The following is a 56,993-nucleotide window of genomic DNA, read 5'->3' on the forward strand; positions in this document are numbered from 1 at the left end:
GGAACTTCCCCGGCAGCTTCGGGTCGAACTACACCACGATCATGTCCGACAGCACGAACAACCTGTTCGAGGCCGTGCAGGTCTACAAGCTGCAGGGCCAGACCCGCTACCTGATGATCGTCGAGGCGATCGGCTCGCAGGGCCGCTACTTCCGGTCCTTCACCGCCACCAGCCTGAACGGATCGTGGACCCCGCAGGCCGCCACCGAGTCCAACCCGTTCGCCGGCAAGGCCAACAGCGGCGCCACCTGGACCAACGACATCAGCCACGGTGAGCTGATCCGCACCACCGCGGACCAGACCTTCACCGTCGACCCCTGCAACCTCCAACTGCTCTACCAGGGCCGCTCCCCCAACTCCGGCGGCGACTACGGCCTCCTGCCCTACCGCCCCGGACTGCTCACCCTCCAGCGCTGAGCCGGACCGTCCAGGAAGGAAGGTCGCATGAGAAGGCACAGAACGACCCGTACCGCGGTGTTGTCGGCCGGCGCGGTCCTGCTGGCGTCCACCGCGATGGCCGCGGCGCTGCCGGCCGGAGCGGCAGCCGCCGGATGCGCGGTCACCTACGCCGTGTCGTCGCAGTGGCAGGGCGGCTTCGGCGCGAACGTGACGGTCACCAACCTCGGTGACCCGGTCAACGGCTGGACGCTCACCTGGTCCTACGCCGCCGGCCAGACCGTCACCCAGGCGTGGAACGCCACCGTCACCCAGAGCGGAGCGGCGGTGACCGCCCGCAACGTCGACTACAACGGGTCGATCCCCACGAACGGCAGCACGTCGTTCGGGTTCAACGGGGCCTGGACCAGCAGCAACCCCGCGCCGACGAGCTTCGCGCTCAACGGGGTGACCTGCACCGGCGGCACGACGCCCACGTCGCCGTCCACCTCGCCGTCCACGTCACCGACGAGTTCGCCGACCACCTCGCCCAGCACCCCGCCGCCGACCGGGGCGGCGGACATCACCGTCAACACCGCCAGCCGCTACCAGACGATCGACGGGTTCGGCGCCGCCGTGTCGATCTGGGGCGGCGCCTGGTCGACGGCCGAGACGCAGACGCTCGTCGGGCTCGGCCCCAACCAGCTCGGCCTGTCCATCGTGCGTACCGGCATCTCGCCGGTGTCCGGCGAGTGGGGCACCCAGGTCAGCGCGCTGCGCACGGCGAAGTCGTACGGGTCGAACGTGAAGATCATGGCGTCGCCGTGGACCGCCCCGGCGGCCTGGAAGACGAACAACAGCCGGATCAACGGTGGCAAGCTGCGCACCGACTACTACGACGACTACGCCAACCACCTCAACAGCTACGTCCAGTACATGCGCAACCAGGGTGTGACGATCGACGTCACGTCCGTGCAGAACGAGCCGGACTGGCACCCTGACTACGACTCGATGGACTGGAGCGGCACCGAACTCCAGACCTTCGTGCGGGAGCAGGGCGCCAAGGTGCAGAACACCAAGCTGATGGTCGCCGAGGCGGTGAACCTGAACTACGGCTACACCGACCCGACGCTCAACGACGCGGCCGCCCGCAACAACATCGGCTACATCGGCGGACATCTCTACGGCACCGAGGCGTCCGGCCGGCTGAAGCCGTACACGCTGGCGCAGCAGTACAACAAGCCGGTGTGGATGACCGAGTGGAACCTGCACGAGGCCGACGGCGGCGGCTCCAACATCTGGGGCAACCCGGCCAACGCCGCCGCGTGGAACGAGACGCTCGACGACATCATGCGCACCGTGCACAAGTCGATGGAGTCGAACTGGAGCGCGTACGTCTGGTGGTACGGCAAGCGCTACTACTCGTTCATCGGTGACGGCGAGTCCGCGTACGGCACCGTGGCGGGCGCGCCGCTCAAGCGCGGGTACGCGTTCTCGCAGTACGCGAAGTACGTGCGTCCCGGCTACCAGCGGGTCGCCCTGACCAAGAGTTCCAAGGCGTCGCCGCTGGAGGTGACGGCCTATTCCGGCGACGGGAAGGTCACGCTGGTGATCCTCAACCGGTCCACCAGCGCGGTGAACAACGCGATCATCCAGGCGCCGCAGAACGTCAGCCGGGCGGAGTACGTGGCCACGTCGCAGAACGCGAGCGCGGCGAGCCAGCCGGTCGGCGTGAACGGCAACCAGGTCACCGTGAACGTCGGCGCGCGGAGCATCTCCACCGTCGTGCTCACCCTCTGACCGGGGACACGCAACAAGGGCGGGGGCGGCCGGATCGGCCGCCCCCGCTCGTGTGTGACGTGCTAGCTGGCGTACGTCTCGAACTCGCCGACTCTCGGCGTACCGTTGGAGCTGTTGATCTTGAAGTTGATCTTCTTCAGCGAGGTCGCGCCGAAGGTGATCTGGCCGGCCCCGTTGCCGGAGGCCAGCACCGCGCCGGTGTCGTTGTTGACGAGCTGCCACGACCCGATCGAGCCCGAGGTGCCGGACGGCTCGCGGATGACCACGCGGGAGACGGTGGTGGCCGAGCCCCACTTGATCGAGACGGTGCCGGTCGACCCGGACGGCGACCAGTAGGTGCTCAGGTTGCCGTCGCGCACGTTGCCGTAGCTGGTGCCGTCGGCCTTGCTGGACCCGTCCGCGCCGGCGCCGGAGACGAGGCTCAGGTTGGTCCCGCCGGACGGCGGCGGGGTGGTCGTCCCGGGCGGCGGCGTGGTCGGTGCGGGCGTGGTCGGCCCCGGCGTCGTCGGCGCCGGGGACTGCGGCGTGCAGTTGCCGTCGGACACCCGCAGGCCGGTGTTCGCGCCCGCCGTCTGCCGCACGATGTCCGGCACGCAGCTCGCCGCGTCGAGCCGGTACGAGTACGGGACGCTCACGGTGGTCGTCGAGGTCACGTTCGGACCCGCCGGGTAGTTGTCGGTCCCGGGCGAGGACCAGGTCACGTTGTCGAAGATGTTGCCACTGACCTGCCAGGTGCCGCGCTCGCTGGTGTAGAACGTGCCGAGCACGTCCTTGGAGTTGCGGAAGTAGTTGTTGTCCACCTTGGCCCGTGCGCCGGCCCGGGAGTTGATGCCCGACTCGTGCAGCCCGTTGTAGTGGTTGTTGAACATGTGGGCGATCCCGCCGCGCAGCAGCGGCGTACGGGAGTCGATGTTCTCGTACAGGTTGTGCTCGAACGTGATGTAGCCGTTGCCGCGGTCGCTCTCACTCGATCCGATGAGGCCACCGCGGCCGGAGTTGCGCAGGATGCTGTACGACAGCGTCACGTACTGGGTGTCGTCCTTCATGTCGAACAGGCCGTCGTAGCCCTCCGACTCCCCGCCGGACGCCTCCAGCGTCACGTGGTCGACCCAGACGTTACGGACGCTGCTCTCCATGCCGATCGCGTCACCACCGTTGGAGGTGGGCGAGCCGGACTTCTTGACGTTGCGCACCGTCACGTTGCGGATGATGATGTTGCGGGAGTCGCGGATGTGGATGCCGAGCTGGTCGAAGACGGCGCCGCTGCCCACCCCGATGATGGTGACGTTGCTGATCTGCTTCAGCTCGATCACGCCGTCGGCGGTGTTGCAGCTCGATCCGGAGACCTTGCTGGTGTTGCCGTGGTTGATGGTCCCGGTCACCTCGATGATGATCGGGGTGCTGCTGCTGGCCCGGCCGCAGAGCGCGGCGTGGATGGCGGTGCCGGTGGTGGCGCGTACGATCTGCCCGCCCGCGCCGCCGGTCGTGCCGCCGTTCTGGGTGGCGTAGCCGGTGGCGCTGCCGGCCGCCGCCGACGCCTGCGGGGACGGCAGCGCCACGGCGACGGCGATACCGACGACCGCCGTGGCCAGTGCCGCGTGGAGTCGCAGCGCGACTGGTCTTCTCATGTCGCCTCATTCCTTTTTCGAGCACGCGGGAATTGCCGCCGAGCCGCGGCAGCAACCGAATGGGAATAGTGCGGAGCCGCGACGCGATCAGGCGCGTCGCCGGCGGATGTCGTTCATCTGCGATGCCCGGGCCGCAAACGAAACATCGATGTAACGCGATCGTATGAAAGCGCTTTCGCTCAGGGCAAGAGGTAGCGTTTGCAGGTTTTTTGCACTGCTCAGGGCGGCCGGACGCCGGGGACGCCACCTTGACGGGCGGCGAGATCGATGGTTGCCTGCACCTCACCCTCGCATCGACGTCCGTCTAACTCTGCCCCCACGAGGAGCGCCATGTCCCGATCCCGCAGGACCCGCACCCCGGCGGTCGTCGCCGGCGCGGTCGCCGCCGTCCTGGCCGCCTCCCCGGCCCCCGCCGCGCCCCTGGCGGCACCGGCCACCGGCAACACCTGGAGCGCCGACCTGGCCGGAGTCGACTCCGACGACGTCAACGTCCACTGGACCGGCACGGAACTGCGCCTCGCCGACCCGGCGCACCGGCCCGCGGCCCGGCGCGGCATCGCGGCCGAGGGCACGCTGCTCGTCGCGCCGCATTCACTCGCCGCACCGGCCAACCGGGTCCGGGCCGACGTCGTCGCAGTCCCCGCCCGCGACGGCGCCGTCGAGGTGGCGGCGCGCGGCTGGCGATCGGGCGCGTGGACCGAATGGCGGGCCGTGACCGGCGCCGCCGTCTTCGACCAGCCGGTCACCCGGGTGCAGATCCGGGTGGTCCTCACCGCCGACCGGCCGTCCGCCGCGCCCAGCCTGCGCACGCTCCGGCTCACCGCCGACTCGGTCGCCGCCGTCACGGCCGCCACGCCCGGCCTCACCTACCGGGTGTACGCCACCCGCGAGGGCCTGGTCGGCGGCACCACCGCCAACGGGCACGTGATCGTCTCCCGGGACCACTTCGTCGCGCTGCCCTCGTTCCGCGGACTCGCGCCGAAGAACACCGGCGACTACACCGTGCGGGTCTGCACCACCACCCGCAGCCGCTGCGAGTACGCGCCGGTCTGGGACGTCGGACCGTGGAACACCAAGGACGACTACTGGAACCCCAGCAGCACCCGGGAGATGTGGAAGGACCTGCCGCAGGGCCGGCCCGAGGCGCAGGCGGCGTACCAGAGCGGCTACAACGGCGGGCGGGACCAGTTCGGACGGGTGGTGGGCAGCCCGGCCGGCATCGACCTCGCCGACGGCACGTTCTGGGACGGCCTGCTGCTGACCGACAACGCCTGGGTCGACGTCGCCTACCTCTGGACCGGCACCGGCACGCGCGGCCGCATCGGCAGCGGGCCGCTCAACATCCGCTCCGGTCCCAGCACGAGCAACCCGGTCGTCGGGCTGGCCGCCACGTACGCCGACGTGCCGATCGAGTGCTCGGTCAGCGGCCAGTCGGTGAGCGGCCCGTACCGGACCACCACCCAGTGGAACCGCCTCGCGTCAGGACACTTCGTCAGCCACGCGTACGTCTCCAGCGTGACCGGCACCATCGCGCCCTGCTGAGGGCGACCGGCCCGGGGCGCGCGACGGTGTCGCGCCGCCCCGGGTGCGCTGGATGAGCACGACGCAGGCGAGCACCGCGCCCGCCACCACGAGCGCGCCGGGCGTGACCGCCTCGCCGAGCAGCAGTGCCGACCAGATCAGCGTGAGCACCGGCTGGACGAGCTGGATCTGGCCGACCTTGGCGATGCCGCCCCGGGCCAGCCCGGCGTACCAGGCGAAGAAGCCGAGGAACATCGACACCACTGTGAGGTAGCCGAACCCGGCCCAGGCGGCGATGCCGCCGTGCGGCGGGTGGACGAAAGCGGCAACCGCCGTGACCGGCGCGGTGACCGGGAGCGACAGCAGCAACGCCCAGCAGATCGTGCGGGCGCCGCCGAGTTCGCGGGCCAGCCGGCCGCCCTCGGCGTACCCGAGTCCGCAGAGCACCACGGCGGCGAGCAGGTACAGGTCGGCGGGCGCCAGCGTCCCGCGGATCGAGCCGCCGGCGGCGAGGAACGCGAGCACCAGCGCCAGTCCGGCGATGCTGGCGATCCAGAACAGCGGCGGCGGCCGTTCCCCGGCCCGCAGCACCGCGAACACCGCCGTCATGGCGGGCAGCACGGTGACCACCACCGCGCCGTGCGCCGATGTCTGTGTGGTGAGCGCCAGCGAGGTGAACAGCGGGAAGCCGACCACGACGCCGAGCGCGACGATGGACAGCCGTCGCCACTGGTCCCGGGTGGGGCGTGGGGCGCCGGTGAACCGCAGGTAGGCCCACGCGAGCAGCGCCGCGCCGACGGCCCGTCCGAACGCGACGAACCAGGGGTCGAGTGTGTGCACCGCGACGCGGGTGGCCGGCAGCGACATGCTGAAGGCCAGCACGCCCAGCGCGCCGAGGGCAACCCCGCCGCCCGCTCCCACCGTTACCGTCGTTGGTGCAGTAGCGCTACTCTCTGCTGTCATGAATGATGGTAGCGCTATCGAGCGTGTCGTCCGGCATCTGGGTGCGCTGGCGGCGGACGCCGTCCCCGGCACGCGACTGCCGTCGGTACGGGAGCTGACCGCCCACCATCACGTCTCCCCCGTCACCGTCGCCGAGGCGACCCGGCGGCTCGTCGCGGACGGCCTGATCGAGACACGGCCGGGACGTGGCGCGTACGTGTCGAACCGGCGCGCCGACCCACCACGGCCGGACCTGTCGTGGCAGACCGTCGCGCTGGGCTCACGGCGCGACGGCGAGGAGGAGATGCAGGCGCTGCTGTCGCTACCGCCGTCGGGCGCGATCCCGCTGACCGGCGGCTACCTGGACCCGGACCTCCAGCCGGCCGCCGCGCTCGGCGCGGCGCTCGCCCGCGCCGCCCGGCAACCGGCGGCGTGGCAGCGCGGCCCGGTCGAGGGACGCGCCGACCTGCGCGCCTGGTTCGCCCGAGCGGCCGGCGGGGGCCTGCGCGCCGAGGACATGGTGATCTGCCCGGGCGGGCAGGCCGCGCTCTCCACCACGCTGCGGGCGCTCACCACACCCGGCGACACGCTGCTCGTCGAATCCCCCACCTACCTGGGCGCGCTCGCCGCCGCGCGCGCCGCCGGGCTGCGGGTGGTGCCGGTGCCCGCCGACACCGACGGGGTACGCCCCGACCAGCTCGCCGCCGCGTTCGCCCGCACCGGCGCCCGCCTGTTCTACTGCCAGCCGCTGCACGCCAACCCGCACGGCGCGACGCTCTCCCCCGCACGGCGCGCCCAGGTCGCCGAGGCGGTACGCGACGCCGGGGCGTTCCTCATCGAGGACGACTACGCCCGCGACCTCACCATCGACGGGGAGGCCCCGCCACCGCTGGCCGCCGACGACCCCGACGGACACGTCGTCTACCTGCGCTCACTGACCAAACCGGCAGCGCCCGGCCTGCGCATCGCCGCGCTCGGCGCACGCGGACCGGCCGGAGCCCGGCTGCGCGCCGCCCGCCTGCTCGACGACCTGTTCGTTGCCGGGCCGCTGCAACAGGCAGCGCTGGAGTTCCTCACCGCGCCCGCGTGGGACCGGCACCGCCGCAGCCTGCGCGTACAGCTGCGGGCCCGCCGGGAGGCGCTGCTAGCCGCACTGAACCGCCACCTGCCGCAGCTGGCGCCGCGCGACGTCCCGCGCGGCGGCCTGCACCTGTGGGTACGCCTGCCCGACAACACCGACGACGTAGCGGTGACAGCGGCGGCCGCGGCGGCGGGGGTGACAGTCTTCCCCGGCCGCCCCTGGTACGCCGCCGAACCCCCCGCCCCGCACCTGCGCCTCACGTACGCCGCCGCCCCACCCGAGCAGATGGACGAGGCCATCCGCCGCCTCTCCACCGCCCTCCCCCACTGACCGGCGGACCTACCTCCCCCGTCGATCTTGGACTTGTGGTGCCACAGCTTGTCGGCTTCGCCCCACTATCAGAGGCGCCACAACTCCAAGATCGACGCGCCGCCCCGCAGCCCCCGCGATCTTGCACTTTGGCACCCCCCATACCAGGAGTAATCCGGCATCGCGGGGGCCGAAAGTGCAAGATCGCGGGGGTGGGAGAGGCCGCGAGGTTAGTTGCGGGTGATCGTGAACGTACTTGTGGTGTTCTTGATGTCCTGGGCGTTGTCGGTCAGGCGGAGGTTGGTGAAGGTGGCCGAGCCGACCGCGGGGCCCTGACCTGCCTCGGGCATCTCGTTGACCCAGATACCGAAGCCGGACTTCGCATCGAACGCGTCACCGCTGCGCCGCGCGCCGGAGATCGACACGTTCGTCAGGACCGTGTCGGTGATCGGGTTCTCCGGCTGGCTGCCGTTGTACTTGGTCTGGAACATGATCCCCGAGTACGTCGGATCGACGATGTCCACGTCGCTCACCCGGATGCCACGGAACTCCTTCGACGCGGAGAACAACCACATCGCCGGGAACGTCTGCGCGCCCCAGAAGTGCCCGCCGGAACGGATCAGCGAGATGTTCTCGAACCGGGTGGGTGGGCTGGCACCGAACCCGACGAACGGGTAGCCGAAGTCCAGCGAGCTGATCGTGATGCCCGAGTACGTGAGCTGGTCGGCGATGTACAGGTTGCGGAACACGTTGTCGTAGCCGCCGTACACCGCCAGCCCGGCTGCCCGCCAGGTCAGCGTGGCGGTCAGGTTCTCGAACACGTTGCCGTGGTTGCCGCCGGAGCCGCCGGAGTCGGTGGCGGAGAACAACGCGAACGCGTCGTCGCCGTTGGAGCGGCCCTCCGAGTTGGTGACCAGGTTGTTCGTGCTGCCGTTGGTCATGTTCACCGCGTCGGCGAAGGTGTTGCGGAACCGGCTGTCCCGGATGGTCAGCCCGTCCACGCTCACCCCCCAGTACGCGCACACGGTGTGCTCGACCCAGACGCTGTCCAGCGTCAGGTCGTCCACGTCCTTCAGTTCGCCCCACACCTTGCCGGGACCGTCGATCCGGTTGGTGTAGTTGCCGAAGAACGCCAGGTGGGCGAAGGTCGAGCCGCTGGCCGAGGACTCGACCCGGAAACCGGCGTCGGTGTTCTGCTGGTTGCGCGGCGTCTGGAACCGGGTGTACCACATGCCGGCGCCGACGACGTTCACCGCCTTGCCGTACACCTGGAACTTCTGCGCCGTCTCGTACGTGCCGGCGGGCAGGTAGACGCCGACCAGCGTGCCGGTGGTGTCCATCCGTACCGCGTCGAGCGCGTTCTGCACGTCGGCGTGGCTGAACCCGGTCGGCACCTTGTAGCGGGCCGGGTCGGGGTTGGCGCGCGGCGACACCAGTTCGGTGTCGACGAAGTCGATCGCGTACGTGGTGCTGTTCGCCGGGTCCTTCTGGAGCCGGATCCGGCTGCCTGCCGGGACCGTGGTGTCGAGCAGCACGTTCGCCTCGTCGTACAGGTGCCGGGGCGCGCCCGCGCTCGGCGAGTCGCTGGGACCGGCCTCGGCGCCGTAGAGCCAGATGTGCTTCGAGGTGAGGCTCATCGGCTTGTGCAGCACACCGTTGACGTAGACGTTGATGGTCGAGTCGATCCCGCCGCCGCCCGGCGCGTCCGGGATGGAGTAGCGGGCCACCAGGGCGTTCGCGGCCGAGCGGGTGGTCCACTCGACGTACGCGCCGGTTGTGTTGAGCGTGACCGCGCGGCGCCCGGACGCCTCCCCGGCGAGGTCGCCGATGGTGCGGTTCGGGCCGATCACCTGCGCGCCGCCTCCGGTCGTGCCGTCCTCGGCCTCGTACGCGTCGTACGGCAGGTTCGCCCCGCGGCCGACGAACAGCGCCCGGTCGCTGGTGTTGTTCTGCCGCTTCACCGGCAGCTCGTTGCCGTCGTCGGCGAGCACCACCCGCACCGTGTACCGGCCGTTGGCGGCGGTCCACGTGCCGAGCGACACCGGTCCGGCGGTGGCACCGGCCGCGATCGTGCCGCTGTACGAGCCGGTGAGCGTGCGGACCACCGCGCCGGACTGGTCGCGCACCGTCAGCGTGATGCCGTGCGCGCCGCTCGCCGACGCGATGGTGCCCTGGTTGCGCAGCGTCACCGCGAAGGAGACGGTGGCGCCGGCGCTCGGCGTGCCGGGTGACCAGGTGACGGCGGAGGCGACCAGGTCGGAGCTGGCGACCGGGCTGACGGTCAGCGGGGTCGGGCTGGTGTAGGAGTTGTTCGCCTCGTTCTGCTCGATCACCGCGTTCGACTCGTCGACCTTCGCGGTGAGCGGGTAGCTGCCGGCGTCGCGTACGCCGATGCTCGCCGAGACGGTGCTCGACGCGCCCGCGGCGAGCGCGCCGACGGAGGCGGTGCCGACCTTCGTCGTACCCAGGTAGAGGTTGACGTCGGTGGCGGCGGAGGCCGCGGTGCCGGCGTTGCGCACGGTGGCGGACAGCGTGATCGCGTCGGTCTCCACCGGCGCGGACGGCGACGCGGTGACCGCCGTGACGGTGAGGTCCGGGTTCGGCGCCGGGACGCCGATGACCTGAAGTTCGGCGACCTGGCCGTTGGCGGAACCGGAGTTCGCGGTGAACTGGAGCCGGACGTCGGCTGCGGTCGCGGAGACCGGGACGGTCACCGTGTTGGCGCTGGCCGGGTTGAAGGAGTACGTGGCGGAGCCGACCAGGCTGGTGAACCCGGACGCGGACTGCTCCCGCCCGAGCACCTGGAACGTCTGGGTGCGCGCGCCCCACGCCGGGTCCGGGTTGAGCTTCACCACGACGGCGCTGATCGCGGCGTTGGCGCCGAGCGCGACGGTGAGCGTGCTCGGGTACGCGCCGGGCGCGCCCTCCCAGTACGTGGTGACGTCGTTGTCGACGGCGTTGGCGGCGGCGAACACGTGCACCATCGACGACGCGGTGGCGGGCTTGCCGACCGCCAGGTTCGTGCCGCCGGTGCTGCTGCCGGTACGGGTGACGGTGTTGCTGTTCGCCGACACGTTCCCGGCGGCGTCGCGGGCCCGCACGTGGTAAGAGACGGTCGCGCTGTCCGGCTGGCTGTCCGTGTAGGTGAGCGTGGATCCGCTGACCGTGGTGCGCAGCGAGCCGTTGGCGTACACCTCGTAGCCGGTGACGCCCACGTTGTCCGTGGACGCGGTCCAGGTCAGCCGGATCTGCCCGCTCGCCGGCTGGGTGTAGGCCAGGTTGCCGGGCGCGGTGGGCGCGACCGTGTCCCCGGTGTTGCCGGTGCGGGTGACCGTGTTGCTGTTCGCCGACACGTTTCCGGCCGCGTCCCGCGCCCGCACGTAGTAGGAGACGGTGGTCCCGGCGGGCTGGGTGTCGGTGTACGTCAGCGTGCTGCCGCCGACGGTGGTGCGCAGCACGCCGTTGGCGTACACGTCGTAGCCGGTGACGCCCACGTTGTCGGTGGACGCGGTCCAGGTCAGCCGCACCTGGTCGGTGGCGGGCTCGGTGAACGCGAGGTTGCCGGGCGCGCTCGGCGCCTGGGTGTCGCCGGTGACCGGGCCGTAGACCTCCAGCTCGCCGAGCTGCCCGGCGGGCCAGGCGCTGTTCGCGGTGAACAGCAGCCGCACGTACCGGGTGGACGCGGTGGGCACGGTGACTGTCACGGTGTTGCCGCCGCCCGGGTCGAACGCGTACGCGGCGGAGGCGACGAGCGTGCCGAACGCCGAGCCGTTCGTGCTGCCCTGCACGGTGATCGTCTGGGTGCGTGCGCCCCAGCCGGGCGGCAGCCGCAGCACCAGCCGGTTGACGCTGGTGGCGGCGCCCAGGTCGGCCTGGATCCACTGCGGGAACGCGTTGTTCGGGCTCTCCCAGTACGTGGCCGCGTTGCCGTCGTTGGCGTTGCCCGCGCCGTACACGTCGGCGTGACCGCTCTCGGTCATGGTCCGGCCGAGCGCGAGGTTGGTCGAGGAGGTGGCCGCGCCGTACACCTCCAGCTCGGCGAGCTGCGCGGCGGCCCAGCCGGTGTTCGCGGTGATCACGACCCGCAGGTAGCGGGCGTCGGTGGCGGTGAAGCCGAGCGTCACGGTGTTGGCGGCGGCCGGGCTGAACGAACGGGCGGCGGGCGCGACGACTGTGGTGAAGCCGCTGCCGTCGGCGCTGGCCTGCACGGACAGCGTCTGGTTGCGGGCCTCCCAGGCGGCAGGGAGCTTCAGCACGACCTGGTCGACGGCGCGGCTGGTGCCGAGGTCGACCTGGGCCCACTGGGGCAGCGCGCCGCTGCTCTCCCAGTAGCTGCCCTGGTTGCCGTCGGTCAGGTTGGCCGCGACGTAGGGGCCGTTGACGCTGCTGGCGGTGGCGGTGCGCCCGGCGGCGAGGTTCGGGCCGCCGGCGGCGAGGGCCGGTGGGGCGGGGGCCGCGGTGACGACCAGGCCGACCGCGGCGAGCACCGCGACGATTCCGGTACGGAGTCTGGACATGGTGGACGGACACCTTCTTCCCGGGGGAGGTGGAGAGGCGTTCGGGGGTGGGGGTGCGGTGGCGCGGCGGGGATGGTCCCCGCCGCGCCGGGTCAGGAGGCGTACACCTCGAACTCGGACAGCTGGCCGGCCGGCCAGCCGGTGTTGCCGGTGAACGTCAGCCGCACGAAGCGGCGGTCACCGGCGGGCAGCGCGATCGACACGCTGTTGCCGCCCGCCGGGTCGAACGTGTAGCCCGCCGCCGCCTTCAGCGTCGCGAACGACGAGCCGTCGGTGGAGCCGAGCACCGCCACGGTCTGGGTACGGGTCTGCCAGGCCGCCGACGGGGGCAGTTTCAGCACCACCCGGGCGACCGGCCGGGCGCTGCCCAGGTCGACCGTCACCGACTGGGGGAAGGCGTTGTTGGCGCTCTCCCAGTAGGAGTTCGCGTTGCCGTCGACGGTGTTGGCGGCGCCGTACACGTCGGCGTGGCTGGTCTCCGCGACCGGCCGGCCCGCCGCCAGGTTGCCGGTCGGTGGCGCGGTGGTGGGCGGCGCAGTCGTGGTGGGCGGCGCAGTCGTGGTGGGCGGCGGTGTGGTGGTGCCGCCGCCGTACACCTCCAGTTCGGCGAGCTGGCCCGCCGGCCAGCCGGTGTTGCCGGTGACGGTGACCCGGACGAACCGCCGGTCGCCGGACGGCAGCGCGATCGACACCGTGTTGCCGGCGGCCGGGTCGAAGACGCGGCCCGCCGACGCGGCGAGCGTCGTGTACGAGGAACCGTCGGTGGAGCCGAGCACGGACAGCGTCTGGGTACGCCGTTCCCAGCCGGGCGGGAGCTTCAGCACCACCCGGTCGACGGTGCGGGACGCGCCGAGGTCGACGGTGAGCGACTGCGGGAACGCGTTGTTGGCGCTCTCCCAGTAGCTGGCCGGGTTGCCGTCGACGGCGTTGCCGGCGGCGTACGTCTGGGTGGTGCTGGTGGCGGTCGCCGGGCGGCCCAGGGCCAGGTTCCCGCCGGCCGGCGGCGGTGTGGTCGGCGGCGCGGTGGTCGGCGGGGCCGTCGTCGGCGCTGCCGTGGTCGGCGCCGGGCTGGTGGGCGGCGGGCTGGACGGTCCGTTGCCCCACTGCGGCTGCGGCCACGGCCCGCAGTACGGGGTGGGCGTGTACCAGCCGGAGTTGCCGGCGCCCTGGGTGATCTGGAAGCCGCTGCCGACGCAGTTGTGGATGGGGTTCGACTGCGCGATGCCGGTGGCCCGCACGTTGGTGAACCGGACCTGGCTGGGCGCCTGCACCTGGAGCGCGTACGTGCCAACGCCCTCGATGCGCACGTTGTCGAACGAGATGCCGCTGGTCTGCCCCTCGATCCAGTGCAGCGCCGCGTACGAGCTGTCCAGGATGTCGGTGTCGGTGACGTTGATCGCGGCGCCCTGGATCGGCTCGTTGAGCGCGGAGAACCAGATCGCGCCCACGCCGAACTGCCAGTTGTAGTCGGAGTTGCCGTTGCGGATCAGCGTGTTGCGGGCCACCGTGATCGTGCCGGCCACGGCGGTCGGCCCGGTGACGCCCGGATAGCGGTTCGCCACGTGGATGCCACCGCCGTTGGTGACCGAGTCGGCGGTGACGTTGTCGGCGATGGTGATGTCCCGCCCGCCGTACGTGACCAGGTGGTTGGCCAGGATCGTCACGCCGATGGTGTTGCGGGTGAAGGAGTTGCCCACGTTCGGCACGCTCTGCGCCCACATGGCCAGCGCGTCGTCACCGGTGTTGCGGACGAACGTGTTCGTCACCGTGGAGTTGGTGACGCCCCAGTGGAAGTTCACCCCATCGGCGGTCTGGTCCAGGATGCGGCTGTTGCGGATGGTGAAGTTGTCCATCGGCCCGTCCATCCAGGCGCCGACCTTGGTGTGCTGCAACCACAGGTTGTCCACCACCGAGTTGCTCATCGCGCCGCCGATGGCGTTGACCTGGTCCTCGTCGACGCGTTCCCGGATGTCGCCGATGATGGCGAAGTCCCGCAGCGTGACGTTGCGGCTGGGCCCACCGGCCTCGTGCGGGCGGATCTCGCCGGAGTAGCCGCCGCCCGGCACGTACTTGCCGTAGATGCCGGCGGCACGTTTACGGTCGGTCGGGTGCCGGCCGCCGAGCACCGAGTACCAGGGGCCGGCGCCGCGCAGCGTCACGCCGTCGACCACCACGTGGTCCCAGAGCGTGAACGTGCCGGCCGGGATCCACACCGCCCGGCCCTGCGCCTTGCCGGCGTCCACCGCGGCCTGGAACTTCGCCGTCGAGTCGGTGGTGCCGGTCGGGTCGGCGCCGAAGTCGGTCACCACGTCCAGCACGCCGGACGGCTTGGTGATCTGCGCCCCGACCAGCTCGAAGTCGGCCAGGTCGATGGTGAACGTGGGTGACTGGGCGGTCGAGGACACCTGGAGGCGGATCTTCGTGCCGGCCGGGTACGTGGTGCCGAACATGGTGCGGGTCTCGTCGTAGAAGTGGTGCGGGTTGGTGTCGCCCGGGTTGTTGTTGAACGGGTAGCCGCCGTAGTACCAGCCGTACCGGGAGGTGACCGGCACCGCCTTGACCAGCGTGCCGTTGGCGCGCAGGTCGATGGTGGCGTCGCGGCCGGTGCCGGCGGCGTTGTCCGGCAGGCTGTACCGGAACGTGACCGCGTTCGCGGGGGCGGTGAGCGTGAACTCGACGTACTCGCCGACGGCGTCGAGCGTGACCGCCTCCCGGCCGGACGCCTCGGACGGCAGCGTGCCGTAGCGCCGGTCGGGGCCGATCTTCGTGCCGTTGTGGGTGGCCTGCTCGGCTTCCTGCTCGCGGAACGGCACGGTGGCGCCGCGTCCGGTGATGTCGAACGGGGACAGTCCGGCGGCGTACGCCGGGGTGGCGGTCGTGGTGAGCGCCACGACGACGAGTGTCGAGGCGGCGAGCGCGGCGGCGGCGAGGGCGGCCACGCCGGTGCTGCGGTGGCGGTGCGCGGTGCGGTGCTCGGCCATGCGGGGTGTGCTCCCTTTCGTCGGTGGCCAGATCCCCCCGTGCGGCGTTGCCTCTCCTTCCTCCTCCCCAGGTGTGCGGCGTCTGTGGCGGCCGGGACGGGCCGCCGGGTGTTTCGGCGGCGCCGGCGGCGGGACGGGGCCGCCGGCGCCGCGGTCAGGCCGATCGGGTACGCAGCCAGACCGCGGTGTCCGGTGGCAGCCGGTCGTCGTCGAGCGGGCCGCTGGCGAGCAGCAGCTCGTCGTGCGCGGGCAGCGGCACGGCGGCGTCGCCGAGGTTGACCACGCAGGTGAAGCCGGGTTCGCGGGCGAACGCGAGCACGCCCTCCGGTGCGGGCAGCCACGCCAGGGTGCCGTCGCCGAGCGCCGGTTCGGCGCGGCGCAGCGCCAGCGCGGCCCGGTACAGCTCCAGCATCGAGTGCGGGTCACCGGTCTGGGCGCGGACCGTGCGGTCCTTCCAGTCGGCAGGTTGCGGCAGCCAGGGCGCGGCGGACGCGCCGTCGGGGCTGAACCCGAACGGCGGCGTGTCGCCCTGCCAGGGCAGCGGCACCCGGCAGCCGTCGCGGCCCGGGTCGACCCGCCCGGACCGCTCCCACATCGGGTCCTGCCGCAACTCGTACGGGATGTCCTCGACCTCCCAGAGGCCCAGCTCCTCGCCCTGGTAGACGTAGGCGGCGCCGGGCAGCGCGAGGGACAGCAGCGCGGCGGCGCGGGCCCGGCGGGTGCCCAGTTCCAGGTCGGTGGGGATGCCCTCGCGCTTGGCGGCGAAGCTGAACCGGGTGTCGGCGCGGCCGTACCGGGTGACGTGCCGGGTGACGTCGTGGTTGGACAACACCCAGGTGGCGGGCGCGCCGACCGGGGCGTGCGCGGCCAGCGTGCCGTCGATGCTCTCCCTCAGCGCGGTGGCGTCCCAGGCGCAGCCGAGGAAGTCGAAGTTGAACGCGGTGTGCAGCTCGTCCGGGCGCAGGTAGTTCGCGAACCGCTGCCGGTCGGGCAGCCACACCTCGCCGACCAGTGCCCGCCCGCCCGGGTACGAGTCGGCGATGCGCCGCCAGGCGCGGTACACGTCGTGCACGCCGTCCTGGTCGCGGAACGGGTGCGGCCGGTCCGGGTGGACCTCCGGCAGCGTGCCGTCCTTGACGAGCAGCCCGGCCGAGTCGATGCGGATGCCGTCCACGCCCCGCTCGAACCAGAACCGCAGGATGTCCTCGAACTCTTCGCGGACCCGGGGGTGGTCCCAGTTGAAGTCGGGTTGCTGCGGGGCGAACAGGTGCAGGTACCAGTCGCCGGGGGTGCCGTCCGGGTCGGTGGTGCGGGTCCAGGTCGGGCCGCCGAACTCGCCGGTCCAGTCGGTGGGCGGCAGGTCGCCGCCCGGTCCCCGGCCGGGGCGGAACCAGAACAGGTCCCGTTCGGGCGCGCCCGGCCCGCCGGCGAGCGCGGCCCGGAACCACTGGTGCGCGTCGGAGCAGTGGTTGGGCACCACGTCGACGATGCTGCGGATGCCGAGCGCGTGCGCCTCGGCGATCAGCGCCTCCACCTCGGCGAGCGTGCCGAAGACCGGGTCGATGTCGCGGTAGTCGGACACGTCGTAGCCGGCGTCGGCCATCGGCGACGGATACCAGGGGCTGAACCAGATGGCGTCGACGCCGAGCGCGGCGAGGTGATCCAGGCGGGACCGGATGCCGGCGACGTCGCCGATCCCGTCGCCGTTGCCGTCGGCGAAACTGCGCGGATAGACCTGGTAGATCACCGCGGAGCGCCACCACGGGCTGTTGTCGGCCATGGACACGGGCACCTGCTTTCTGCGGGGTCGGTTCTGCGGCGGCGGGCTGGGCGGCCGGCTTGCGGCGGGCCGCGGTTCGCCCGGTCAGCCCTTGAGGCCGCCGGTGGTCAGGCCGGACATGATGTTGCGCTGGAAGATCAGGAACAGCACGACGGTGGGAATGGCGGCGATCACCGACGCGGCGATGACCACGTTCATCGGGGTGCCGCCGGCGAAGGCGTAGATGCCGACGCTGACGGTCCGCGTCTCCGGCGACGGCATGACCAGCTTCGGCCAGAGGAAGTCCTTCCAGACCGCCGTCACCGCGAAGATCGCCACCACGCCGAGGATCGGTCGCGACATCGGCAGGACGATGGACCAGAGCGTGCGCAGCGGGGAGGCGCCGTCCATCACGGCGGCGGCCATCAGGTCCTCCGGGATCGAGTCGAAGAACCGTTTCAGCAGGAAGATGTTGAACGCGTTCGCCACCAGCGGCAGCCAGATCGCGAACGGCGAGTCGAGCAGGTTGACGTGCACGATCGGCAGGTCGATCACCGTCACGTACTGCGGGACGACCAGCACCATCGCCGGGATCATCAGCGTCGCCAGCATCATGCCAAGGATCAGCCTGCCCAGCACCGGACGCAGCTTCGACAGCGCGTACGCGGCGGCGGTGTCGAACACGAGCTGGAACACCACCGCCCCGGTGGCGTAGTAGAACGTGTTGAACAGCAGCTTCGCCAGATCCAGGTTGGTCCAGGCGTCGACGTAGTTACCCGGCTGCGGGTCGCGCGGGAACAGCGTCGGCGGGGTCTGGGCGATCTCCTGGCCGGACTTCAGCGCGCCGGTGACCATCCAGTACAACGGGCCGAGGAACACCAGCGTGAACCCGGCGACGACCACGGTGAGCACGGCCCAGTAGAGGACGCGGCCGCGACCGCGGCGCAGCTGGGCGTGGGAGATGAGGGTACGGGTGGTGCTGTCGGCGGCCATGTCCTAGTCCTGTCTCGCGGTCAGTCGCAGGTAGACGGCGGAGAACCCGGCCAGCACCACCAGCATAATCACGCCGAGCGCGGCGGCGCCGTTGAGGTCGTTCTGGAAGAACCCGTGCTGGTAGATCAGGTACGCCACGGAGGTCGCCGAGTCCTGCGTACCGGCGCCGTTGGCGAGGATCAGCGGCTCGATGAACAGCTGCATGGTGGCGACGATCTGGAGCATCGCCAGCAGCGCCAGGATCAGCCGGGTCTGCGGGACCGTCACGTGCACGATGCGCCGCCACACCCCGGCGCCGTCGATCTCGGCGGCCTCGTACAGCTCGCCGGGGATGTTCTGCAGCGCGGCCAGGTAGATCAGCACGGCGCCGCCCATGTTCATCCAGGTCGACGCGATCACCATGGCCGGCATCGTCATGGTGGGCGACTGCATCCACTCCGACGTGGGCAGTCCCAGCGCGGTGAGGACCGCGTTGAACAGCCCTGCCTCGCTCGGGTCGTAGGCGTAGAACTTGAACAGGAACAGCGCGGACGCCGGCGGCAGCATCACCGGCAGGTAGACGAGCACCCGCAGGTAGCCCTTGGCGTGGCGCAGCTCGTTGAGCAGGATCGCCACGAAGAACGGCACCAGGTAGCCGAGGACGAGCGCCAGGCCGGTGAAGACGAACGTGTTCTTCCAGGCGGTCCAGAAGCTCGGATCGGCGATGATCCGGCTGTAGTTGTCCCAGCCGACCCAGGTGGTCTCGCCCCGGCGGGTGCGCTGGAAGCTCATCACGACGCCGCGGACCATCGGGTACCAGGAGAAGACGGCGAAGCAGACGACAGCGCCGATGAGGAACGTGTGCCCGGTGAGGTTGTCCCGGACCTTGCGGCCGAGACCGACGCGGCGGCCGGCGGTACGCGACGGCGTCGGCGCGACAGGACCGGTACGGCGGGTGGCGCCGGGGGCGGTGGTGAGCGCCAAGGCGACTCCTGCGGTGCTCGGGGAGGTGGGGCCGGTGCGCCGGCCCCACCTCCGGTCGGGTCAGCTGTCGGCGGCCAGCAGCTGGTTGACCTTGTCCTCGGCGGTCTTGAGCAGCGCGTCGATGTTCGCGTTCGGGTTGGTCAGCACACCGGACATCGCCGCGTCGAGCACCGCGTAGATCGCCTGCGCGTTGCGCGGCTCGCCCTTGATCGGCACCGGGTTGGCCTCGAAGACCGCGAAGTTCGTGGTGTCCACGTTCGCGTTCGCCTTGCGCAGCTCCAGTTCCTGCTTCTGCGCGTCGCTGCCGTTCGTGAACAGCAGCGGCTGGGGCAGGCCGACCGGGTAGTTCTGCGGCTTGGCGCGCACGTAGTCGAACTGGCCCTTACCCGGGGTGAGCTTCTGGTAGGCGAGCCACTTCAGGCCGGCCTTGACCTGCTCGGGGCTCAGGCCCTTCTTGAAGAAGTAGCCCTCGCCGCCGCCCAGCGTGGCCTTGGCCGGGCCGTCCTGGCCGGGCAGCGGGCCCATCGCCCAGTCCTGGTACTTGCCCTGGAACTGGCTGACGATCGCCTGGGTCGCGTCCGGCGCGCCGATGAACATGCCGACCTTGCCGGCGCCGGCGTTGGTGAGCAGGTCACCCCACTGGAGCAGCTGCCGGGCACCCATGCTGTTGTCGCCGTAGCGCATGTCCTTGAGGTTCTGCAGGACCTGCTTGCCCATCGCGTTGTTGAAGTCGGCCTTCTTGCCGTCGGCGCTGAGCACCTGCCCGCCCTGCGAGTAGAGCAGCGACGTGAAGTGCCAGCCGCCGGTGTTGCCCGCGCTGTACTCGGCGTACCCGGCGATGCCGTCGCCGAGCGCGGAGATCTTCTTGGCCGCGGCCCGCACCTCCGGCCAGGTCTTCGGCGGGTTGTTCACGTCGAGCCCGGCCCGCTGGAACAGCGCCTTGTTGTAGATCAGGCCCATCGAGTAGTTCTTCACCGGTACGGCGTAGAGCTTGCCGCCGTCGGTGAAGACCTCCTTGAGCGCCGGGTCGACGCTGTCCCAGGTGGGGACGGTGTCCTTCGTGGCGTACTGGCCGATGTCCATCGCCTGGCCGGAGTCCAGCACCTGCTGCAGGTCGGTCATGTAGCCGTAGAACACGTCGGTGACGGTGCCGCCGGCCAGGCGGGCGGTGAAGTCCGGCGGGTTGTTGCACTGTTCGCCGACGCTGACGCTCTTGACGACGATGTCCGGGTTCTGCCGCTGGAACTCGGCGACGTCGTCGTTCCAGTTCTTCAGCAGCTCCTTCTGCGCGCCGACCGGCTGGCAGTCGACGGTGATGGTGACCTTGCCGCCGGCGTCGCCGCTGTCGTCGCTCTTGGTGGAGCACGCCGCAAGGCTGAGCCCGAGGCCGGTCGCGAGCGCGAGCGCCGCGACCTTCCGATACTGCGGTACGGACATCTGTCCATCCCTTCGGGAACGGGTGTATCCATGGCCTTCACTGATGTGCGGTGACCGCGCGGCTGCCTCTGGTGGTGGAACGGCAGCCGGCACGCGCCCTGCCTCCGGAAACCGCGCCCCGGGTCAGGTGTGAGTGGAGTCACTGTAGCGACGCGAACCGAACCCAGCAAGATGCCGACTGACAAACGCAAGAATTCGACTTGGCCTCGGAAGGACGCGGCTCCAGTCGGCCGGACCATCGATCTTGGAGTTGTGGCGCCTCAGATACCGGCATCAGTGCCGCATTCCGGGCACCACAACTCCAAGATCGACGGATGCGGTGGGGTGGGGTGAGGCGGCGTGGGCCCCGGGGTCAGCGGCGGGGGGCGGGGGCGGTGGAGCCGCGTACCACCAGCTCGGGCTCGAACAGCAGCTCGTCGTGCAGCACCCCGGCGCCCTCGATCTGGGTCACCAGCAGGTCCACGGCGGCCTGGCCCATGGTCTCGATCGGCTGGCGCACAGTGGTCAGCGGCGGGTCGGTGCAGGTCATGAACGCCGAGTCGTCGAAGCCGACCACCGAGACGTCGGCCGGCACCGCGCAGCCCAAACGCCGGGCGGCCCGGATGGTGCCCAGCGCGAGCACGTCGCTGGCGCAGACGATGCCGGTCGCGCCGCGTTCGATCAGCTTCGTGGCGGCGACCCGCGCGCCCTCCATGGAGAAGCTGGACCGCTCCACCATGGACCGGTCCTCGCCCCAGCCGGCGGCCCGGACCATGGCGTCGAGCTTGCGGCGCGAGGGCACGTGGTCGGCCGGGCCGAGCACCATGCCGATCCGGTCGTGGCCGAGCGAGCGCAGGTGGCCGTACGCCTGCTCGACGGCGACCGCGTCGTCGGTGGACACGCGCGGGAAACCCAGCTCCTCGACGCCGGCGTTCACCAGCACCACCGGCAGGCCCCGGTCGGTGAGGCGCCGGTAGTGCTCGTGCGAGGCGTCGGCGAGCGCGTACGAGCCGCCGGCGAAGATGACGCCGCTGACCTGGTGGTCGAGCAGCATCTCCACGTACCCGGACTCCGGTACGCCGCCGATGGTGCGGGCGCACAACGCCGGGGTGAAGCCGCGCTGCGCGAGGCTGCCGGTGACCACCTCGGCCAGCGCCGGGAAGATCGGGTTCTGCAACTCCGGCAGCACCAGGCCGACCAGGCGGGCGCGCTCGCCGCGCAGCTTGCTCGGGCGCTCGTAGCCGAGCACGTCGAGGGCGGTCAGCACGGCGGTCCGGGTCGCCTCGGACACGCCACCGCGGCCGTTGAGCACCCGGCTCACCGTCGCCTCGCTGACGCCCGCCTTGCGGGCCACCTCGGTCAGGCGCTTCGTCACGGCGGCAATCGTACGTCGGGTTCTTGCAAGAAATGAACAGCCGGACGGGTCGGTTCTTGCCAAGACGGGCGACAGGAGGTCCGAAAGAGACGAGCAGATTGATGCTTGAAAGGCAGCAGAATACCGGAATAACATGAGGACCCTTGTCGATGGCCTGCGCCGCCGAGGCCAACCGTCCCCCGAGAAAGTGGGTGCTCCGATGTCGCGGAGCGTGCCGAGGATCCTCGCGGCGGCGCTCGCCGCCGCCGCCCTGCTCGTACCGCCCGGCGCCGCCACGGCCGGCCCGCCGCGCGGACCGGCCCCCGTGGTGACGCGCGCCGGGCTGGACCCCGCGCTCGTCGCCGGGCGCGGTGCGACTGTGGACTACGTCGAGCAGGAGGCGGAACACGGCCGGACCACCGGCACCGTGATCGGGCCGGACCGGTCGGCGTACACACTCGCCGGTGAGGCGTCCGGCCGCCGCGCCGTGCGCCTGCTGCCCGGCCAGCACGTCGAACTCACGCTCCCCCGGCCCACGAACGCGCTGACCGTGCGCTACAGCATCCCGGACGCGCCGGGCGGCGGCGGGATCACCGCGCCGCTGCGGGTGTCCGTCGGGCACGCGCCCGCCCGCACCATGACGCTGACCTCGCAGTACGCCTGGCTCTACAACCAGTACCCGTTCACCAACGACCCCGGCGCCGACCTGCTGCACCCGGACTGGTGGATCACCGAGTGTTCCTGCGTGCCGGCGGCCACCACGCCCGCGCCGGTGATCAGCAAGCCGTTCCGGCCGCACCACTTCTACGACGAGCAGCGGCTGCTGCTCGGCCGCACCCATCGGGCCGGTGAGGTGGTCCGGCTGACCGCGCCGCGCGGCACCGCCGCCGCGTGGACGGTGATCGACCTGGTGGACGCGCACCTGGTCGCGCCGCCGCGCGTGGTCCCCCGCGCGGTGAACGCGCTGTCCTTCGGCGCCGACCCGACCGGCCGGCGGGAGTCCGCAGACGCCCTCGACCGGGCCGTCGCGTACGCCCGGCGGGTGGACCGCCCGCTCTACCTGCCGCCCGGCACCTACCAGGTCAACCGGCACATCGTCGTGGACGACGTGACGATCGCCGGTGCGGGCAGCTGGTACACGATCGTGCGGGGACGCGAGGTCACGCTGGACACGCCCGCGCCCGACGGCTCCCGGCACACCGGCGTCGGCTTCTACGGCCGCAACGCCGCCGACGGCGGCAGCAGCGACGTGCACCTGTCCGGCTTCGCGATCGAGGGCGACGTACGCGAGCGGATCGACACCGACCAGGTCAACGCCATCGGCGGGGCGCTCAGCCACAGCACGATCGACGGCCTCTACCTGCACCACACGAAGGTCGGCATGTGGTTCGACGGGCCGATGACCGGGCTGCGGGTCACCAACACCGTGATCGCCGACCAGATCGCCGACGGGCTGAACTTCCACACCGGCGTCACCCGCTCCTCGGTGACGAACTCGGTGGTCCGCAACAGCGGCGACGACGCCCTCGCCATGTGGTCGGAGGGCACGGCGAACGCGTCGAACACGTTCGCGTACAACACGGTGCAGTCGCCGGTGCTCGCCAACGGCATCGCGCTGTACGGCGGCGCGGACCTGACCGTCGCGCACAACCTGGTCGCCGACCCGGTACGCGAGGGCAGCGCGATCCAGGTGGGCTCCCGCTTCGGGGCGGAGCCGTTCACCGGCCGCCTGCGGATCACCGGCAACACCACGGTCCGGGCCGGCACGTACGACCTGAACTGGAACATCGGCCTCGGCGCGATCTGGTTCTACGCGCTGGACCGCAGCATCGACGCGGACATCCTGGTCAGCGGCGACGCGTACCTGGACAGCACCTACAACGCGATCATGCTGGTCAGCGACTGGCCGGTGAAGGACAGCGTCCGCATCGACAACGTCCGCTTCCGGGACATCCGGGTCGACGGCGCCGGGACGTCGGTGGTCAGCGCGCGTACGGCGGGCGGGGCGAGCTTCGCGAACGTCGACGCCCGCAACGTGGGCGCGGTCGGCGTGAACAACTGCGGGTCGTTCCACTTCACCCCGGCCGGGTCGGAGTTCGCCCTGACCGACCTCGGCGGCAACGACGGCGGCTGGCTGGCCCCGTGGCTGCTGCCGAACACCATCACCTGCGACGACCGTCCGCCGCTGGTGCCGCCGCCACCGCCGTCGCGCTGGTGACACACGACGCGACCCCCGCCGTCACGGGCCGGCGGGGGTCGCGGTACGTGTGTGGCTCAGGCCTCGGTGAGCTGGCCGCGCAGCTTGGTCAGGGCGCGGGCGAGCAGCCGGGACACGTGCATCTGGGAGACACCGACGCGGGCCGCGATCTCGCTCTGGGTCAGGTTGCCGTAGAAGCGCAGCGTGAGGATCTTCTGCTCCCGCTCGTCGAGCGTGGCCAGCGCCGGGCCGAGGGAGGCGCGCAGCTCGGCCAGCTCGTACTCGTTGTCCTCGGCGCCGAGGGTGTCGCCCAGCTCGGTGGCGCTGTCGCCGTCGCCGATCGGGGTGGACAGCGACACCGCGTTGTAGGCGCGGGCGCCTTCCAGGCCTTCGAGCACCTCTTCCTCGGTGACGTCGAGGTGGGTGGCGATGTCGGCGACGGTCGGGGCCCGGTTGAGCGTCTGGGTCAGCGTGCTGTTCGCCTCGGAGATGCGCAGCCGCAGCTCCTGCAGGCGGCGCGGAACCCGGATGTTCCAGGTGCGGTCGCGGAAGTGCCGCTTGATCTCGCCGAGGATCGTCGGGATGGCGAAGCCGGCGAAGTCGACGCCGCGCGAGGCGTCGAACCGGTCCACCGCCTTGATCAGGCCCAGCGCGGCGGTCTGTGCCAGGTCGCCGGCCGGCTCGCCGCGCCCGCTGTAGCGGGCGGCCAGGTGGTTCGCCAGCGGCAGCCACGCCTCGATGACCTGGTTGCGCAGGGCGGCCCGCTGCGGGTGGCCGGCGGGCAGCGCGGCGAGCGCCGCGATCAGCTCGCTGGCACGGGACTCCTCACCGGTCTGCGGCGCGCGCTGCACCTCGGTCGCGGTCGATGCCATGGTCATCGTGGTCATGCTGCCCTTCCTGTCCTCGGAGAACGGGTGGCCTCCCACACCGGTCGTGCCAGCCACACTAGACCAAAGGCCATGGCCAAATCAACCGAACGGACGATGGAGATTTAGTGTCATATCCGGACATAGAGGCGAGCAACGGCCATCAGCGTGGCATCAACGGGCGGTAGTCGGCAGCGGTGAGCGGCAGCACCGAGAGGCTTCCGTCCGCGCGCGGCACCTCCAGCGGCTGCCCGCCGCGGCGGAACGCGACGCTGTACACGTCCGGTCGCTGCGTGAGGCTGCACACGATCTGCCCGAAGGCCAGCACCTCGTCGTTGCGGCCGGTCTCCTCACCGGCCTGGCGCACGTCGACGGTGGCCACGGTGCCGGCCAGCGTGGCCCCGGCCACCGCCACCGTGCCCGGCAGCGCCGTGGACAGCCCCTGGCGGCGCTCCCCCGGACCGGGACCGGCCAGCAGGTGCTGAAGGTGCGTGTCCACGCCGGGCAGCCCGTCCACCCTGCGGTTGACCACGACCAGGCCGTCGTCCCGGACGAAGCAGAACGGCTCGTCCACCCGCCCGTCCCCGTCGGCGGTCGAGGACACCGCAGGCGTCGGGAAGGCCCCGGGCGGCGTCTGCACGAGCCGGGGCTCGTCGTCCACCGGCACCCCGCAGCCGGCGAGCAGCGCCACGGCGAGCAGGGCGAGCGCGAGCCGCCGCCGGCTCACCGGAGCGCTCCGGGCAGCTCGACCCGGAAACGGGCGCCGGGCGCGCGGTCCAGCACCCGCGCCGACCCGCCGTGCGCGTCGGCGTGCTGCGCCACCAGGGCGAGGCCGAGTCCGGTGCCGTCGGTGCCGGCGCGGTCGTGCGCCGCCCGGCCCCGCACGAACCGGTCGAAGATGATCTCCCGGTCGCCCGGCGGCACGCCCGGTCCGTCGTCGTCGACCTCCAGCACGCCCACGCCGTCGCCCCCGCCCAGGCGTACGGCGACCGGGCCGCCGCCGTAGCGCTCGGCGTTCTCCACCAGGTTCAGCAGCGTCTGCGCGAACCGGCGCCGGTCGACCCACCACTCGTGCGGGACGTCGCCTGCCACCTGCACCAGGCTCTCCGGCAGCGATCGTTCCCGGCAGGCGGCCCGGGCCAGCTCCACCACGTCGACCGTCTCGCGGTGCGCCGGCTGCTCGGTGCGGGCCAACTGGATCAGGTCGTCGACGAGGCGCTGGAACCGGGTCACCTCGTCGGCCACCAGGCCGGCGGCGGTGGCGGTGCGTTCGTCCTGGTGCTCGCGGCGGCGGTGCAGCACGCTCGCCGCCGCGGCCAGCGTCTGCAACGGCGAGCGCAGCTCGTGGCTCACGTCGGCGGCGAAGCGCCGGTCCCGCTCGATGCGGTGCACCAGCTTGTCGACCATCTCGTTGAACGAGCTGGACAGGCGGGTGAGGTCGGGGTCGGTGGTCGGATCGAGCCGGGTGGCGAAGTCCCCGCCCGCGATCCGCTCCGCCGCGTCGGCGACCGCTGTCAGTGGCCGCAGGCTGTGCCGGGTGGCGTACCAGCCGAGCGCCGCGCCCGCCCCGGCCACCATGATCGCCACGGCGATCAGCGCCAGGCCCACCACCTGGAACGTCTCCTCGACCTCACGCAGCGAGGTCAGCTCGTAGTAGCCGAGCGCGCCGGGCAGCGGCACGCCGACCAGCAGCGCGGGCTGCCCGTCGAGGCGGATCCGCTGCACCGCGGGCTTGCCGTCGGCGACCATGCGCTGCAACTCCACCGGCACGGAGCTGGCGCCCACGTCGGCGGTACGGGCGTACCAGCCGTCGGGCAGGTGCAGCAGCGGGCGGCGGGCGCTGCCGGTGTCGAGCGAGCGCAGCACCGCCACCACGTCCGGCGTGCCGGTGTCCAGGCCGGAGCGGACCACCGCCGCGTCGTAGTAGGCGGCCCGCACCGCGGTGCGCTCCCGCTCGTCGAGCAGCGAGCGCCGGGTCAGGTCGTACGAGAAGAGGGCCATCAGCGCGGACAGCAGCAACGCGCCGACGGCGAACGCCGCGGTGACGCGGGCGCGCAGTCCGGGACGGGTCATCGCTGCAGCTTGTAGCCGAGGCCGCGGAGGGTGACCAGGTGGCGGGGGTTCGCCGGGTCCGACTCGATCTTCTGCCGCAGCCGGCCGACGTGCACGTCGACGAGCCGCTCGTCGCCGGTCTCGTAGCCCCAGACCCGGCTGAGCAGCTGCTGGCGGGACAGCACGCGGCCGGCGTGCTCGGCCAGCTCGCAGAGCAGCCGGAACTCGGTGCGGGTGACCGGGACCGGCCGTCCGGAGCGGCGCACCTCGCCGGCCTCGGCGCTGATCTCCAGCTCGCCGAAGAACTGGGCGGGGGCGGGCCCGGACACGGTGCGGACCCGCCGGCGCAGCGCCCGCAGCCGGGCCGACAGCTCCTTGATCGCGACCGGCTTCACCACGTAGTCGTCGGCGCCGGCCTCCAGCGCGGCGACGATGTCGTGGGTGTCGTCGCGGGCGCTGATCACCACGACCGGCACGTCGTCGTCGCGGCGCAGCTGGCGGATGCAGTCGAACCCGTTCATGCCGGGCAGCATCAGGTCGACGAGCACGTAGTCGGACGGCTTCTCCCGCTGCCGTCGCAGCCCGTCCTCCGCAGTCGGGGCGCCGTACGCCTCGTAGCCCTCCTCCTCCAGGGCGAGCTGCAGCGCGAGCCGGATGCGGTCGTCGTCCTCGATCACCAGTACGGCCGTCATATGGGCATCATGACCGGCCCGGCACGGGTAGCCCAACCGCGTGGGCCGTTCGTGGTTTTTGTCATCGAACCGTCATACAACCGTCCGGGGACCTCCAAGATCGCTGCGCAGAGTGGGGATCGACACTGAACCCGCCACGGAAGCGACCTGATGCCCGCTACCCTGCCGTCCCCGCCGGAGTCCGCCGTGCCGCACGTGCGGGTGGACATCACCGACGAACTGGACCTCGCCGGGCTGCCCGAGGTCGCGCACGTGCTGGACCGCATCCTCGCGCTGCACCCCCGCGAGCTGACGATCGACCTCGCCGGGTGCCGACATGTGGACGCCGCCGCGGTCGCGCTGCTGCTGGACGTGCACCGGCGGCTGGCGCGGCAGGACGGCGTGCTCACGCTGAGCAACCCGCACCCACGGATCCGGCGCATCCTGCAGACCTCCGGGCTGGGCGCCGTACCCGTCGTCGACACGCCCCGTCCGGCCGCGCGCGGCCGGGCCCGGGTCGCGTCCGCACCCCGCTGAGGAGGGGCCGTGACCGGAAGCACGCTCGTCGGAGCACTCGTGGTGGGTCTCGCCGTCGGTGGCGTGGGCCGGCTCGTCGTGCCGGGACGCAAGGCCGTCCCGGTCTGGCTGACGCTGGCGCTCGGCGTGGCCGCCGCGCTGCTCGGCGCGATCGTGGTCGGGCTGGTGGACCGCCGCCCCGACGCCTCGCCGCTGCTGTCCCTGGTGACGCAGACCGCGTTCGCGGCCGTGGCGGTCGTGCTGGCGGTGGTGACGGCGGGCGGCACGGGCGCGGACCGGCAGGCGCCCGATCCGGGCGCCCGGCGGAAGGAGGAGGTGTGACAGTCGTCCCCGCAGACCACCTGATGATGCTCATCTGCGACGGCTGCGGCGACAGCGTCACCGGCGCGGGCGCGACGCTGCCCGACGCCGAGGTGGTGTGGACGCTCGTGTTCGAGCACGACTGGGTCGGCTCGCCCTTCGCGTCCGGCCCGCACCACTGCCCCCGGTGCAGCGTCCGGGCCACGGTCGCCGAGGACGGCCTGGGCACCGAGGACCTGGAGCAGGTGGCCGGCACCCCGGCCGCCGCCGACGTCGATCCCGCCGAGGCGGTACGCCGGGCGATCGCGGAACGCTCCGTGCGCGGCGACCGCGAACTGGTCGACCTGTCCGCGCTCGAGGTGATCGACTCGGCCGGGCTCGGCCTGCTGGTGCGCGCGCACCAGGACGCCCGGCGCGACGGCCGCCGGCTGTGCCTGCTGTCGCCGTCGCGCTTCGTGCTCACCGTGCTGCACACGATGCGGCTCGACGGCGTCTTCACAGTCGTCGACGGCCGCGCCCCGGCGCCGGGATCCGCGTCCCGGCGCGCGGTCATGACCGAACAGAAGGAGCCCTCCCCGTGGTGATGCCCTGGCCGTACCCCGAGTTCCCGTACACCGGCCGTGAGCCGGAGCCCGACGACGCGGACACCCGGCTCGCCTCGCTCGTCGCCCAGCGGCTCAGCGCCGACTGGACCACCCGGCGGCAGCAGATCACCGTCACGGTGCAGAACCGGGTGGTGATCCTCGCCGGCCTGGTGGCCGATCCGGAAACCCGCCTGGTCGCCGCCGAGCTGGCCTGGGACGTGCCGGGCGTGTTCGACGTCTGCAACGCGCTGCGGCTCTACGGTGGGCGGCGCGGCGGCCGCTGAGCCACCGGCTGTTGCACGGATCGACATCCGCCTCTACGCTCGCCTTGGGAGCGCTCCCCCAGGCCGCCGCGTCGGGCTTTCCGGGCAGGTTCACGACGGGCACCGTCCGATCACCATCAAGCGATGGGACCTTCCCGTATGTTCTCGATTCCCCGCCCGTCCCGGCGGCACCTGCTCGTCGGCGGCGCGGTCGGCGCGCTCGCCCTGGCCGCGACGGCCGTCCTGCCGTCGCCGAACGCGATGGCCGCGACCGGCTGTGCCGTCACCTACACCACCAACTCGTGGCCCGGGGGCTTCACCGCCACCGTCGCGGTGACGAACCTCGGCGACCCGGTGAGCAACTGGACGCTGGGCTTCACCTTCCCCGACGGGGGCCAGCGCGTGGTGCAGGGCTGGTCGGCCACCTGGCAGCAGAGCGGCTCCTCGGTCACCGCGCGCAGCGCGGACTACAACGGCGCGCTCGGCACCGGCGCGAGCACCACTGTGGGCTTCAACGGCTCCTGGACCGGGTCGAACCCGAGCCCCACCTCGTTCACGCTCAACGGCACGGTCTGCACCGGCGGCACCGGCACGCCCCCGCCGAGCACCCCGCCGCCCAGCACGCCCCCGCCGCCGACCACTCCCCCGCCCACGACGCCGCCGCCGACCGGCACCACCCCGGTCGCGATCAACGGCCAGCTCCAGGTCTGCGGGGTCAACCTCTGCAACCAGTACGGGCGGCCGATCCAGCTGCGCGGCATGAGCACCCACGGCCTGCAGTGGTTCGCCAACTGCTACACCGACACCTCGCTCGACGTGCTGGCCGACGAGTGGCAGTCGGACCTGCTGCGCATCTCGATGTACGTGCAGGAGCAGGGCTACGAGACCAACCCGGCCGGCTTCACCGCCCAGGTGAACACGCTCGTGGACAAGGCCGAGGCCCGCGGCATGTACGCGCTCATCGACTTCCACACGCTGACCCCCGGTGACCCGATGTACAACCTGGACCGGGCCAAGACGTTCTTCGCCAACGTGTCCGCGCGCAACGCGGCCAAGAAGAACGTGATCTACGAGATCACCAACGAGCCCAACGGGGTCAGCTGGTCCACCATCCGCAACTACGCCGAGCAGGTCATCCCGGTGATCCGGGCCAACGACCCGGACGCGGTGATCATCGTCGGCACCCGCGGCTGGTCCTCGCTGGGCGTGTCCGACGGCAGCAACTCCGACGAGATCGTGAACAACCCGGTGCGGGCGCAGAACATCATGTACACGTTCCACTTCTACGCCGCCTCGCACCAGGACAACTACCGCAACGAGGTGCAGCGGGCCGCCTCCCGGCTGCCGCTGTTCGTCACCGAGTTCGGCACCGTCACCTACACCGGCGACGGCGCCGTCGACGTCGCCAGCAGCAACGCCTGGCTCGACCTGCTCGACCGGCTGAAGATCAGCTACGCCAACTGGACGTTCTCCGACGCCCCCGAGGGTTCGGCCGCGCTGCGGCCGGGCACGTGCGCGTCCGGCTCGTTCAGCGGGACGTCGGTGCTGACGCAGTCCGGCGCGTACATGCGCGACCGGATCCGCACCCCCGACAACTTCCCGACCTCCTGACCGGGCGGCCGGCGGCGATCCTTCCCCTTCGGGTCGCCGCCGGTCAGCCCTCGATCAACCCGGCCCGGCGCCACAGCAGCCGGCCTGGCCCGGCCACCAGACCCAGTTCGGTCAGATGCTCGGCGATCCGCTGCGCCGACCAGCGCAGCGTGGCCCGCCAGTGCGGGTTGGCCCGCGCCGCGGCGTGACCGGCCGCCGGGTCGATCCCGACCGACGCGTACGCCCGCGGGTGCACCAGCCGCCGCGTGATCGAGTACGCGGCCCGCCCGATCACCAGCCGCGCGTACGTGAGCGCGACCGGCCCGGCCGCCTCCACCTGCCGGGCCAGCTCGTCGCGGGCGAAGCGCACGTGCCGGGCCTCCTCCACCACGTGGATGCGCGACACCATCCGGATCAGCGGCTGCAACGACTCGTCGGCCATGATCTCGCGCTGGAACGAGTCGAGGATCTCCTCGGCGATCAGGATGGCCGCGTACATCTGCGGGCCGGTGGCGGTGGCCTTGAGCCAGCGCCCGAGCAGGTGGTCGACGGGCTCGGCGCGGTAGACGGGCGCGCCGGTGGCCTCGATGAGCCGGCCGAACATGATGGAGTGCCGGCACTCGTCGGCGACCTCGGTCAGCGCGTACTGGGCGTGCCGGCTGGTCGGATCCGCGTCGTAGTAGTGCCGGATCAGCATCTGCATGAGGATCGTCTCGAACCAGATCCCGGCGCTGGCGGCGCTGGCCACCTCGTGCTTGGTCAGCTCGACCCGCTGCTCCTCGGTCAGCCCGTCCCACAGTGGCGTGCCGTAGAGGCTGCTGCGCTGCGGCGGCAGCCAGTACGCGCCGGGCACTGGCGGCGCCGACCAGTCGACGTCCACCAGGGGGTCGTAGCTGGTACGCACGGAGGCGGTGAGGAGGCGGGCGGCTACCGCCTCGCGCGGGAATCCGGCCATGACCCCTCCATATTGACGTAACTTCCAGTAACTGTTACGAGTGGTAGCATGCGACGCACCACCACCGATGTCAATGGCCCCGACCCCTCGCCGGAGCCGTCCCCGCCACGGTCCGGAGGGCGGCGTGACCGCTGGGCGGAGCACCGCGAACAGCGCCGCCAGGAACTGATCGCCGCCGCCGTGCAGGCGCTGCTGCGGCACGGCCCGAACGTCGACATGGACCAGGTGGCGGCCACCGCCGGGGTCAGCAAACCGGTGCTCTACCGCTACTTCGCCGACAAGGCGCAGCTCTGGCTCGCGGTCAGCGAGGTGGTCGCGGCGCGCGTGGTGGCCGCCGTCGCGCCCGCCGTGGAGCAGGTCCGCGAGGAGCGGGCGCTGGTCGAGGCGACGATCGACGCGTACCTGAGCGTGGTGGAGTTCGAGCCCTCGCTCTACCGGTTCCTGGTGCACGAGTCCGGCCACCCCGGCATCCAGCAGGTGGTCGCCGGCACCAGCCGGCAGGTGGCCACCGGGCTGGCCCGGGTCATCGGCGACCGGCTGCGCGCGCTCGGTCTCGACGCCGGGCCGGCCGAGCCGTGGGCGTACGGGCTGGTCGGGTTCGTGCAGGCGGTCGGCGACTGGTGGACCACGCACGGGCAGCCGATCCACCGGTCCGCGCTCACCGAGTACCTGACCACGCTGCTGTGGAGCGGCATCGAGGGGGTCCGCCGGGGCGCGGACCTGCCGCCGGAGCTGACCCGCGCGCACGAACGGATCGACACGTGACCTGGCAGGGCACGGCCGAGATCGCCGGCACCCCGGTACGGCTGCACGCCGGCGGCCGGTTCGAGCCGGTCGACGGCCGCTACCACTGGGCCGGGCGCGTCGAGCCGGAGCCACGCCTGGTGCGGCTGCTGCGCTCCGGCCGCCGCGACGTGGAGATCCGCATCGGCGAGCGGGTCACCCGGGCCCGGCTGACCGAGGTGGACCCGTGGGGCGGGGTGCGCATCACCGGCGTCGGCACGCCGCCCTGGCCCCCGGAAGAGGAGTGACACGTACGGTGAGGGGATGACGCCGACCGCCACCGTGCTGCTGGTCTTCGGGCGTGGCGTGGTGGCCGGCGACGACGGCTACCGGCTCACCGCCGAGAGCGTCGCGCGCACCGAGGCCGCGGTGGCGTACGTCCGCGCGCACGCCGACGAGTTCCGCCGCGCGCCCGGCGCCCGGGTCGTGTTCACCGGCGGCTGGCCGCACGGCCCGGCCGGGGCGCCCGGTCCGCCGCCCGGATTCCGGGAGGGCGAGCTGATGCGGGCGCTGGCGCGCGAGGCCGGCCTCGACGCGTACGCCCGGTCGGCGGCCGAGACCCGGTCCCGCACCACGCTGCAGAACCTGGCGCACACCGTGCAGGACGGGCTGCTCGGCTCGGCCGAGTTCACCGCGCGGCGCCCGCTCGGGCTGGTCACGCACCCGTGGCACCTGCCCCGCGTCCGGCTGCTCGCCGCGCGCGTGCTCGGCCTGACCGGCCCGGCGCTGGCCGACGTGCCGGTGACCGCGCCCGACCCGGTGCCGGCCCGGCGCGAGCGGGCCGTCCGGGCGCTCAGCCGGCTCGGCTATCTCGGTGTGCGTACTCCGGAGGCGTCGCTGCGCCGCGAGCGCGCGCTGACCCGCGCGGCCGACCGGATCGGACGCCTCACACCCCGGCGGTGATTCGCGGTCGCGGGCCCGGGGTACGACGCTCCTCGATCGACCCGGCGGGCCATGCCGGCGGGCGAGTCCAACCGGGAGGTTCCGTGATCGTGCTCGTGCCCGTGTACCGGCCGGGTGACCGGCTTCCGCCGCTGGTCACCGACCTGCGGGCCGCGCTGCCCGGGGCGCGGGTGCTGGTCGTGGACGACGGCAGCGGCCCGGCCGCAGCCGGGGTGCTGCGCGCGGCCCGCGACCGGGGCGCCGAGGTGCTGCGCCGCCGGGTCAACCGGGGCAAGGGCGTGGTGCTGCGCACCGGTTTCCGGTACGCCGCCACGCGCCACCCGGGACACGATGTGACCTGTGTGGACGCCGACGGTCAGCACCGCGTGGAGGACGTGTGCCGGGTGGCCGGGCGGATGCGCGCCACCGGCGCGATGACGCTCGGCGTGCGCCGGTTCGACGGCGAGGTGCCGGCGCGCAGCCGGTTCGGCAACGCCGCGACCCGGGTCGCGTTCCGGCTGGCGACCGGGCGGGACGTGCGGGACACCCAGACCGGGCTGCGGGCGTACCCGGCCGGGCTGCTGGACTGGCTGGTCACCGTCCCCGGCGACCGCTTCGAGTACGAGATGGACGTGCTGCTGCGCGCGGTGGGCGCCGGGCTGCCGGTCGAGCAGGTGGACATCGCCACCCGCTACCACGCGGGCAACGCGGGTTCGCACTTCTCCGCGCTCGCCGACTCGGTGCGCATCTACCGCCCGCTGGTCGGCTTCGCCGCGGCCCGGCTGACCGGCGGTGCCCACCCGGAGCGCATCCCGGACACCGCCGTCACGACGTCGCGTCCCACACCTGCGACTCGAACTCCCTGAGCTGTTCGCGCAGCGACGGCGGGCACGTGGTGCGGTACGGGTGCCCGTCGTCGGCGGGCACCGCGCGGACCATCTCGTCGATCATCTCCTGGGGGTCGCGCTGGTGGTCCAGGTAGTCGCCGAAGTCAGGGCGCGGCAGCAGCGCGGTGGACTCGTCCCACCACTGGGACATGGTCTCCACGCCGGTGTCGTTGTAGCCGGTCCGGTACGGGCCGGGGTTGATCACCGCAACGCGGACGCCGCGCGGTTCCAGCTCGCCCTTCATGGCCCAGGCGAGCGCCTCGATCGCGTGTTTGGTGGCGGCGTAGACGCCGATGAACGGCCGGGTTCGTACGCCGACCGCCGAGGACACCCAGACCACCTTGCCGGCGCCCCGGGCCAGCATCGGCGGCACCAGGTCCTGTGCCAGGTGCAGGTGGCCGAAGACGTTCACGTCGAACGAGCGGCGGACCCGCTCCATCGGGATCTCCACCACCGCGCCGGCCTCCTGCAGGCCCGCGTTGAGCACCAGGATGTCGACACGGTGGCGGGCGGCCGCGGCCCGGTCGGCCGGGTCGGTGACGTCCAGCTTGATCGCGTCCAGCGCGACGCCGGCCCGTTCGGCCTCGGCGCGCAGCTCGCGGACCTGCGGCCAGATCTGTGCCGCGGCGATCACGTGGTGGCCGGCGCGGGCCAGCCCGAGCGCCGTGCCCCGGCCGAGCCCGCTGCCGGCCCCGGTGATCAGGATGTCCGCCACCGGCTCAGCCCTGCCGGGCCTTCTGCCGCCGGTCGGACTTGTTCAGCACGAACAGCTTGCCCCGGCGCCGGACCACTATCGAGTCGGCCTTGCGCTTGAGTGCGCGCAGGGAGCTTCGGACCTTCATATCCGCTCCTTCGGTTCCCGCCGGTGTCCGTCCGGGACGGGTACCCGCCGCGGCGGTGCTCATGCCCGGTCCCGCGTGATCGCCACCGCTTCGCCGAGGTGGCGGCATCACCGTGTCCGGGATGCCGCCACCTCGGCGTACTGGCGTGCGGATCAGGCGGCCGTGCAGGGGCTTCCGTTGAGCGTGAACGAGCCGGGTTTACCGGCGTTGCCGGTGTGGGTGGCCTGGAAGCCGATGTCGACCGAGCCGCCCGGTGCGATCACCGGGTTGTAGGAGACGTTGCGGGCGGTCACCGCGCCGCTGGTGGGGCTGTAGGTGGCGTTCCAGCCGCCGGTGATCGTCTGGCCGCCCGGCAGCGTGAACGCGAGGCTCCAGCCGTTTATCGCCGTGGTGGACGTGTTGGTGATCGTCACCGAGGCGGTGAGGCCGTTGTTCCAGGCGTTCACCACGTACCCGACCCGGCAGGCCCCCGACGGCGGCGGCGTCGTGGGCGGCGGCGCCGTGGTGGGCGGGGGCGTCGTCGGCGGGGGCGTGGTGGGTGGCGGCGTGGTGGGGACGGCCGTGGTGGGCGGCGGGCTGGTCGGGGGCACGGTGTCCAGGCCGAAGAAGCGGATCGCCTGGGCCGCGTCCACCGGCAGGTTGTGCGTGACGCCCTGCATGCTGATCGCCTCGATGGTCGCGGTGCCGCCGGTGCCGCCGTAGCGGGTCCGGGTGTAGCCGGACTGCGGGCTGTCCGTGTAGTCGGGCGTCTGGCTCAGCCCGTGCACGTTCGTCCACTGGTCGATCTGCTCGCCGAAGTTCGGGTAGCGCAGCGTCTCGTCGTTGGTGCCGTGCCAGATCTGCATCCGCGGACGCGGGCCGGTGTAGCCGGGGTAGGCGTTGCGCACCAGGTCGCCCCACTGCTGCGGGGTCTTCAGCACCTGGCCGTTGGCGCACTCGCTGTTCCACTCCGAGCCGTTCGTGGTGGCGAAGCAGCCGAACGGCACCCCGGCGAAGGCCGCCCCGGCGCGGAACACGTCCGGGTAGTCGCCGAGCAGCACGTTCGTCATCATCGCGCCGGACGAGGTGCCGGTGGTGAAGATCCGCTGCGAGTCGACCGGGTAGCGCTGCCGCACGTAGTCCACCATGGACTTGATGCCCACCGGGTCGCTGCCGCCGTCGCGGCGCAGCGCCTGCGGTGAGGACACGTCGAAGCACTTGCTGCTGCGGGTCACCGACGGGTAGACGACGATGTAGCCGTACCGGTCGGCGAGCGACGCGAACTGGGTGCCGGAGTACATGGCCGGGCCGCTGCCGGTGCAGTAGTGGTTCACCACGAGCAGGCCGGGACGGGCCGCGACGGTGTCCGGGACGTACAGGTACATGCGCAGGTTGCTCGGGTTGGTGCCGAAGTTCGTCACCTCGGTCAGCGCGGCGGCCGAGGCCGGCCCGGGGACGGCGAGCGCCGCTCCGACGGCGAGCCCGGCGGCGGCGAGCGCCGCGCCGAGCAGCCGGAGTCTGCTCATTCTGGACAGCATGCTGTTCTCCTCGGTGGTGGGAACGCCGCACGGAGCGGCGTCCTCGCCGGCGAGGCGCCTGCGACGGGCGGCCCGGACCCTCGGAGACGAGATAGACAGTCGCGGATCGATGCGACTCGAATCGGAGTCTAGGCCGCGCCCGGCGGACGGACAACAGCCGCGGCTACCCGGCGGGCGCGGTCCGGGTGGGTGAGCACGTCCACGCTGTCGACGTACTGGTCCACCGCGCCGATCGGCGGCCGGTCGCGCAGCCGCGGGTCGGTGATCGCGGCGCGGAGCGCCTCGACGAAGCGGCCCGCGTCGAGCACCAGGAACGGCCGGTCGTGGAAGGGCCGGGCGGCCGGGTCCACCGGTGGCGCCAGCGCGACGTCGTTGGTCCAGCCGGCCACCGTCTCCAGCGCCCGGACCAGGCCCGGCTCGCGGACCGCCCACTCGCCCGGACCGACCGCGGCGGCGAGCCCGTCCACCACCGGCGCCGCGCCCGGCAGCGTCGCGAACACCGTGCCGAGCCATTTCGCGTACGGGGGCCAGCGGCGGCGCAGCAGCAGCCCGAGGCGCATCAGGTCCCGGGCCAGCCCGGCGGCCACCACCCGGCTGCCCAGCTCGTCGCCGACCTCGGCGCACCGGCCCGCCAGGTGCTCGGCCTGCGCGACCCGCTGCCACCCGGACGCCAGCACGTGCCGCCACACGTCGTCCGGATACCAGGCCAGCGCGGCGCGGGCGGCGGTGAGAGCCCCGTCGAGCCCGTCGTGGAACACCGCTCCCCCGGTCAGCTCCGCCAGCCGCTGCGTCGGCGTCGCCAGCCAGTCCGCCACCGACATGCCGGCGCGCGGGTCGGCGCCCAGCCGGTCCCGCAGCCACGCGCCCAGCTCGTCCACGCTCACGCCGTGCCGGTCGCCGTCGGCGTGCACCGTGCCGAGCCGTACCGCAGGGCCGCCGGCGTACCGGGTCGGCCAGCCGAGGAACCGCGCCGGCAGGTCCGCGTCCAGCGCCGCCCGTACCGGCGCCACGTCCTGCCCGCTGCCCACGAAGACCTGGGTACGCGGACCCCAGTCGTGGTCGGTGGAGCGGGGCGTGTCGAGGCCGAGCAGCTCGGAGCCGCCGTCGAGCAGACCGGCGGAGTACCGCAGGCCGGGCAGCCGCCGCGCCAGCAGCGGACCCACCACCTCGTCGTGGAACCGGCGGGCCAGGGTCAGGCCGGGTACGAAGCTCACCCCGCCAGTCTGCGCATCCGGGGACCCGCGCGCGCCCGGGTTTCCGGTCCCGCGGTCGCCTCCCCCATCTCGTCAGAGGGCTGTGGAAGGCTTGTCGCCGTGGCACACCGACAGCCGATCCTCCTGATCGACTCCCCCAGCCTCTACTTCCGCGCCTACTTCGGCATTCCCGAGTCGGCCGCGAAGACCGGCGACGGCCAGCCCGTCAACGCCGTGCGCGGCTTCCTCGACATGCTCGCCCAGCTGGTCCGCACCCGCCGTCCCGACCGGATGATCTGCGCGATGGACCACGACTGGCGGCCGGCGTGGCGGGTCGAGCTGCTGCCGTCGTACAAGGCGCACCGGGTCGCGCCCGAGGGCGGCGAGGTCGTGCCGGACACGCTGTCCCCGCAGGTGCCGATGATCCTGGAGGTCCTCGACGCGCTCGGCATCCCGGTTGTGGGCGCCACCGGCTACGAGGCCGACGACGTGCTCGGCACGCTCTCGGTGACCCAGCCCGGCCCGGTCGAGGTGGTCTCCGGCGACCGCGACCTGTTCCAGCTCGTCGACGACGCGCGCCCGGTGCGGCTGCTCTACGTCGGGCGGGGCGTGGCCAAGCTGGACGACTGCGACGACGCGGCGGTGCGGGCCCGCTACGGCGTGCCCGCCGACCGGTACGCCGACTTCGCGGCGCTGCGCGGCGACCCCAGCGACGGCCTGCCCGGCGTGGCCGGGGTGGGTGAGAAGACCGCCGCCCGGCTGATCGACCGCTACGGCGGGCTCGACGGCATCCTGGCCGCGCTCGACGACCCCGGCTCCGGCTTCGCCCCGGGGCTGCGCGCCAAGCTCGACGCCGCCCGCGACTACCTGGCGGTGGCGCCGAAGGTGGTCCGGGTCGCCACCGACGTGCCGCTGCCCGAGCTGGACCCGACGCTGCCGACGTCGCCCGCCGACCCGGAGCGGCTGCTGGAGCTGGCGCAGCGCTGGAACCTGGCCGGGTCCTGCCGCCGCCTGGTCGACGCGCTGGCGGGCGACCGATCGTGATCAGTTGATCACGAAGGGCGGTCGGTGCTCCGGCGGCTCGGGAACTGGGCGCCGGGCTGCGCCAGCGTCGACCGGGCACGCAGGCCCACCGGGTCCGGCGCGGGCTCGGCGGCGACCGTCCGCGGCGCGTCACCGAGCCGCGAGCTGACGTACGCGGCCCCGGCCCGGTCGTCGTCCGAAGGCGCGGCGAGCAGCGCGTAGACGAGCCCCACCACGCCGAAGACCACCGCCAGCACGATCGGCACCAGCAGTCCGCTCACCTCGGTGCCGGAGGCCGGGCCGCGGCTCTCGTGCAGGTGCACCGACAGCGCGCTCATGCCGGTGAAGTGCATGCCGTTGACAGCGATGCCCATGACCAGCGCCGAGGCGGCGATGGCGAGCCCACGCCGGACGGTCATCGCCAGCCAGAGCGCGACGGTGGCGGCCACGATCGCGATGACCACCGACAGCGTCACCCGCAGCGGGTCGTAGCCGAACGAGCCGTCCAGGCGCATCGCGGCCATGCCGGTGTAGTGCATGGCGGCCACCCCGGCGCCGGTGAAGAACCCGCCGGCCAGCAGACGCGGCGCGGCGAGCCGGCCGGTGCCCACGATCGCCAGCCCGATGCCGACCGACGCCACCGCGATCGCGGTGCTGGCGGCCGTCAGCGGCACGTCGTAGCGGATCCGGGTGCCGGAGACGGCGAACCCGAGCATCGCCATGAAGTGCATGGCCCAGATCGCGGTGCCACCCAGCGCCCACGCGGCGAGCAGGCCCCACCAGGCGCGCTGGCCGGCGCTGGTGGCGGTCCGGATCCGCCCGGCGCAGACCAGTCCGAGCGCCGAGCCGAGCACTGACAACGCGTAGCTGAGCGCGGGTGTGATCCACCCGTACTCGAAGTGATTGATCTCGCCCACGACGCCCTTCCCTCACCATCGACGCAGCGCGACCCACGGCGCCCCGGGGCAATGATGGGATAGGCCCTGACCAGGGCATGCATCGACCCCCCGACAATTCGCGGGGTGTCAGCGCGGTGACGCAGCGATGCGTCGGTTTCCGGAGATCGGTGACCGAAAGTGACCGTTAGGCGGAGGCGTGGTAGGCCAGCACGCCCCGGTTGACCGCCGCGATGGCCTGCCGTGCGGTGCCGCGCAGCTCGGCCGAAGCGCCACCCGAGTCGGCGACCTGCCCGAGCAGGTCGACCACCTGTCGTGCCCACCTGACGAAGTCGCCGGCCGGCATCTCCCCGTCGATCTGGTGCCCGCTGGCGAGCACCTTGGCCAGCGCCTCGCCGCGCGCCCACCGGTAGATCGGCCAGGCGAACCCGAGATCCGGCTCGCGGGTCACCGCCAGGCCGCGCGCCGCCTCGTCGGCCTCGATGTCGCCCCACAGCTTGAGCGTCTCGTCGACCGCGTCGGCGACCCCGCCACGCGGCAACGACGCCCGCTCGTCGACGTCCCGCCGGGCCTCGAAGACCACCACCGACACGGCGGCGGCCAGCTCGGCCGGGGACAGGCCGTCCCACACCCGGCGGCGCAGGCACTCGGCCACCAGCAGGTCCGCCTCGGTCCAGATCCGGGCCAGCATCCGGCCGGCGTCGGTGACCTCACCGTCGGCGGCAAGGTAGCCGCGCGCGGTCAGCAACGCCACGATCCGGTCGAAGGTACGGGCCAGCGAGCCGGTCCGCCCGGACACCCGCTGACGCAGCTCCTCGGTGTCGCGTTCCAGCCGGCGCCGCCGCTCCGCCCAGCGGGCGTGCTCCTCCCGGTCCGGGCAGGCGTGACACGGGTGCGCACGCAGCTCGACGCGGAGCTGGCTGAGGCGGTGGTCCTCCCCCGCCGCCTGACGGGACCGGCCGCCCCGCCGGCCGCCGTGCCGGTCCAGGCCGGTGCCGCTGACCGCCGCCGCCAGGTCCCGCCGGGCCGCAGGCGAACGGTGGTTGAAGTGCTTCGGCACCCGGATGCGGGTCAGCACCTCCGCCGGGGTGGTGAAGTCACCGGGGGTGACCCGCCCGGCCCAGCGGTCCTGGGTGAGCACCAGCGGCCGGGGCTCGCCGAACCCGCCGGTGGCCGGGTCCAGCACCACCGCCAGGCCGGCCCGCCGCCCGGACGGCACCCGGATCACGTCACCGACCCGCAGCCGCTCCAGCGAGGCGACAGCCGCCGCCTTGCGCTGGCTCTGCCCCTGCCGGGCGATGGCGCGTTCCCGGTCGGCGATCGCCACCCGCAGCGCGAAGTACTCGTCGAAGTCGCCGTGGTGGCAGGCGGCCTCCGCGCCGTACGCCTCGATCGTCTCGGTGTTGCGCTGCACCTGCCGGGCCAGACCGACCACCGACCGGTCGGCCTGGAACTGCGCGAACGAGGACTCCAGCAGCTCGCGGGCCGGCGCCGCGCCGACGCTGCCGACCAGGTTGACGGCCATGTTGTACGACGGCCGGAAGCTGGAGCGCAGCGGGTAGGTGCGGGTGGAGGCGAGCCCGGCCACGTGCCGGGGGTCGGTCTCCGGCGACCAGACCACCACGGCGTGGCCCTCGACGTCGATGCCCCGGCGGCCGGCCCGGCCGGTGAGCTGGGTGTACTCGCCCGGGGTGAGGTCGACGTGGGCCTCGCCGTTGAACTTGACCAGGCGTTCCAGCACCACGCAGCGGGCCGGCATGTTGATGCCCAGCGCCAGCGTCTCGGTGGCGAAGACGGCCTTGACCAGCCCGCGGACGAACAGCTCCTCGACGACCTCCTTGAACGCGGGGAGCATGCCGGCGTGGTGGGCGGCCAGCCCGCGCTCCAGCCCGTCGAGCCACTCCCAGTAGCCGAGCACGGACAGGTCCTCGCCGGGGATGGCGGTGACCCGGGACTCGACCACCCGGCGGATCTCGGCGCGTTCCTCCGGAGAGGTCAGCCGCAGCCCGGCGGCCAGGCACTGCTGCACTGCGGCGTCGCAGCCGGCCCGGCTGAAGATGAACAGGATCGCCGGCAGCAGCCCCTCCCGGTCGAGCCGGTCGACGATGTCCGGGCGCATCGGACCGCGCCAACGCGGGCCGCGCCGGCCGCCGCCGGGGCCGGCGCTGCGGCCCTCGCCCAGCTCCAGCCGGCGCATCGTGTCCCGGGTGTAGCGCAGCAGCTCCGGGTGCACGTCGTGCTTGCGGGCCGCGTCGGCGTCGTGGAACAGGTCGAACATCCGCTTGCCGACGAGCATGTGCTGCCACAGCGGCACCGGGCGGTGCTCGGAGACCACCACGGCGGTCTCGCCGCGTACGGTGACCAGCCAGTCGGCGAACTCCTCGGCGTTGGAGACGGTGGCCGACAGCGACACCAGCGTGACCGACTCGGGCAGGTGGATGATCACCTCTTCCCAGACCCCGCCGCGGAACCGGTCGGCCAGGTAGTGGACCTCGTCCATCACCACGTACGCCAGGCCCTCGAGGGTGGCCGAGCCGGCGTAGAGCATGTTGCGCAGCACCTCGGTGGTCATCACCACCACCGGCGCGTCGCCGTTTATCGCGTTGTCGCCGGTGAGCAGGCCGACCTGCTCGGCGCCGTAGCGGTCCACCAGGTCGTGGTACTTCTGGTTGGACAGCGCCTTGATCGGCGTGGTGTAGAAGCACTTGCGCCGGGCCGCAGGCGCGTCGCCGCCGGGCCGGCCGCGCAGCGCCAGGTGCACCGCGAACTCGCCCACCACGGTCTTGCCGGCGCCGGTGGGCGCGCAGACCAGCACGCCGCTGCCCCGCTCCAGCGCCTCGCACGCCTCGCGCTGGAAGTCGTCGAGATCGAACCCGAGATCCAGGGAGAATTCGTCCAGGGCCGGGAAGGCGGAGGCCTGCGCGGCCCGGCGGCGCGCCGCGGCGTACCGCTCGGCGGGGCTCGACATGGATCCAAGATTAATCGGTACGGCCGACGAGTACCGGTCAAGGCCATCCGGCAGGACGGTCGGAGCGGGTCGGTAGGGTGCACGACGTGCCGGACCGTACCGAACTGCCCCATGCCGCCAGCGGCGCCGACGACGTCGTGGGCCCGCGCCCGTCCCGCCGGCCCGTGGAGGCGGTGCTCTTCGACTTCCACGGCACGCTCGCCCAGGTGGAGGAGCCGCTGACCTGGGTGCTCGCCGCGGCGTCCGCCTGCGGCGTCGAGCTGGACCGGATCCGGGCCACGTCGCTGGCCGACCGGCTGCTCACCGCCGGGCGCGCGGGTGGCCCGCTGCCGGCCCGGGTGCCGCCCCGGCTGGCCGAGCTGTGGGCCGACCGCGATCTCTACCCGCAGGCCCACCGGGGCGCGTACACCGGGCTGGCCGAGACGGTGGACACCGGCATCGACGGGTTCGCCGACGCGCTCTACGAGCGGGTGCTGGTGCCCGAGGGCTGGGTGCCGTACCCGGACACCGAGCCGGTGCTCGGGGCGCTGCGGTCCGCCGGGGTGAAGGTGGCGGTGGTCAGCAACATCGGTTTCGACCTGCGGCCGCTGTTCGCCGCCTGGGATCTCGACGGGCTGGTCGACGCGTACGCGCTGTCGTACGAGGTGGGGCGCTGCAAGCCGGACCCGGGCATCTTCCTGCGCGCCTGCGGGATGCTCGGCGTCGACCCGGAGCGCACGCTCATGGTGGGCGATACCCCGGCCGACGCGGGCGCGGTCGCGGCCGGGTGCGGGGTGCTGGTGCTGCCGTGCGCCGACGCCGGCCGCCCGAACGGGCTCGGCGCGGTGCTCGACCTGGCCGGGGTCGGCTGAGCGCACACCCCGCCAGCGGCGCGAACCCGTCCCGGCGCACCGGCTACGGTCAGGGGCATGACCGGTGTCCACCCCTTGCCGCCGCGTGCGCCGGGCCGGCTCGGCGGCGTCGCGCTGGTGCTCGGCGGGGCGCTGTCGGTGCAGTTCGGCTCCGCGCTGGCGGCGCTGCTGTTCCCGCGTACCGGGGTGGCCGGGGCGGTGACGCTGCGGCTGACCATCGGCGCGCTGGTGATGCTCGTGGTGTGCCGCCCCCGGGTGCGCGGGTACGGGCGCCGGGACTGGGTCGCAGTGGTCGCGTTCGGGCTGGCCCTGGCCGGCATGAACTCGATCTTCTACCAGGCGATCGAGCGGATCCCGCTCGGTCCGGCGGTGACGCTGGAGGTGCTCGGCCCGCTGGCGCTGTCGGTGTTCGGCGCGCGCCGGGCGGCGGCCTGGTTCTGGGCCGCGCTGGCGCTGGGCGGGGTGGCGCTGCTCGGGCAGGGCGGGTTCGACCGGCTCGACCCGGTCGGCGCGGCGCTGGCGCTGACGGCGGGCGCGATGTGGGCCGCGTACATCGTCTGCTCGGCGCGGATCGGCGCGCGGTTCCCAGGCGCCGACGGGTTGGCCCTCTCGCTGACCTTCGCCGCTGCGCTCACGCTGCCGTTCGGGCTGGCCGACGGCGGCGGCCGCCTCGCCGACCCGGTGGTGCTGGGGCTCGGTACCGGGCTGGCGCTGCTCGCCTCCGTGCTGCCGTACAGCCTGGAGCTGGCGGCGCTGCGGCGGCTGCCCACCGCGACGTTCGCGGTCATGATGAGCCTCGGCCCGGCGATCGCCGCGGTGGCCGGCTGGCTGGTGCTCGGCCAGGCGCTGCACCCGGTCGAGGTGCTCGCGATCGGGCTGGTGGTCGCCGCGAGCGCCGGCGCGGTCCGCGCCGCCGCCCCGTCCACCGCGCCGCCGCCCGTTCCCGGCCCACCGGACGCCGAGGGCGTGGCGGCGGTCAGCGCAGCAGCCGCAGCGCCGCCGGCACGGCCGTGACGGTCACCGGCAGGTCGAGGGAGCGTTCCCCGTCGGCGTACGAGGTGATCCCCTCGGCGGCCAGCTCCACCGTCCGCGCCCGGTAGACGCGCGCCAGCGGGTGCGTGACATGGGTGCCCCGGTAGATCTGCGGCTTGACCCGCATCAGCGTGCGCCTGTCGAACCGCCCGCCCACCACCACGTCCAGCAGGCCGTCGTGCGGGTCGGCGTCCGGGCAGATCCGCATGCCGCCGCCGTAGCTGGCCGTGTTTCCCACCGCGACCAGCACCGCGTCGACCTCCTGCGCCACCCCGTCGAGAACCAGCCGGTAGCGGCGTGGCCGCAGCCGGGCCAGCTCGACCACTATCGCCAGGTCGTACCGGCGCGGGCCGCGCGGCCAGCGCATCCGGTTGGCGCGTTCGTTGACGATCGCGTCGAAGCCCGCCGCGAGCACCGCGCCGAACCAGCGGTCGGCCTCGCCGGGCCGGGACAGCCGCGCCAGGTCCACCGACCGGGCACGGCCGGCGGCGAGCGCGTCGGCGATCACCTCGACCGCGGCCACCGGGTCGGCCGGGAAGCCGGTGTCCACCGCGAAGTCGTTGCCGGTGCCCGCCGGTACCGGCCCGAACGGCACATCGGTGCCGGCGACCGCCTGCAACGCGCGGTGCATCGTGCCGTCGCCGCCCACCGCGACGAGCGCCCCGGCGCCGCCGGCGACCGCGGCGTGGCACGCCGCCTCCGCCTCCTCGGGGGTACGCGCGCGCAGCAGCTCGACCGGGCGGCCCGCTCCGGCGAGGCGCTCCAGGATCCCGGGCAGCAGACCGCGGTGCCGCCCCCGGCCGGCGGTCGGGTTGGCGAGCACGGCGACGGGGCCGGGCGGGACATGATCGTGCGCGGTCACGGCGAGCACCGTACGGCACGGCTCGCGCCGCCCACCAGAGCCAGGTCACACGGCGGGTGGGCGGCACACGCCGACGGCGCCCGGCAGGGGGTGCCGGGCGCCGTGGCGGGGGTGGTTCAGGGAAGGTCGATCGGGCGCAGCACCCGGTCCACCGCGTGCGCGATCTGCTTGTTGCCCTTGTTGATGTCGTACCGCACCACCTTGGCGTTGCGGTCGCTGGTGTCGGCGTCGACCAGGCGCACCTCGCGGCCGTACCAGCAGCGCTTCACGTCCACCTCGACGGTGGCGCCGAGCGCGGTGGTCAGGTCCGCGCCGTCCGCCTTCAGCGCCGCCTTCCGGTCGATCGTCGCGCCCGGCACGACGTGGTAGAGCAGGACGTCCTCCACCGTGTCCACGCCCAGGCCGGCGACCGCGTCGAACGCGGCCTTCTCCCCGGGCAGCTTCTTCGCGGCGGTGATGTCCCGGACCAGCTCGCGGAACGCGTAGTCGTTCGGCACGAACGCGGTCAGCGCGACGGTACCGTCGGTGAGCACCTTCACCGGCGAGTCCGGCTTGGCCTGCAGCACCGTCAGGACCGCCTTGGTGAGCACGTCGAAGTCCCGCGAGTTGCGGTCGAAGCCGCTCTTGTCCGCGGTGAGCACGGCGGCCAGCGACCGCGTGCCCGGCTGCTTGGCGCCGGCCTGGGCGGGCACGGCGACGGCGGTGGTGGCCACCGCCGCCGCGGTGGCGCCCACGGCCAGCCGGGCGGCGAGACGAGCGATGTTCATCGGGGAGCCTTTCGTCGAAGCGACCAGGTCCGTGACTGTCGTCACGACCAATGCTTCGCCCGCACCGTCCCCGGTGGATGCAGCCGGATCGATGGTGTTTTCGCGGCCGCCTCAGCGCACCACCAGCCGCTTGCTCACCGACGGCACGCCGTCGCCCTTGACCTTCAGCGACCAGTCCCCCGCCGCGCCGAGCGTCACCACCGTCTCGGCGGTGCCGTTGGCCTCCGCCTTCATCTCCGCGACCCGCTTGCCGTCGGGGTTGAGCACGTACAGCGTCCGGGCCCCGGCGGTCTTGTTCGTCACCTTGAACGCCAGCTTCTCGCCCGGCTCGGCGATCAGGGCGTCCACCCCGGTCATCGCGTCGTCGGTCAGCTCGATCGTCACCGACCGGTCGTAGGCCACCTCGGCTGCGGCGCTGGCCAGGTTGCCGTCGTCGGACACGGTGATCTTCGTACGCACGCCGTCGCCCTGCCGGCCGGGCTTGCAGGCCACCTCGTACGTGCCGGTCTGCAGCGAGGCACGCAGGTCGCCGGTACGGCCCGCCGGCACGTCCGCGACCTCGGCGATCACCTTGGTGAAGGCGTCGCCCTCGCGGCCGTAGACGTAGACCCCGGTGGCCTGCTGACCCCGGTTGGTCACGGTGAACGTGACGGTGCCCGGCGTGAACAGCGTGGTGGTGACCTCGCAACTGGTGTCGGTGGCGGTCACCGGCACCTGCTGGCCCTTCGGCGCGGGCTCGTCGTCACCGCAGGCGGTGAGCGCGGTGGCCGCGCAGAGGACGGTCAGGACGGCGGCGGTACGGCTCTTCATCGGGTTCTCCGGAGCGCAGGTCAGACGGACTGACCGGAACGGGGCGCCGACGCACCCCGGCACACCGCCCGGGGGGCTCGGCGGAGTCAGCAGAGTCTAAGCGCGTACGGCGTGGCGGCAAGGCCCGAGGGCGACCCGATGTGCCCGCGCACCGGGCGGTCCGCGGGACCGGCATGATGGCGGCATGCGGCTGGTCTCCCTGCTTCCCTCCGCCACCGAGATCGTGTACGCGCTGGGTCTCGGCGACGACCTGGTCGGCGTCACGTTCGAGTGCGAGGTGCCCGCGTCGTACCGGGCGGGCACCACTGTGGTCGTCGGCGGCCGGGACACCCGGGGCATGAGTCCCGGCGACATCGACGCCTACGTCAGGGCGCAGGTCGCGGCCGGAGCCGACCTGTACACGCTGCACGCCGGGGCGCTGGCCGGGCTGGACCCGGACCTGATCCTCACCCAGGACCTGTGCCGGGTCTGCGCGCTGCCCTCGGGCCGGGTCGCCGACGCGGTGGACCACCTCGGGTGCCGGTCCGAGGTGCTGTCGCTGGACCCGTACACCCTGGACGACGTGCTGGAGTCGATCCGCGCGGTGGGCGCGGCGGCCCGGGTGCCCGACCGTGCCGAGGCCCTTGTCGACGGCCTGCGCGCCCGGCTCGCGGCGGTCCGCGCGGCGGTGGCCGGCCGGCCCCGGCCCCGGGTCGCGGTGGTCGAATGGGTGGACCCGCCGTTCGGCGCCGGGCACTGGATTCCCGACCTGGTCGACGTGGCCGGCGGCGAGCCGGTGGGCACCCATCGCGGCGCCCGGTCCGGCCCGACCACCTGGGACGCCCTGCGGGCCGCCCGACCCGACGTGGTGCTGGTCGCGCCGTGCGGCTTCCGTCTCGACGGCGCGGCCGAGCAGGCCGTCGGCGTGGCCGGGCACTTCCCCGGCGCGCAGGTGTGGGCGCTGGACGCGGACGGGCTGATCGTGCGCGCCGGCCCGCGCCTGGTCGACGGCGCCGAGGCGATAGCCGCCATCCTCCACCCCGACGCGCTCCCCGCCGCCGCTCCCAACGCAGCCCGCCGCATCACCTGACCCCCCGCCCCCGCCCCCGGCCCCGGCCCCGGCCCGGCGATCTTGCACTTCCTGCCCGGGCAAAGTGCGGAAACCGGTCATCCGAGGGGCAGCAAGTCCATGATCAACGTGAGGGCGGGCCGTCGCGCGGGCATCGAGTTCAAGGTCGGCGGAGGGCACTCGGCGCGGCGGCGAGGGGCGGCTGCGGAAACGCGGACGCCGCCCCCGTGAGGTGGGGACGGCGTCCGGGTGAGTGGGGTCGGTCAGGTCATGTCGTCGTAGCGGCGTTCGATCGGCTTCGGGGCGACGACGGGCTCGGGCGCCCCGATCGGCTCGGACGCCTCGATCCGGCCCCCGGCGGGCACCGGCTCGGTCGACAGGTCCAGCGGTGACACCTCGTCGTCGGCGATGCCGGCGTAGACCTCACGCCCGCGACCGCGCCGCTTGTCGTTGATGAACGCCACCCCCACCGCGGCGAAGTAGAGCGCGCAGAGGCAGATCGCCAGCGCGGTCATGCCGAACGGGTCGGGCGTCGGCGTGACCACGGCGGAGAACGCGAAGAACACGAACACCGCCACCCGCCACCAGCTGAGCAGCCGCTTGGCGCTGGCCAGGCCGACGAAGTTGAGCATCAGCACGATCAGCGGGAACTCGAACGCCACACCGAACAGCAGGATCAGGTTCGTGACGAACGAGATGTAGCGGGTCACCTCGAGGTTGGTCGCGATGTCGTCGCCGGAGACGTTGAGCAGGAACTCGAGCCCCTTGGTGGTGACGAAGAACGCCAGCACCGCGCCGGCCGCGAACAGCGGGGCCGCCAGGGCGGTGAAGACGTACGCGTACCGCCGCTCGTGCCGGTGCAGGCCGGGCGCGATGAACGCCCAGAGCTGGTAGAGCCAGACCGGCGCCGCGATGATCAGGCCGACCCAGAGACCGATCTTCAGATTCAGCAGGAAGACGTCGGCGACGCCGAGCTGCACGAACAGGCACTTGCCGGTTTCCGGATCGATCGACTGCGGCAGGTCACAGTAGGGCTTCGACAGCAACACCCGGACCGGCGTGGCCAGCCAGATGCCGAAGCCGAAGCCGACCAGGATCGCCAGTGACGCCCGGAACAGCCGGTTGCGCAGCTCACGGATGTGCTCCATGAGCGTCATCGAGCCGTCGGCGGCCCGCGCGAAGTTGCTCGGGCCGCGCTTCTTCAACCCGAAGGCCACGGTGGTTGGGGCCCTCTCGGATCAGTTCTCGCGGACGCGCTGCACCGGGTCGGCCGGCGGCGCGACCGGCTGCTGCGGCTGCGGCGCGTACGGCTGCTGCGTGTACGGCTGCTGCTGCTGCGCGTACGGCTGCCCCTGCACCGGCTGCTGCGGCGGGAGCGGCTGGTAGCCGGCCTGCGCGTCCGCCTTCTCGGCGAGGTTACGGTCGTCGTCCTGCAGGCTCTTGGTCTCGGCCTTGATGATCCGCAGGGATCGGCCCAGCGAGCGGGCCGCGTCGGGGAGCCGCTTCGCGCCGAACAGCAGGATCAGCACGACCACGAGTACGGCGATGTGCCACGGCTTGAGGGCACCCATGGGAAGCTCCAGTCGCTCTGTGTCGGTGAGGGTGGGTCGCCGCCCATCGTACGTGCGTCGCAGCGGCTTGCCACCCCGGTGGGCCTGCTGGTGCGAGCCCGATCGGTGAAGTTTCGACCAACCCGAAGTGTCCCGTCAACCGTCCAGGTCCGCGCATTTCTGCGCGCAACCGCCCGGTTACGCGCAAACGACGCTCACCGGGCCGGGGGCCGTCGATCAGTCGCCGCGCTTGGCCTTGATCAACGTCATCCGCTCCTGCGCGACGACGATCCGTTCCTGGAGCGACTCGGCCCGCGCCTGCAGCTGTTCGGCGGCGGCACGCAGCGACTCCGCCTCGGCCGCCCGGCGCTGCAACGCCAGCGCGGAACGGCGCAGCCCGGACAGGCGGCTCACCACCGGACGGACCGCCAGCGCCAGGACGACAAGCGCGAACAGCACGACTCCGAGCACGATCCACTTCACCACGGCGGTCAGCCTATCGGGTGACGCCGGCGGCCGCCGGGTCGGCGGTGCCGGCCGGGGTCGCGTACGCGTCGAGCGCGGCCACGGCCTGGGCGCGTACCTGCTCGGCCAGTTCGACCGGGGCGACCACAGTCACCTCCGGGCCCAGCCCGAGAACGAACCGCCGGGCCCACCCAAGGTCGGTGACGCGCAGCGACACCAGCCACTGCTCGCCGTCGGCCTCGACGCGCTCGCACGGATAGTATTCGGTGATCCACCGCTCGCCCCGGCCGATCCGCAGCGTGATCAGCGGCAGGTCGGCCGACGGGCGGAACACGCCGTCACTGAGGTCGTGCGGGCGGGCCTGCGGCGGCACGACCGCCTGCTCCGGCAGCTCGGCCACCGCGTCGATCCGGTCGGCCCGGAACAGCCGCACCGCCTCGGCACGGCGGCACCACGCCTCCACGTACGCCCGGCCGCCGACCATCAGCATCCGCAGCGGGTCGATGGTGCGCTCGGTGGTCTCGTCCCGCGCCGCGGTGTAGTAGGTGATCCGCAGCGCCCGGCCGCGCTCGACGGCGGCGCGCAGCTCGCGTACCCGGGCGCTGTCGCCGGGCAGGCGGACCTCCACCGGCGCGCCGGCCAGGTCACCGGCGGCGTTCTCGATCTTGGCGAGCGCCCGCTCGACCGCCTCCCGGTTGGCCACCCCGGGCGTCTCGGCGATCATCCGCAACGCCACCACCAGGGCCAGCGCCTCGTCGGGGGTGAGCCGCAGCGGCCGGTCGATGCCGGCGTCGTAGGTGATGGTGACCCGGTCGCCGTCGAACGCCATGTCGATCAGGTCACCGGGGCCGTAGCCGGGCAGCCCGCACACCCAGAGCAGTTCCAGGTCCTCCCGGAGCTGCTTCTCGGTCACCCCGAGGTCGTGCGCCGCCTCGGCGATCTCGATGCCGGGGCGGGCCAGCAGGTAGGGCACCAGGTTGAGCAGCCGGGCCAGCCGGTCGGCGGAGGCACGGCCGGCGCGGGCCGCCGGGCGGGTCACCGGGCACCCCCGGCGGTCGCCAGCTCGTCGTGCCGGGCGGCGACCTCCTTCAGCCGCTGGATGACCGCCTCCCGTACCTCCGGTGGCTCCAGGACCCGCACGTCCGGGCCGTACCCGACGATCTGGCCGGCGAGGTAGTCGGCGTCGGCGTACGGCAGCACCAGCCGGTCGCCGTCCGGGCCGGCCTGGCACTCCACCGCCCAGCGGCGCAGCCCGGCGGCGCGGCCCGGAGTGGCCAGCACCGTGGCCCGGCCGGTGCGCTCCACCGGCCCGGACCAGCGGGCCACGTGGCTGATCAGGTCGACGCCGACGGGCGGCTCGTAGGCGCCCGGCTCGCCGGTCGCCCGGACCGTGCCGACCACCCGGGACAGCCGGAAGCAGCGGGTCGCCGCGCGGTCCAGGTCGTGACCGACCACGTACCACCGGCCGCGCCAGCAGACCACGCCCCACGGTTGCACCCGGCGGCGGGTGGGCGCGTCCCGGTCCGGCACCCGGTAGTCGAAGCTGACCTCGCGGCGGTCCCGCGCAGCGGCGGTCAGCGGCGCGAACGCCGGGTCGACCGTGACCATGGGCTCCAGGCCGAGCGTGGCCTGCGGGTCCACGTCGATGCCGGCGGCGCGCAGCTTCGCCAGCCCGGACGACGCGGCAGCGGCCAGCCCGGCGTGCTGCCACAGCCGCGCGGCGATGCCCACCGCCGCGGCCTCGTCCGGTTCGAGCGGGATGTCGGGCAGCGCGTAGGCGCGCGGCGCGATCCGGTAGCCCGGCTCGGCGTCGAAGACGCTCGCCGTGCCGGTCTCCAGCGGCACGCCCAGCTCACGCAGCTCGGCCTTGTCGCGCTCGAACTTGCGCTGGAACGCCTCGTGGTCCTTGGCGTCGTCCGGGTCGTGCTCGTAGCCGGGCACGGTCGCGGCGATCTGCGCGGCGGTCAGGAAGCGTCGCGTCGACAGCAGGCAGATCACCAGGTTGACCAGGCGTTCGGTACGGGTCCGGGACACGTGCAAACGCTAGCAGCCCGCGCATGGCGCGCGGGCACCCGCGCGGCGCGGCGCGGAGGTGTTCCCGACCGGCGACGGGCATCGACCGGTCATAGGGTGAGCGCATGGTGGAAGCGGAGGTCAAGACCGAGAGCGTCGGCACGGTCGTGGTGGCCGGCGCGGCGAACCTCGCCATCGCCGTCGCCAAGCTGGTCGCGGGCCTGATCTCCGGCTCCGCGGCGATGCTCTCCGAGGCCGCCCACTCGCTCGCCGACACCACCACCGAGGTGCTGCTCTATCTGGCGCTGCGCCGGGGCGCGCGGCCCGCCGACACCCGGCACCCCTTCGGGTACGGCAAGGAGAGCTACGTCTGGGCGTTCCTCGCCGCGCTGTTCACCTTCGTCGCCGGGGCCGGCTTCGCCATCACCCACGGCGTCACCACCATCCTGGTGCACGAGCACAGCGGCGAGTACCTCGTCGCGTACGTGGTGCTGGCGGTCTCGTTCGCGATCGAGTCGGTGTCGCTGGCCCGGGCGGTGCGGCAGGTGCGCGGAGAGTCGCGCCGCTGGGGCACCACCCCGCGCCGCTACCTGCGCCTGACCGCCGACACCACGGTCAAGGCGGTCTTCCTGGAGGACAGCGCCGCGCTGGTCGGCCTGCTGATCGCCGCCGCCGGGCTCACCCTGTCCCACCTCACCGGCGACGAGCTGTACGACGGGATCGCCTCGATCCTCATCGGCGTGCTGCTGCTCGTGGTCGCCGTCGTGCTGGCCCGCAGCAACATCTCGCTGCTGGTCGGCCGTTCGGTCTCCGACCGGCTGCACCGGCGCATCGAACGGGAGCTCGCGGACGTGCCGACGGTGGACCGGATCGACACGCTGATGACCATGTTCCTCGGCCCCGACGACATCCTCGTCGCCGCCAAGGTCGACTTCCACGACGACGCCACCGGCGCCGACATCGAGGCCGCCGCCGACGAGGCCGAACGCCGGCTCACCGGGCGCTTCCCGGAGATCGCGTACGTCTTCCTCGACCCCACCCGCTCCCGCACGGCCGGGCGGCCCGCCCGCACCACCCAGGACGAGACGGGTCGCCCGCTCGACGGCGACACCTGACCCGCCCCCGGCCCGCCCGCACCCCGGCCGATACCGTGCACCGCATGGTGCGATGGCGGTCCGGCACGGTCACGGCGGTACGGCGACGATGGGCCGGCGCCGTCGAACTCGACGTCGACCTGCCCGACGGCGTCCGGATGCGCGCCCTGGCCTACCCGGCGCTGGTCGGCGAGCCCGAGCCCGGCGACCGGGTGCTGCTCAACGCCGGGGCGCTGCTGATGGGCCTCGGCACCGGCGGCTACGCGCTGGTCGTCGCGCTGCCCGACCGGCTGCCCGCCGACCCGCCGCAGGCCGGCGACAGCCGCGACGCCGGCCACCTGGTCAAGGCCCGCTACACGCCGCTGCAGCCGATCCTGCTGGGCGTGGACGAGGAGGCGTCGCCGCACCACGAACTGCTCGCAGCCGCCGAGTCGGTCGACGGCATGCCGGTGGTCACCGCCGACCTGCACTCCGCGCTGCCGGCGATCCTGGCCGGGGTACGCGCCGACGCGCCCGACGCCCGGGTCGCGTACGTGCTCACCGACGGCGGGGCGCTGCCCGCCTGGTTCTCCCGCACCCTGGCCGGCCTGGCCGGTCACCTCGTGGGCACGGTGAGCGTGGGCCAGGCGTTCGGCGGCGACCTGGAGGCGAGCACTCTGCACAGCGGCCTGCTCGCCGCCCGGCACGTACTCGGCGCGGACCTGACGATCGTCGCCCAGGGCCCCGGCAACCTCGGCACCGGAACCCGCTGGGGCTTCTCCGGCGTCGCCGTCGGCGAGGCCGTCAACGCGGTCGCCACGCTGGGCGGGCGCCCGGTCGGCTCGCTGCGCATCTCCGACGCCGACGCCCGGCCCCGGCACCGTGGCGTCTCCCACCACAGCCTGACCGCGTACGGCCGGGTCGCGCTGGCCCCCGCGGAGCTGGTGGTGCCGGACGGCCTCGACCCCGCCCTGGCCGCGGAGGTCGCCGCGGCGCTCGCGCCGCTGGCCGACCGGCACACGATCGTCACAGTGCCCACCGACGGCCTCGACGCGGCGCTGCGGGCCGGCCCGGTCGGCCTGTCCACGATGGGCCGGGGCCTGGACGCCGACCACGCCTACTTCCTGGCCGCCGCTGCCGCCGGCCGCCACGCGGCCCGCCTGCTGGGCTGAGCCCCGCCGCCCTCAGATCGCCAGATAGCCGTTCGCGACCAGGTGGTCGGCGGCCCGCGCGAACACCTCGGGATCCTGCGGCGTCCACGTGCCCAGCCCGTCGACGTAGCGGTTGAACATGCAGAACGCCGCCGCGATCAGCACCGTGTCGTGGATCTCCAGGTCGGTGGCGCCCGCCGCGCGGGCCGCCTCCACCAGCTCGGTGGTGACCTCCCGGCCGCTGCGCCGGACCGCGGCGGCGATGTGCAGCAGCGCCCGCAGCTTCGCGCCGACCGGCGCGGTCGCCACGTCCGCGCGCACCCGGTCGACGAACTCCATCCCCGTGGGCAGCTGCGCGGCGGCGAACGCCGCGTGTGACGAACAGCAGAAGTCGCAGTCGTTGAGGCCGGAGACGTACGCCGCGATCAGCTCCCGCTCCCCCGGCGTCAAGGTGGGATGCGGAGCGCGCAACAGCACCTCCGCCAGCTCGCCCAGCGGCTTCGCCGTCTCCGGACGGAACCGCAGCGGCCCCTGGATGCCCGGATAGGCCTTCTCGTCCAGCCCGAGATCGATGTGTGCGATGACGTCACGCTCCCCTGTCCGTGCCGGCCCGGTCACGCCGGCGGCCCGCCGTCCAGAGTGCCGCCACCCCCGCCGCCCGGGCCAGACACCGGAGACAGGTCAGCATGATCGAAGAACCAGGGCCCCACGCGGCCTCCCCATACTGTCCGGGAAATCGACTCCGGCCATCCCGTCACCGCCGTCCGCGCCAGGCAGCCGCGCGGGAAACGCGGCTGGCCGCCGTTAGGAGGCGACCCCCCATGGCACTGCGACAACTCCCGAACGCGGCCCCCGACGCCAGGATCTCCACCCACCGCCCGCCGCATCCCCTCCGACTCGCCCTGATCAGCGCGGCAGCCGGCGTGCTGCTGGCCGTCCTGTGGTCCTTCGAGCTCGTCGACAAGGTCATCGGCGACAACGTCGCCAACACCGTGCTCGGCCACGACGCCAAGGAGACCGCCATCACCGGCGCCGTCGCCGGGATGCTCTTCGCCTTCGTCTCCGGCTTCGCCGGCACCTTCACCGCCTGCAACATCGCCGTGGCGGCCTCGGTCGGGCCGATGAGCCAGGTCTCCGGCGCCGACCCCGCCGGCGGCACCCGGTCCGCGCTGCGCGCCCTGCTGCGCCCGGTCGGCTGGCTCGCGCTCGGCATGGTCGTCGTCTCGGCCGCCTACGGCATCATCGGCGTCCTGCTCGGCGACCGGCTGCCCCAGCTGTCCACCGAGACGGTCGGCACCGTCCCGGTACGCCTCATCCAGTCCTCGGTCGTCTTCGGCGTCATCGGACTCGCCCTCACCTACCTCGGGCTCGCCGCGCTCAAGCTCGTGCCGGACATCTTCGCGCACCGGCCCGTCGCCCGGGTGATCACCATCGGCGCGCTCGTCGGCGGGTTCCTCGTCGGCCGCCCCTACCCGATGTTCAACAAGCTGTTCCACTGGGCCGTCGACACCGGCAACCCGCTCTACGGGGCGCTGGCGTTCACGCTGCAGTCCCTCGGGAACATCCTGCTCGTCACGGCCGTCTTCGCCCTGGCCGTGACGATCAGCCGCGGACGCTTCCTCGCCTGGATGGCGGACCCCCGCCGCGCCGCCGCCGTCACCGGAGCGCTGCTCGTCGCGCTCGGCGTCTTCACCGTCATCTACTGGGACATCCGGGTGCCGGCCATGTTCGGCTTCGGCTGGTTCCCCCGGATGCCGTACAACTGAGCCGAACTCAGCCGAGCAGCAGGATCAACGCCAGCCACCCGCCGACGATCAGCACCAGCGCCGCCGCCAGCACCCACGTCGGGACCGTGTAGTCACCGCGCCGGTTGCGCTCGATCTCGGCCCGGATCTTCTCCCGGCGGCGATCGATCCAGTTGAGCTTCTCGCCGCCGTCGCGGCCGGAGGACGTCTCACGGTCGGGGCGACCGGCGGATTCGGAAGTGTTCATCGCGACGACAGCCTACCCGTGCCACGGGCGGCCGGTGCCGGGCACCGGCCGCCCGTGGGCGGTCACATGCTGGCGATCAGGCGCTCCACCCGCTCGTCGTAGGCCCGGAACGGGTCCTTGCACAGCACCGTGCGCTGCGCCTGGTCGTTCAGCTTCAGGTGCACCCAGTCCACCGTGAAGTCACGCCGCTTCTCCTGGGCGTGCCGGATGAACTCGCCGCGCAGCCGCGCCCGGGTGGTCTGCGGCGGCGTCTCCTTCGCCTCGAAGATCTCCGGGTCCGTGGCCACCCGGTCCACCTCGCGGCGACGCTCCAGCAGCCCGTACAGGCCGCGCCCACGCCGCAGGTCGTGGTACGCCAGATCCATCTGCGCCACCCGCGGGTGCGACAGCGGCAGGTCGTGCTTGCGCTGGTACCGCTCGATCAGCTTCAGCTTCGTGACCCAGTCGATCTCCCGGGCCACCGGGTCCAGGTCGCCGGTCTCGACCGCGCGCAGCACCCTCCCCCACAGGTCGACCACCCGCTTCGCGGTCTGGTCACCACCCCGGCGCTCCACGAACTCCGTCGCCTTGGCCAGGTATTCCTGCTGGATCTCCAGCGCCGAGACCTCCTTGCCGGCGGCCAGCCGCACCTTGCGCCGGCCGGTGATGTCGTGCGACACCTCGCGGATCGCCCGGATCGGGTTCTCCAGCGTGAGGTCCCGCATCACCACGCCCGCCTCGATCATCCGCAGCACG

52 protein-coding genes (1 of these 52 running past the window's edge) are annotated in these 56,993 nt (G+C 73.0%); 21 read left to right on the plus strand and 31 right to left on the minus strand.

What is annotated here, in order from left to right; translation table 11 throughout:
- The coding region (locus tag DQE82_RS21910; RefSeq protein WP_255423824.1) for a non-reducing end alpha-L-arabinofuranosidase family hydrolase at positions 1-416 on the plus strand (416 nt) is incomplete at its 5' end.
- A gap of 27 nt (positions 417-443) precedes the next feature.
- The gene (locus DQE82_RS21915; protein ID WP_043324291.1) at positions 444-2,174 is read left to right on the plus strand and encodes a cellulose binding domain-containing protein; all 1,731 of its coding nucleotides are present in this window, start codon (positions 444-446) and stop codon (positions 2,172-2,174) included.
- Positions 2,175-2,236: 62 nt separating this feature from the next.
- Here DQE82_RS21915 and DQE82_RS21920 read toward each other — a convergent pair whose 3' ends face one another.
- The gene (locus DQE82_RS21920; RefSeq protein ID WP_113973643.1) at positions 2,237-3,802 is read right to left on the minus strand and encodes a polysaccharide lyase family 1 protein; all 1,566 of its coding nucleotides are present in this window, start codon (positions 3,800-3,802) and stop codon (positions 2,237-2,239) included.
- A 330-nt stretch (positions 3,803-4,132) separates the two neighbouring features.
- Between DQE82_RS21920 and DQE82_RS21925 the strand changes: the two genes are divergently transcribed.
- Positions 4,133-5,344 carry a hypothetical protein gene (locus tag DQE82_RS21925; RefSeq protein WP_069089770.1) on the plus strand — a complete coding sequence of 404 codons (1,212 nt, stop codon included), beginning with the start codon at positions 4,133-4,135 and terminating at the stop codon, positions 5,342-5,344.
- Here DQE82_RS21925 and DQE82_RS21930 read toward each other — a convergent pair.
- Positions 5,282-6,244 (minus strand): DMT family transporter, encoded by a 963-nt coding sequence (locus DQE82_RS21930; RefSeq protein WP_113973644.1) that lies wholly within the window; start codon positions 6,242-6,244, stop codon positions 5,282-5,284. The two genes, DQE82_RS21925 and DQE82_RS21930, sit on opposite strands and share 63 nt — an antisense overlap.
- 40 nt (positions 6,245-6,284) lie before the next feature.
- Between DQE82_RS21930 and DQE82_RS21935 the strand changes: the two genes are divergently transcribed.
- Positions 6,285-7,676, plus strand: coding sequence for a PLP-dependent aminotransferase family protein (locus DQE82_RS21935; protein WP_113973645.1), 1,392 nt, complete (start codon positions 6,285-6,287; stop codon positions 7,674-7,676).
- A 209-nt stretch (positions 7,677-7,885) separates the two neighbouring features.
- Here the strand turns inward: DQE82_RS21935 and DQE82_RS21940 are convergent, their stop codons facing one another.
- The 7 genes from DQE82_RS21940 to DQE82_RS21970 all read right to left on the minus strand — a co-directional run bounded on the left by DQE82_RS21940 (position 7,886) and on the right by DQE82_RS21970 (position 21,659).
- Positions 7,886-12,172, minus strand: coding sequence for a discoidin domain-containing protein (locus DQE82_RS21940; RefSeq protein ID WP_113973646.1), 4,287 nt, complete (start codon positions 12,170-12,172; stop codon positions 7,886-7,888).
- A gap of 92 nt (positions 12,173-12,264) precedes the next feature.
- On the minus strand, positions 12,265-15,153 hold the full coding sequence (locus tag DQE82_RS21945) for a discoidin domain-containing protein (RefSeq protein ID WP_113973647.1): 2,889 nt from the start codon (positions 15,151-15,153) through the stop codon (positions 12,265-12,267).
- A 154-nt stretch (positions 15,154-15,307) separates the two neighbouring features.
- Positions 15,308-16,933: a glycoside hydrolase family 13 protein gene (locus DQE82_RS21950; protein ID WP_113973649.1), complete on the minus strand. Its 1,626-nt coding sequence runs from the start codon at positions 16,931-16,933 to the stop codon at positions 15,308-15,310.
- Between the two features lie 84 nt (positions 16,934-17,017).
- Positions 17,018-17,905, minus strand: coding sequence for a carbohydrate ABC transporter permease (locus tag DQE82_RS21955; protein WP_064446077.1), 888 nt, complete (start codon positions 17,903-17,905; stop codon positions 17,018-17,020).
- 3 nt (positions 17,906-17,908) lie between these two features.
- A complete protein-coding gene (locus DQE82_RS21960; RefSeq protein ID WP_113973651.1) occupies positions 17,909-18,868 on the minus strand; it encodes a carbohydrate ABC transporter permease in 960 nt (319 codons plus the stop codon).
- 60 nt (positions 18,869-18,928) lie between these two features.
- Positions 18,929-20,305, minus strand: a complete 1,377-nt coding sequence (locus tag DQE82_RS21965; RefSeq protein ID WP_113973653.1) for an ABC transporter substrate-binding protein — start codon at positions 20,303-20,305, stop codon at positions 18,929-18,931.
- Positions 20,306-20,657: 352 nt separating this feature from the next.
- A complete protein-coding gene (locus tag DQE82_RS21970; RefSeq protein WP_166456037.1) occupies positions 20,658-21,659 on the minus strand; it encodes a LacI family DNA-binding transcriptional regulator in 1,002 nt (333 codons plus the stop codon).
- 199 nt (positions 21,660-21,858) lie between these two features.
- On the opposite strand from DQE82_RS21970, the gene DQE82_RS21975 reads away from it, so the two are divergent.
- Positions 21,859-23,856 carry a glycosyl hydrolase family 28-related protein gene (locus tag DQE82_RS21975; protein WP_113973655.1) on the plus strand — a complete coding sequence of 666 codons (1,998 nt, stop codon included), beginning with the start codon at positions 21,859-21,861 and terminating at the stop codon, positions 23,854-23,856.
- 56 nt (positions 23,857-23,912) lie between these two features.
- Here DQE82_RS21975 and DQE82_RS21980 read toward each other — a convergent pair whose 3' ends face one another.
- The 4 genes from DQE82_RS21980 to DQE82_RS21995 all read right to left on the minus strand — a co-directional run bounded on the left by DQE82_RS21980 (position 23,913) and on the right by DQE82_RS21995 (position 27,445).
- Complete coding sequence (locus tag DQE82_RS21980) at positions 23,913-24,722, minus strand: SigB/SigF/SigG family RNA polymerase sigma factor (RefSeq protein ID WP_113973657.1); 810 nt, start codon at positions 24,720-24,722, stop codon at positions 23,913-23,915.
- A 142-nt stretch (positions 24,723-24,864) separates the two neighbouring features.
- Positions 24,865-25,428, minus strand: a complete 564-nt coding sequence (locus DQE82_RS21985) for a GerMN domain-containing protein (RefSeq protein ID WP_113973659.1) — start codon at positions 25,426-25,428, stop codon at positions 24,865-24,867.
- The gene (locus DQE82_RS21990) at positions 25,425-26,774 is read right to left on the minus strand and encodes a HAMP domain-containing sensor histidine kinase (RefSeq protein ID WP_043324322.1); all 1,350 of its coding nucleotides are present in this window, start codon (positions 26,772-26,774) and stop codon (positions 25,425-25,427) included. Before DQE82_RS21990 ends, DQE82_RS21985 begins: the two co-directional genes overlap by 4 nt.
- Positions 26,771-27,445, minus strand: coding sequence for a response regulator transcription factor (locus tag DQE82_RS21995; RefSeq protein WP_043324324.1), 675 nt, complete (start codon positions 27,443-27,445; stop codon positions 26,771-26,773). Before DQE82_RS21995 ends, DQE82_RS21990 begins: the two co-directional genes overlap by 4 nt.
- A gap of 150 nt (positions 27,446-27,595) precedes the next feature.
- Between DQE82_RS21995 and DQE82_RS22000 the strand changes: the two genes are divergently transcribed.
- The 5 genes from DQE82_RS22000 to DQE82_RS22020 all read left to right on the plus strand — a co-directional run bounded on the left by DQE82_RS22000 (position 27,596) and on the right by DQE82_RS22020 (position 30,719).
- Entirely contained in the window at positions 27,596-27,961 is a 366-nt protein-coding gene (locus tag DQE82_RS22000; RefSeq protein ID WP_113973661.1) for an STAS domain-containing protein, read from the plus strand.
- A 9-nt stretch (positions 27,962-27,970) separates the two neighbouring features.
- The gene (locus DQE82_RS22005; protein ID WP_030504078.1) at positions 27,971-28,282 is read left to right on the plus strand and encodes a hypothetical protein; all 312 of its coding nucleotides are present in this window, start codon (positions 27,971-27,973) and stop codon (positions 28,280-28,282) included.
- Complete coding sequence (locus DQE82_RS22010) at positions 28,279-28,845, plus strand: STAS domain-containing protein (RefSeq protein WP_104112445.1); 567 nt, start codon at positions 28,279-28,281, stop codon at positions 28,843-28,845. Before DQE82_RS22005 ends, DQE82_RS22010 begins: the two co-directional genes overlap by 4 nt.
- Complete coding sequence (locus DQE82_RS22015) at positions 28,839-29,129, plus strand: BON domain-containing protein (RefSeq protein WP_043324334.1); 291 nt, start codon at positions 28,839-28,841, stop codon at positions 29,127-29,129. The genes DQE82_RS22010 and DQE82_RS22015 overlap by 7 nt, the downstream gene beginning before the upstream one ends.
- 138 nt (positions 29,130-29,267) lie before the next feature.
- On the plus strand, positions 29,268-30,719 hold the full coding sequence (locus DQE82_RS22020; RefSeq protein WP_199496085.1) for a cellulase family glycosylhydrolase: 1,452 nt from the start codon (positions 29,268-29,270) through the stop codon (positions 30,717-30,719).
- Positions 30,720-30,762: 43 nt separating this feature from the next.
- Here DQE82_RS22020 and DQE82_RS22025 read toward each other — a convergent pair whose 3' ends face one another.
- Complete coding sequence (locus tag DQE82_RS22025; protein WP_113973663.1) at positions 30,763-31,653, minus strand: diiron oxygenase; 891 nt, start codon at positions 31,651-31,653, stop codon at positions 30,763-30,765.
- 48 nt (positions 31,654-31,701) lie between these two features.
- Between DQE82_RS22025 and DQE82_RS22030 the strand changes: the two genes are divergently transcribed.
- The 4 genes from DQE82_RS22030 to DQE82_RS22045 all read left to right on the plus strand — a co-directional run bounded on the left by DQE82_RS22030 (position 31,702) and on the right by DQE82_RS22045 (position 34,184).
- Complete coding sequence (locus tag DQE82_RS22030) at positions 31,702-32,418, plus strand: TetR family transcriptional regulator (protein WP_113973665.1); 717 nt, start codon at positions 31,702-31,704, stop codon at positions 32,416-32,418.
- Entirely contained in the window at positions 32,415-32,684 is a 270-nt protein-coding gene (locus tag DQE82_RS22035) for a DUF4873 domain-containing protein (RefSeq protein WP_043324346.1), read from the plus strand. The genes DQE82_RS22030 and DQE82_RS22035 overlap by 4 nt, the downstream gene beginning before the upstream one ends.
- 16 nt (positions 32,685-32,700) lie before the next feature.
- On the plus strand, positions 32,701-33,339 hold the full coding sequence (locus tag DQE82_RS22040; protein WP_064446085.1) for a YdcF family protein: 639 nt from the start codon (positions 32,701-32,703) through the stop codon (positions 33,337-33,339).
- Between the two features lie 89 nt (positions 33,340-33,428).
- Positions 33,429-34,184, plus strand: a complete 756-nt coding sequence (locus DQE82_RS22045; protein ID WP_223201081.1) for a glycosyltransferase family 2 protein — start codon at positions 33,429-33,431, stop codon at positions 34,182-34,184.
- On the opposite strand, the gene DQE82_RS22050 is transcribed toward DQE82_RS22045, so the two are convergent.
- From DQE82_RS22050 to DQE82_RS22065, 4 genes are all read right to left on the minus strand, one after another.
- Positions 34,144-34,920, minus strand: a complete 777-nt coding sequence (locus DQE82_RS22050; protein WP_113973667.1) for an SDR family oxidoreductase — start codon at positions 34,918-34,920, stop codon at positions 34,144-34,146. The two genes, DQE82_RS22045 and DQE82_RS22050, sit on opposite strands and share 41 nt — an antisense overlap.
- A gap of 4 nt (positions 34,921-34,924) precedes the next feature.
- Positions 34,925-35,047 carry a ribosomal protein bL36 gene (locus tag DQE82_RS22055; protein WP_043324353.1) on the minus strand — a complete coding sequence of 41 codons (123 nt, stop codon included), beginning with the start codon at positions 35,045-35,047 and terminating at the stop codon, positions 34,925-34,927.
- 152 nt (positions 35,048-35,199) lie between these two features.
- The gene (locus tag DQE82_RS22060; protein ID WP_113973669.1) at positions 35,200-36,564 is read right to left on the minus strand and encodes a PHB depolymerase family esterase; all 1,365 of its coding nucleotides are present in this window, start codon (positions 36,562-36,564) and stop codon (positions 35,200-35,202) included.
- A gap of 128 nt (positions 36,565-36,692) precedes the next feature.
- On the minus strand, positions 36,693-37,778 hold the full coding sequence (locus DQE82_RS22065; protein ID WP_113973671.1) for a DUF4037 domain-containing protein: 1,086 nt from the start codon (positions 37,776-37,778) through the stop codon (positions 36,693-36,695).
- A gap of 99 nt (positions 37,779-37,877) precedes the next feature.
- Between DQE82_RS22065 and DQE82_RS22070 the strand changes: the two genes are divergently transcribed.
- Positions 37,878-38,801: a 5'-3' exonuclease gene (locus DQE82_RS22070; protein WP_113973673.1), complete on the plus strand. Its 924-nt coding sequence runs from the start codon at positions 37,878-37,880 to the stop codon at positions 38,799-38,801.
- Positions 38,802-38,809: 8 nt separating this feature from the next.
- Here the strand turns inward: DQE82_RS22070 and DQE82_RS22075 are convergent, their stop codons facing one another.
- Together DQE82_RS22075 and DQE82_RS22080 are read right to left on the minus strand one after the other, a co-directional pair.
- A complete protein-coding gene (locus DQE82_RS22075) occupies positions 38,810-39,697 on the minus strand; it encodes an MHYT domain-containing protein (protein WP_113973675.1) in 888 nt (295 codons plus the stop codon).
- Between the two features lie 166 nt (positions 39,698-39,863).
- Complete coding sequence (locus DQE82_RS22080) at positions 39,864-42,644, minus strand: RNA helicase (RefSeq protein ID WP_064446092.1); 2,781 nt, start codon at positions 42,642-42,644, stop codon at positions 39,864-39,866.
- Positions 42,645-42,730: 86 nt separating this feature from the next.
- Between DQE82_RS22080 and DQE82_RS22085 the strand changes: the two genes are divergently transcribed.
- Together DQE82_RS22085 and DQE82_RS22090 are read left to right on the plus strand one after the other, a co-directional pair.
- Complete coding sequence (locus DQE82_RS22085) at positions 42,731-43,495, plus strand: HAD family hydrolase (RefSeq protein ID WP_043330167.1); 765 nt, start codon at positions 42,731-42,733, stop codon at positions 43,493-43,495.
- 57 nt (positions 43,496-43,552) lie between these two features.
- Positions 43,553-44,509: a DMT family transporter gene (locus DQE82_RS22090; RefSeq protein ID WP_113973677.1), complete on the plus strand. Its 957-nt coding sequence runs from the start codon at positions 43,553-43,555 to the stop codon at positions 44,507-44,509.
- Here DQE82_RS22090 and DQE82_RS22095 read toward each other — a convergent pair.
- The 3 genes from DQE82_RS22095 to DQE82_RS22105 all read right to left on the minus strand — a co-directional run bounded on the left by DQE82_RS22095 (position 44,472) and on the right by DQE82_RS22105 (position 46,966).
- Positions 44,472-45,389, minus strand: a complete 918-nt coding sequence (locus tag DQE82_RS22095; protein ID WP_370446807.1) for a diacylglycerol kinase — start codon at positions 45,387-45,389, stop codon at positions 44,472-44,474. The genes DQE82_RS22090 and DQE82_RS22095 overlap by 38 nt on opposite strands.
- 116 nt (positions 45,390-45,505) lie before the next feature.
- Complete coding sequence (locus DQE82_RS22100; RefSeq protein WP_187694154.1) at positions 45,506-46,156, minus strand: fasciclin domain-containing protein; 651 nt, start codon at positions 46,154-46,156, stop codon at positions 45,506-45,508.
- Positions 46,157-46,267: 111 nt separating this feature from the next.
- The gene (locus tag DQE82_RS22105) at positions 46,268-46,966 is read right to left on the minus strand and encodes a hypothetical protein (protein ID WP_064446096.1); all 699 of its coding nucleotides are present in this window, start codon (positions 46,964-46,966) and stop codon (positions 46,268-46,270) included.
- A gap of 184 nt (positions 46,967-47,150) precedes the next feature.
- Here DQE82_RS22105 and DQE82_RS22110 point away from each other — a divergent pair, with 184 nt between their 5' ends.
- On the plus strand, positions 47,151-48,035 hold the full coding sequence (locus tag DQE82_RS22110) for an ABC transporter substrate-binding protein (RefSeq protein WP_113973681.1): 885 nt from the start codon (positions 47,151-47,153) through the stop codon (positions 48,033-48,035).
- Between the two features lie 242 nt (positions 48,036-48,277).
- Here DQE82_RS22110 and tatC read toward each other — a convergent pair whose 3' ends face one another.
- The 5 genes from tatC to DQE82_RS22135 form a co-directional block, all read right to left on the minus strand.
- Positions 48,278-49,231, minus strand: a complete 954-nt coding sequence (gene tatC, locus DQE82_RS22115; protein WP_113973683.1) for a twin-arginine translocase subunit TatC — start codon at positions 49,229-49,231, stop codon at positions 48,278-48,280.
- Between the two features lie 21 nt (positions 49,232-49,252).
- The gene (gene tatA / locus DQE82_RS22120) at positions 49,253-49,585 is read right to left on the minus strand and encodes a Sec-independent protein translocase subunit TatA (protein WP_113973685.1); all 333 of its coding nucleotides are present in this window, start codon (positions 49,583-49,585) and stop codon (positions 49,253-49,255) included.
- Between the two features lie 216 nt (positions 49,586-49,801).
- A complete protein-coding gene (locus DQE82_RS22125; protein ID WP_113973687.1) occupies positions 49,802-50,050 on the minus strand; it encodes a hypothetical protein in 249 nt (82 codons plus the stop codon).
- A 10-nt stretch (positions 50,051-50,060) separates the two neighbouring features.
- Positions 50,061-51,068, minus strand: a complete 1,008-nt coding sequence (locus DQE82_RS22130; RefSeq protein ID WP_113973689.1) for a YafY family protein — start codon at positions 51,066-51,068, stop codon at positions 50,061-50,063.
- Positions 51,065-52,063 carry a YafY family protein gene (locus DQE82_RS22135; protein WP_113973691.1) on the minus strand — a complete coding sequence of 333 codons (999 nt, stop codon included), beginning with the start codon at positions 52,061-52,063 and terminating at the stop codon, positions 51,065-51,067. Before DQE82_RS22135 ends, DQE82_RS22130 begins: the two co-directional genes overlap by 4 nt.
- Positions 52,064-52,167: 104 nt before the next feature.
- Here DQE82_RS22135 and DQE82_RS22140 point away from each other — a divergent pair, with 104 nt between their 5' ends.
- Together DQE82_RS22140 and DQE82_RS22145 are read left to right on the plus strand one after the other, a co-directional pair.
- On the plus strand, positions 52,168-53,157 hold the full coding sequence (locus DQE82_RS22140; RefSeq protein ID WP_043324375.1) for a cation diffusion facilitator family transporter: 990 nt from the start codon (positions 52,168-52,170) through the stop codon (positions 53,155-53,157).
- 44 nt (positions 53,158-53,201) lie between these two features.
- Positions 53,202-54,287, plus strand: coding sequence for a DUF3866 family protein (locus tag DQE82_RS22145; RefSeq protein ID WP_113973693.1), 1,086 nt, complete (start codon positions 53,202-53,204; stop codon positions 54,285-54,287).
- Positions 54,288-54,299: 12 nt separating this feature from the next.
- Here DQE82_RS22145 and DQE82_RS22150 read toward each other — a convergent pair whose 3' ends face one another.
- A complete protein-coding gene (locus DQE82_RS22150; RefSeq protein ID WP_064446506.1) occupies positions 54,300-54,848 on the minus strand; it encodes a carboxymuconolactone decarboxylase family protein in 549 nt (182 codons plus the stop codon).
- Between the two features lie 239 nt (positions 54,849-55,087).
- Here DQE82_RS22150 and DQE82_RS22155 point away from each other — a divergent pair, with 239 nt between their 5' ends.
- Positions 55,088-56,032, plus strand: coding sequence for a hypothetical protein (locus tag DQE82_RS22155; RefSeq protein WP_113973695.1), 945 nt, complete (start codon positions 55,088-55,090; stop codon positions 56,030-56,032).
- Positions 56,033-56,039: 7 nt separating this feature from the next.
- Here the strand turns inward: DQE82_RS22155 and DQE82_RS22160 are convergent, their stop codons facing one another.
- Together DQE82_RS22160 and pafA are read right to left on the minus strand one after the other, a co-directional pair.
- Positions 56,040-56,258 (minus strand): hypothetical protein, encoded by a 219-nt coding sequence (locus tag DQE82_RS22160; RefSeq protein WP_030504132.1) that lies wholly within the window; start codon positions 56,256-56,258, stop codon positions 56,040-56,042.
- Positions 56,259-56,320: 62 nt separating this feature from the next.
- Positions 56,321-56,993: the 3' portion of a Pup--protein ligase gene (pafA, locus tag DQE82_RS22165; protein WP_030504131.1), read on the minus strand. 686 nt of this gene lie beyond the right edge of the window; 673 of the gene's 1,359 nt are visible here — the last part of the coding sequence; its start codon lies off the right edge, out of view — the gene reads right to left on this strand; it ends in the stop codon at positions 56,321-56,323.

This window comes from Micromonospora sp. LHW51205, from assembly GCF_003315815.1.
Classification (GTDB): Bacteria; Actinomycetota; Actinomycetes; order Mycobacteriales; family Micromonosporaceae; genus Micromonospora; species Micromonospora chalcea.

Excerpts from the sequence above, each read along its gene's own strand:
- DQE82_RS22060 (WP_113973669.1), bottom strand. The coding sequence starts at position 36,564 with ATGCTGTCCAGAATGAGCAGACTCCGGCTGCTCGGCGCGGCGCTCGCC.
- DQE82_RS21980 (WP_113973657.1), bottom strand. The coding sequence starts at position 24,722 with ATGACCACGATGACCATGGCATCGACCGCGACCGAGGTGCAGCGCGCG.
- DQE82_RS22090 (WP_113973677.1), top strand. The coding sequence starts at position 43,553 with ATGACCGGTGTCCACCCCTTGCCGCCGCGTGCGCCGGGCCGGCTCGGC.
- DQE82_RS22055 (WP_043324353.1), bottom strand. The coding sequence starts at position 35,047 with ATGAAGGTCCGAAGCTCCCTGCGCGCACTCAAGCGCAAGGCCGACTCG.
- DQE82_RS22030 (WP_113973665.1), top strand. The coding sequence starts at position 31,702 with ATGCGACGCACCACCACCGATGTCAATGGCCCCGACCCCTCGCCGGAG.
- DQE82_RS22025 (WP_113973663.1), bottom strand. The coding sequence starts at position 31,653 with ATGGCCGGATTCCCGCGCGAGGCGGTAGCCGCCCGCCTCCTCACCGCC.
- DQE82_RS21920 (WP_113973643.1), bottom strand. The coding sequence starts at position 3,802 with ATGAGAAGACCAGTCGCGCTGCGACTCCACGCGGCACTGGCCACGGCG.
- DQE82_RS21940 (WP_113973646.1), bottom strand. The coding sequence starts at position 12,172 with ATGTCCAGACTCCGTACCGGAATCGTCGCGGTGCTCGCCGCGGTCGGC.
- DQE82_RS21975 (WP_113973655.1), top strand. The coding sequence starts at position 21,859 with ATGTCGCGGAGCGTGCCGAGGATCCTCGCGGCGGCGCTCGCCGCCGCC.
- DQE82_RS22000 (WP_113973661.1), top strand. The coding sequence starts at position 27,596 with ATGCCCGCTACCCTGCCGTCCCCGCCGGAGTCCGCCGTGCCGCACGTG.
- DQE82_RS22105 (WP_064446096.1), bottom strand. The coding sequence starts at position 46,966 with ATGAAGAGCCGTACCGCCGCCGTCCTGACCGTCCTCTGCGCGGCCACC.
- DQE82_RS21950 (WP_113973649.1), bottom strand. The coding sequence starts at position 16,933 with ATGGCCGACAACAGCCCGTGGTGGCGCTCCGCGGTGATCTACCAGGTC.
- DQE82_RS22160 (WP_030504132.1), bottom strand. The coding sequence starts at position 56,258 with ATGAACACTTCCGAATCCGCCGGTCGCCCCGACCGTGAGACGTCCTCC.
- DQE82_RS21915 (WP_043324291.1), top strand. The coding sequence starts at position 444 with ATGAGAAGGCACAGAACGACCCGTACCGCGGTGTTGTCGGCCGGCGCG.
- tatA (WP_113973685.1), bottom strand. The coding sequence starts at position 49,585 with ATGGGTGCCCTCAAGCCGTGGCACATCGCCGTACTCGTGGTCGTGCTG.
- DQE82_RS21995 (WP_043324324.1), bottom strand. The coding sequence starts at position 27,445 with ATGACGGCCGTACTGGTGATCGAGGACGACGACCGCATCCGGCTCGCG.
- DQE82_RS21945 (WP_113973647.1), bottom strand. The coding sequence starts at position 15,153 with ATGGCCGAGCACCGCACCGCGCACCGCCACCGCAGCACCGGCGTGGCC.
- DQE82_RS22155 (WP_113973695.1), top strand. The coding sequence starts at position 55,088 with ATGGCACTGCGACAACTCCCGAACGCGGCCCCCGACGCCAGGATCTCC.
- DQE82_RS22080 (WP_064446092.1), bottom strand. The coding sequence starts at position 42,644 with ATGTCGAGCCCCGCCGAGCGGTACGCCGCGGCGCGCCGCCGGGCCGCG.
- DQE82_RS22100 (WP_187694154.1), bottom strand. The coding sequence starts at position 46,156 with ATGAACATCGCTCGTCTCGCCGCCCGGCTGGCCGTGGGCGCCACCGCG.
- DQE82_RS22110 (WP_113973681.1), top strand. The coding sequence starts at position 47,151 with ATGCGGCTGGTCTCCCTGCTTCCCTCCGCCACCGAGATCGTGTACGCG.
- DQE82_RS22140 (WP_043324375.1), top strand. The coding sequence starts at position 52,168 with ATGGTGGAAGCGGAGGTCAAGACCGAGAGCGTCGGCACGGTCGTGGTG.
- DQE82_RS21935 (WP_113973645.1), top strand. The coding sequence starts at position 6,285 with ATGAATGATGGTAGCGCTATCGAGCGTGTCGTCCGGCATCTGGGTGCG.
- DQE82_RS21925 (WP_069089770.1), top strand. The coding sequence starts at position 4,133 with ATGTCCCGATCCCGCAGGACCCGCACCCCGGCGGTCGTCGCCGGCGCG.
- DQE82_RS21965 (WP_113973653.1), bottom strand. The coding sequence starts at position 20,305 with ATGTCCGTACCGCAGTATCGGAAGGTCGCGGCGCTCGCGCTCGCGACC.
- DQE82_RS22040 (WP_064446085.1), top strand. The coding sequence starts at position 32,701 with ATGACGCCGACCGCCACCGTGCTGCTGGTCTTCGGGCGTGGCGTGGTG.
- DQE82_RS22020 (WP_199496085.1), top strand. The coding sequence starts at position 29,268 with ATGTTCTCGATTCCCCGCCCGTCCCGGCGGCACCTGCTCGTCGGCGGC.
- DQE82_RS21990 (WP_043324322.1), bottom strand. The coding sequence starts at position 26,774 with ATGACCCGTCCCGGACTGCGCGCCCGCGTCACCGCGGCGTTCGCCGTC.
- DQE82_RS22145 (WP_113973693.1), top strand. The coding sequence starts at position 53,202 with ATGGTGCGATGGCGGTCCGGCACGGTCACGGCGGTACGGCGACGATGG.
- DQE82_RS21955 (WP_064446077.1), bottom strand. The coding sequence starts at position 17,905 with ATGGCCGCCGACAGCACCACCCGTACCCTCATCTCCCACGCCCAGCTG.